This window comes from Sphingobium anseongense (assembly GCF_037725245.1).
GTDB lineage: Bacteria > Pseudomonadota > Alphaproteobacteria > Sphingomonadales > Sphingomonadaceae > Sphingobium.
In genome coordinates, this window is record NZ_JBBJUL010000001.1 from 230687 (window position 1) to 285008 (window position 54322).

Genomic DNA, 54322 nt, shown 5'->3' on the forward strand with positions numbered 1-54322 from the left:
TGTCGTCCCACCCGAAATGCGCCACCAGTCGATAGGCGGCGGCCAGGTCGACCCGGATATTCCATTCGGCTTCGTCGATGCTGCCCTTGAGCGAAGGAACATCGATGTTTGTCAGCGGCGCGCGCTCGGCAATCGCCACATATTCTGTCCCCGGCTTCTCCAACACTTTCACCATGGCGCTTCTCCTGGAATGATGCTTTCTGATTGTTACGCGTTACCCTACAGATTGACCGAACGCATGAAAACGAGATGCGTCCCTCCAAATCTATAGCTGAACTTTCGCCATGACCCGCCGCTCAGCAAGGGCCGCTGACCGATCCGCCGGCCGGTCGAGGCCGAGATGCTCGCGCAGCGTCACGCCTTCATAGTCTGTCCGAAAACGACCGCGGCGGCGCAGTTCGGGAAGCACCATATCGGCAAAGTCCGAAAGCTCGCTGGGCAGTGGGGATGGCAGGAGGTTGAACCCGTCCGCACCGCAAAGGCGGCGAGCTTCACGCACACGCCAACCAATTCAGCATCCAGCCCATCGCCGCCATTCCGATAAACTTTCTGGTGCGCAACGGGCACCCGCTATTACAGCGGGACATCACGCCAGACCTTCTGTCCAAATATCCCACCGCCGCCGGATCGCTGATACGCGAATTCCTGGGTGTCCCGTTCATCGAACAGTTCGGGTTACAGGAACCGACGATCGAACTGGACGACTATCAAATCCTGTTCCGGTTCGTTAAGGACACCGACTATATACTGATGGGCAGTCGCATGCTGGCGCAAATGGCGGCGACGTTCGACATGGTCGCCCTGCCGATCGATTTCGTTCATCAGATGGAATGGGCGATCATTTCGTCGGCAAAGGTCGAAGTATCGGCATCCGCGCAGCACGTCCGTGGGTTGATCGCGAATATCATTTCATCGCATTTGGCGGACGAGGGCGTCGCGCAAAATCAGTTGTAGAGCGCGAACACCGATTCATAATGAGCGTTGGCGCTCGCCTCTCGCAATACGGGGCTGATGACAGGCATGATCCCCATGGCGAAATAGGCTTCAATACCCTCCCGCACCGTCGCCGGCGTACCGAACAAGGTTATGTTTCTGAGCCATTCTTCACTCACAAGCGCAGGAATCCGGTCCCGCTCACCCTTCGACAGAGCCGCCTCGATGGCATCCATTTCCTCGACATAGCCGACTGCACGCCAGTAATTGCGATAGTTGGCGAGTCCAAGGTAGAAGGCCTGGCTGTGACGCATGACGTCAAATGCGACCTGCGGATCGTCGTCGATCACGACCGGAATCGAGTTGCCGACGAAAAATCCCTGCTCGCGGCGCTCGGCGGGAACGCGCGCGACCTGATGGGCGAGATAGCGTCTGCACGCCCTGGACATGAACACGCCATCGGCAATTTCCACGGCAAGGTCGAACATGCGGTTTCTCAGCGCGGCCATGACGATGGGGGCTTGCGGCCCCGTCCATTCCACCGCCGCGCGCATCTGGGCGACATAGGCCCGGCAATCTTCGAGCGGTTGCCCCGGCTGGACATGATAGATCCGATTGGACAGGTCATGACTGACCCCTATGCCCAGCCGGAAGCGCCCTTCGCTCAGTTCATGCAGATGCGCCCCCGTTTCCGCCAGCGAAACCGCAACGCGATGATAGATGGGCTGCACCGCGGCCATGACCGTGACCGATCGGGTGGCTTCCAGCATCGACTGGGACATCGCCACGCAATCGCATGAGCTGGGCGTGGAGATCAGCGGGAAGCCTCTGCGCTCTATCTCTTTTGCAAGTTCTATCATCTGCCGGCGATTGCCGATGACGGGCGAACCGCCGGTGCCGAACCCTGGCATATCCGTCATCACGATCTCCTGGGAAAGTCGCTCTTTAGCCCATGTGGTCCATCAGGTCGGGAACGCATCCAAGCCGTGCGGCTTGCTCCCTCAACCCGCGGCATTTGCGGACGCTCGCGCTTTTGCCGCACTCAGATAATCGACGATCTTCGGAATGTCGTCGTCACCGATCGGAGCGCGATAGACATCGCGCATCTTGATGACGATCGCCTTCCACTGCTCCCTCGACAGCGCCGGCTGAGTCAGGACCATGCTCGCCGAATGGCAGGCCGTGCAACGGGCGTTGACGATCGCTGCCTGGGGTCCGTCGGGAAATGGCCGATCCTCGATTGGGAGATCGACCGAGATCGAGGTCAGCGTGAAGCCGTCGGCCGAAACGCTGCGCATCGCGGGCGCCGTAGCAGCGGTGGGCGACGGCCGCTTCCGATGCGCCGGTGGAGCTAGGATCGTGAGTGTCGCCGCCGTCGCCGCAAGGATTCCCACGGCAAATGTGGCGAAGGAAAGTTTCTTCACTTTCGTTCACCCGACCGTGATGGTGGTGGTTTCGATATTACCCCGCAGGTAACCACCGGGATTCCAGATCGGCCTTATCGGTTGCGCCTCCCCGGCCGTGTTCCAGCAGCGGGACATGAGCGCAACCTTGCCGCGAGCGCGCAACGGCACGCGCGCATCCCACCGGCGAAAGCTGTATTTGCCATGATCCGGGCCGAGGTCGGCAGCGTACCAGCTATGGCCGCCATCCGCCGACACGCTGACCCGCGCCACGCCGCAATCGCCACCCATCGCGATGCCCCCGACCGGAATGACCGGATCGAAACGGATCGCCTGCCCCTCTTCCAGGCTGGTCACCCAGCTTCGCGGAATCATCCGGTTGATCGGCATGGTCGGGAAATCCTTGCTCCCCGGCACGACATTGGCGCCTGGCGCTGTGGGTATCCTGTACGCTTTCGCCATCCAGAAATCATCGTCGGCCTGCGGCAGGACTTCGATACTGTCGAGCGCCTTGATCCAATAGGTCGAAAACCATCCGGGCACGACCAGCCGGCATGGAAAGCCATTGAGCAGGGGCAATTGCTCACCGTTCATGCCAAAGGCGATCATGACCTCGCCATCGCGCGCATGGTCGATGTCCAGAGCCTTGCGAAAGCTGGGCGCGCCCGCGACGACAGCCTTGTCACGACCGCCAAAACGCACTTGGACAGCGCCCGCCTTGACGCCTGCCAGATCGAGCACATGCCTGAGCGGGACGCCCAGCCATTTCGCATTGCCCATCGCGCCATGGCCCCATTGTGCGCCCGGAACGCGCGGCTGGAACAGCCCGCGCGAGTTGCCCGAACATTGATTGACCGCTGCCAGTTCCATCCGTGGCAACTTCAAAAGCTGCTCCAGACCGATGGACAGCGCGCGATCGACATGACCGGTGATGCGAAGTCGATAGCTGTCCACGTCGATGGCGGCAGGAATGTCGCCCCAATGCCACCGAACGAAAAACTGTTCGTTGGGCGTGAACACGTCGCCGTTGAATACGCTCATCGGCGTTTCCAGCAGCGGCGGGTGCATCCGTTGCAGGATCATCGATCCTTTTCCGGGAAAGGCGGTTGTCATCGGCCGGGCGCCATTGCCGCCGGGCAGACGCAGGTCGACCATCGCTTGCGCCAGCAGGGGGGCAGTGGCGACTCCGGCCGCGCTCACCGCCGCTCCGGCGAGCAGTCCCCGCCTCGTCATGCCGCCGCTCGCCGGATCGAAACTGCCCATCCTTGCCTGCTCGCTCAGGATCGCGCTGGAAAGGGCGGCCGTTGCAGCCCCAGATGCTCGCGCAACGTGGCGCCTTCATATTCGGTGCGAAACAGCCCTCGGCGTTGCAGTTCGGGCACGACACGCGCGCCAAAGTCGCGCATGCCGCTCGCCAGCGGGAAGAACATCATGTACCCGTCCACAACGCCGCCGGTAAACCATTCCTCCATCAGGTCGGCAACCTGGGTCGCGGTGCCGTGGATGGTGCTGGCGGACCGGCTCTGACAAAATTGCCGGTACAGTTCACGGACAGTCATCGGCCGCTCGCTGAGCCATTCACGCAGCACCGCATCGCCCGATTTGCTGGAATTCACTTCCTTGGGAAGATGGTCGAGCGTGACATAGTCATCGACGTCCATGCCCATGACGTCGGTTTCCAGATCGATGGAAACCATATGCTTTATGGCCTCGGGATGGAGCATGTCTTGCAACGTCTCATAAGCGTCGACGGCTTCCTGGACACTGTCCTTGACGATTACGTTCAGCCCATTGAGCACGCGCATTTCATCGGGTTGCCGGCCATATTTCGCCATGCGTCCCTTCATGTCATCGTAAAATTCGCGGGACTTTTCAAATGTGCCGTTGATCGAAAAGATAACCTCGCCGAACCGCGCGCCGAAATCGCGGCCATCGCCCGAGGACCCGGCCTGCACCAGGACCGGGCGCCCCTGCGGGGTGCGCGCAAGGTTCAGCGGGCCACGCACATCATAATATTCGCCCTTGTGGTTCTGGATATGCATTTTTGCCGGATCGAGATAATAGCCGGTCTCGATATCGCGACAGAAAGCGTCGTCTTCATAGCTGTCCCATAGACCCAGCACGACTTCGGTGAATTCGCGCCCGCGCTTATAGCGTTCGGCATGAGGAATGCCCTCTGTATGCCCGAAGTTGAAGGCCGCGAGCGGGTGCCGCCCGGTAACGATGTTCCATCCCGCCCGACCATCGCTGATATGATCCAGCGACGCCACCATGCGGGCCATATTATAGGGTTCGTAATAGGTCGTGCACCCCGTGGCGACCAGACCGATACGCGACGTCACCTGCGACAACGCCGCCAGTTGCGTGAACGGTTCCAGCATGTTGGCATAGGTGCTGTTGCGGGCGACCGCATCGATCGGGCCGGGCCGGATTGCTGGCGAGTCATATTGGAAGATGAAGTCGAGCTTGGCTGCCTCGGCCTCCTTAGCCATCTGCGCGAAATGTCGGATGTCGATTACCGGGTCGCGTCGGTCGACCATCGTCTGCCATCCCGCCGCATGCGTGCCGGCCGCCTCCATCAGCCAGCCAATCGACATTTTCTTCGATCTCGTCATGGCGTCTGTCCTTTCGACTGGCCCGGTATAACGCATATCACCCGGGGCGGCTCATTTAATGACTATAATTAATGCCATCCATTATCCTTGCGCGCAAGGGGAATATGCATCCCGCATGAAACCGCTATATTGCGCGACACATGATCGAAACATTCGGGCGCCCGGGGCGGACGCAAAGGAAAGACGGCCGGATTTATGACCAAACCTCTTCCCACCAAGGAGGCCATGATCGTGGCAGCCGAGCGCCGCTTCGCCATGCATGGGCTGGAAGGGGTTTCGCTCAGGCAGATCGCCCTGGATTCCGGGCAGCGCAACGAATCCGCCGCGCATTATCATTTCGGCTCGCGCGAAGGTCTGATCCGCGCCATCCTCGATCATCGCATATCGGCGCTCAACCGGCGGCGCGAAAAGCTGCTTGAAGCGGCCAAGCGCGAACAGGGGAAGTCGATCTCTCCGCATTCCATCGCATCCATCGTGATCCTGCCGATGGCCGATGAGATATTTCTGAACTGGCGCAACTGCTATTGGGTGCGATTCATTTCGCAGCTTTTTGCCATCGACAAGTTCACCTATTTTGCTGACGAGTTCGAATCCACTTCTCCAGCGTTGTTCGAAGCCAATGGCCTGATGAAGACCATCCCTGGAATAGATCCAGCCATACTCGAAGTGCGCAGCGACATATTGCGCCGGGACGTCGTCTGGGGCCTGTCTCGTGTGGAAGCCATGTCCTTTCGGGAAAGCCGCGAAATGTGCGAACTGCACATCGCCAATCTTATCGACATGATCGCCGCAGGCATTTCCGCCGTACCCTCCAGCGATACATTGCTCAAGGCCAAGGCGCTCGGCCTGCGGGAAACAGACAGTTAGAGTTGCTTCCCTTCAATGAAAGCATGCGATTGACCGAAAACAGCGCAAGAACAAAGCTAGGGACGATCGATCCGCTGCAATCGAATCAACCGTTCGAAAGGGCGGACATGTTCAGATGCCCTCGACCCGTCGCAACCTTAGCTGAACGAACGGACGACGCGGTGGAGACGGTCCAGATTTCGCCATTGATTGTCGGCGGTATCCTGCAGAAATGTGAACAGGATCCTGCGAAAACCCATGGAATAAAGCTGCTCCACCCTTTTTTCCAGATCGGCGCTGGCTGTCACATAGTTGGCAAGCGGATCAATCACCACGGTGTGATCGAGATCGTCGAATGACCGGCCGGCTTTGTCGCATGCCACGCGCAGCTCATCCATCAACGACTGCATGACGTCCCCCTGATCAACCGGGACCCAGCCGTCGCAATATTCCACGATCCGGGCGATCGCATGGGAATTCCACGCGCCCATAAGGATAGGAGGCCCATTTTTCTGAAGCGGCTTGGGACCGCACCACATCGGCTCGAAATGGACCATTTCGCCTTCGAATTCCGCAATATCGCTGGTCCAGATTTCACGAACGGCCAGCATGGATTCGCGCACCCACTTCCAGCGTTTGGAAAACTCCATCCCGTAATCGGCCATTTCCTCGGCGCTCCAGCCGGCGCCGATGCCCAGTATGACCCGCCCCTGCGACATGCGGTCAAGAGTAGCGATGGCCTTTGCCAGCCGGATCGGATGATGTTCGGTCACGATCAGGATCGACGTGCCGATCTTCAACGTCGTCGTGGCGGCGGCCACTCCCATCAAGGAAACGAACGGATCATAGATTTCGCGGTAGGCATCGGGCGTTTCCCGATAATTGGGCCTCAATGACTTCTGGCCGGTCGGAACGTGAGAATGCTCGCCGAACCACAGCGATTCAAAGCCGTTGGTTTCAAGCCATGCACCAAGTTCGCCAGGAGCGATGGTGTAATTCGTTGCCGCCGTGCCAAGCCCAAAAACGGGACCCTCACTCATCCTCTTCTCCTTCACTTTCGAATCGCTTTTATATTTTGCGGCATAGCTACGACATCTTCATGGCCAAGGAAATTTGATCTTGCGGGCCATTTCCGGATTTGGCGACGTCCCGCGCCGGATAATGGCATTGACGATCATCGCACTGAGCCAGTCCTGGTGGGGAGCGTCGATCGGCGCCTTGCTCGCCGGGTCCGGCGCTGGCGCGCTGGCCTTGATAAGCTACGCGATTGCGTTCTGGGCATCGACGTACCGCCCCGGCTCACCGATCGCCGGGCGCATAGGTCAGCGCAGGAAGTCACCGCTTCCGATCCGTTCCAGCGCGCGCGCGTCATGAGCATAGATGTAGGTCCAGGCCTCGATCGGATCATGCTTGTCGCTCACAACCATGATCCGCTCGCGTCGATATTCGCGCGGCTCAGGCCAGCTTTCGGAACATTGCTCATGCTCATCGAGTATGGCGAGCGCCGCAGCAGGGTCATCCAGCACAACAATATCGCCAATGACCCAGCCCCCATCGTCCGCCACCATTCCGGGATAGTCATCGACGCGATAGAGGCTACCGCGGGCCCTGCCCCGCCCGGCCAGTCGCCCTGCTGCATGCAACCACGCCGCCATCGGATCATCATAGCCGGCGCGAAGCGTTCCATAGACAAACAGCAGGTCAGGGGCGCTCATCTGCCTACTCTCGATATGTCCGTCATGCATCGCCCTACCATGCGAGCAGCGATCCCGCGAAACTTACGTTCGTTCAACGATGTGCTCCTCATATCAAAAAAGCCGCCAGGGGAAGACCCTGAGCGGCTTTTTATGGCACCGGCCGGCAAGCCGGCAGATGAACATGATTTAGGCGAACAGCACCGAATAGAAAGTCAGCATCTGCGCGCCGACCGCAACCAGCACCACAACGCCCTGAGTGGCATGACGCATGATATTTGCTCCCGTTAATAACCGCTTACCGCAACCGCGAAAGCTATGGAAGCGCTATGACCCCGTCATGCCGTTGTAACAATCGCAAAGCGCGGCATCGCGATTGCAGCAAATGCAACCGACGTTACTCCAGCGCGGCGATCAAAGCCTGAGCCGCCGCGGGATTGCGCTCCTTGGCGCCGCTGATGAAGAAAACGAACATGTCGCCGCTATCCGCCATCTGCCGCGCGGTTTTCGCCCAGTCGGCGATTGCCGGCGCAGCATAGCCGGTTGGTTCATCTGCCCGCGCCCGCATCAGTCGGCCATAGGCGAAACCGACGTCGCGGCCCTCGATCCGGGGGTAGTCCTCATGATCGGCCAGCACGACCGCAGCCCCCGCCGCCTGGGCCATGGCGAGAAAGGCGGGATCATCGAAACTTTCGTGCCGCACTTCCAGCGCGTGGCGCAGCGGCACGCCATTCACGCTGGCGGGCAACATTTTGAGAAAGGCCGCGAAATCATCGGGGTCGAACTGCTTGGTCGGCATGAACTGCCACAATATCGGACCCAGCCGGTCGCCCAATTCGACAAGGCCCTGATTGACGAATTTCGCAATCGAATCGCCCGCTTCCGCCAGCCGCTTGCGATTGGTGCAATAGCGCGACGCCTTGACCGCAAACTGAAAGCCTTCCGGCACCGTCCTGGCCCAGCCAGCGAAGGTCGCAGGCTTTTGTGTGCTATAATAGGTGGCGTTGATTTCGGTCGCGGTCAGATGCTGCCCGACATAGGCCAGTTCGTCCTTCTGCCGCAGCCCCTGCGGATAGAAAGTCCCACGCCACGGCTCATACACCCAGCCGCCTATGCCTATCCTGATCCGTCCCGCCATCGACGTTGCTCCTGCCCTACCGCACCGGACGCTTGATGCCGATCAGCCACGGCTTGACGCGCCCGGTGGGCTTTGCCTTGCCGTCGATCCTCACCGCGCGGATGATCCGCACCGGCTTGAGGATCATCTGCCCGCGCATCACCCCCGATCCGCCGCCGGTCGGCACCGCCAGGATGCGCCGCACCGTGTCCATGCCAGCGACGACATGGCCAAAGGCGGCATAGCCGATATAATCGCCCCGCGCGTCCATATTGGGGGTCGGCCCGATGGTGATGAAAAAATTGCCCATCGCCGAATCGGCGCGATTGGGTCGCGCCATCGAAAGCGTGGCATCGAGGTGGGAAATCCCGGTCTTGCTGGTCGGTTCGTGCGGGATCGGCGGAATCGCCCGGCGCGCGTCTGTATCGATGCCGCCCTGGATCAGGCCATAGGTCGGCGCGCTCTTGCGCCGGGCGGCGCGGTAGAATGTCGTGCCGTCGAACCGGCCGTCATCGACATAGGCCAGGAAATTTGCCGACGTGAGCGGCGCCCGTTTCAAATCGACAGCAACGGTGATCGCCCCCTTATCGGTTTCGATCCGCACCCGGGCATAGCCGGGCGTCGGGCGATTGGTCGGCACTGCGACGCCGAATGTCGGCAGGCTCAGCAACAGGACAAACAGGATCAGACGGATCATGATGTCCCTCTAACCGCACCGGGCGGCGATTTCCAAGCATCGATGCGTCAAAGCGCGGGCAGCGCCTGATCGGCCTCGCCCCAACCCGCCAGTGCGCGGGACGCCGCGCGGCGCAGCAGTTCCTCTACATCGCGCACTGTGAAGGGATGCGCGTCCTTCAGCGCGTCCAGCTCATCCCAGCCGAGCGGCACCGCAACGCTGGTGCCGGGCCGCGCACGCGCCGAATAGGGCAATATGGCAGTTGCCCCGCGCTCGTTGCGCAGCCAGTCCAGGAAGATGCGGCCCTTGCGCTCGCTCTTGCGCATGTTGGCGGTGAAGCGGTCGGCATGCGACTGCGCCAGCGCGCGGGAAAAGCGGCTGGCGAAATCCTTGACCGCCGGCCAGTCGGCAGACCGGTCAAGCGGCACCACGACATGCAGCCCCTTTCCTCCCGACGCCATCGCGAAGCTGACCAGCCCCATTTCGGCGAGCAGGTCGTGCAACTGCACCGCAGCGCGCTTGACCACGCCAAAGTCCAGCCCCTCGTCCGGGTCGAGATCGAACACCATGCGGTCGGGATGCTCGATATCGCTGGCCCGAGCGCCCCAGCCATGAAATTCGATGGTCCCCATCTGCACACAGCTCAGCAGCCCCGCGCCGTCATTGACGACCAGATAATCCTCGGTTCCGCCCTTCTTTTCCGTGATGGCGACATGGTCGACATGATCGCCAAAGCTGCCCGCATCATGTTTCTGAAAGAAACAGTGCTTCGCTCGCCCCTGCGGACAGCGCACCAGGCTGACCGGGCGATCCGCCAGCCAGCGCAGCAGCGGGTCGGCAAGCGCAGTATAATAGGCGGCAAGTTCGCCCTTGGTAACGCTGCCGTCGGGATCGGTGACCCGCTCGCCGCTGGATATGGCGATCCCAAAGGGCTTGTCAGGCCTAGTTGCGGCTGGACGTTCGGCAACAACGTCGCTCGCCGGCTTGTCCTCCCGAAGGCCCAGGAAACTGGCATGGCGCACGACATTGTCAGCCGTGAATTCGGCAAAGGCCACCTCGGCGACCAGTTGGGGCCTGACCCAATTTACGCCCTTCGCCGCGACGCGGGGCACGTCGGCAGGAGCGGTCTTGCGCTTGAGCGGGCGCAATCTGGCCAACAGCATGTCTTCGACCTCGGCTGAAAAGCCGGTGCCGACGCGCCCGGCATAGCGCAGCGCCTCCCCATCATGCAGACCCAGCGCCAGCGAGCGCAGGCCCCGGCTCGCCTTGTCGCTTTCGATATAGCCCAGGATCACGAATTCCTGCCGCCGGGTACATTTGATCTTGAGCCAGTTGCGCGATCGTCGGCCCTGATAGGGCGCATCGGCGCGTTTGGAGATGATCCCTTCATAGCCCGCGCCGCACAGCTTATCGAACAGCGCCTCACCGCCATCCGTCATATGATCGGCATAGTGGATCGGTTCCCCGACCCCTTCGAGCAGCGCTTCGAGCTGCGCCTTTCGCTCGACATTGCCAAGACCGGTCAGATTCTCGCCGTCCCGCTCAAGCAGGTCGAACGCGAAATAATGCATATCGCCGCCATGTTTGAGCGCGGATTGCAACGCGGAAAAGCTCGGCCGCCCATCCTTGTCCAGCGCGACCACCTCGCCATCGATCAGCGCGCTGCCCGCGGCGATCCCGCCTGCCGCCTCGACGATCGCACCGAAACGGTCGGACCAGTCCAGCCCGGTGCGCGTATAGGCCCGCACCCCGTCGCCGCCGATCGCCAACAATATGCGATAGCCGTCATATTTGACCTCGTGCAGCCAACCCTTGCCGCCCGGCACGGCATCGACCAGCGTCGCGAGTTGCGGTGCCCGAAACGGCGGGCACTTGCCGGCCTTCAGCTTTCGCTTGGGGAGCTTGGGCGCGGGCTTGCCCGTTGCATTGGCCGCTGCGGGATCGGCCTTCGCCTTCTTCGCATCGCTATGCCACACCGGATCGTCGCCCGCAGCGATCTGCGCCATCGTCCGGCCGCTCGATACGCTGGAAAGCGCGCCGTCGACAAGCGTTCCAGACGCCCCGGCATGAGCATCCTCGACCTTGCGCAGCAACCAGTTCTCACGCTTCTCGCCCGAACGCGGCTTCATCCGTACCAGCAACCATTCGCCCTTCATCCGCTCGCCATGCAGGATGACGTGCACATGCCCCTCCTCGATCGTCTTTTCGGGGTCCTTGCCGCCCACCGCCTCCCACGTGCCGCAATCCCACAGCATCACCGTGCCGCCGCCATATTCTCCCCTGGGAATCGTTCCCTCGAACGCAGCATAGGCCATCGGATGGTCCTCGGTCCGCACGGCCAGGCGCTTGTCGGCTGGATCCAGGCTCGGCCCGCGCGTCACCGCCCAGCTTTTGAGCACGCCGCCCATTTCCAGTCGCAGGTCCCAGTGCAATCGCGTTGCGGCATGCTTCTGGACAATGAAGACATGGCCTGCCCTCGCGCCGCGCTTCCCCTTTGGTTCGGCTGTCTTCTTGAAGTCGCGCTTGGCATTATAGGTCGCCAGCGGATCCGCGCGCGCGGCCATGTCAGGCACTCTTGCGCGCGCGCGGCGACGCGGCAGGTTTCTTCGCCGGCGCCTTCTTGGGCGCGGCCTTGGCGCCAGGCTTGTTTGCCGGAGCGGCTTTGGCCGGCGAACGCGATGAGCCTCCGCCCTTGTCGATCGACTGTTTGAGCGCCGCCATCAGGTCGATGACGTTCGACCCGCGTGATGGCGCCTTGTCCTCCCGCTCCAGCGCCACCTTGCCGGTCTTCGACTTGCGCTTGCGCTCGATCAGGTCCTTCAGCGCGTCGACATAGCGGTCGTGGAAATCCGATGCATCGAACTTCCCCGCCTTCTTCTCGATGAGCGTGGTGGCAAGGTCCAGCAGATCCTCGTCCGCCTTCGAATCGCCGATGTCGCGGAAATAGCTCGCAGCCTTGTTGACTTCGTCGGCATAGCGCAGCGTTTCCAGCACCATTCCCCGGCCGCAGGGTTTGAGGCTGACCACATATTCGCGCCCGCGCAGCGCCAATTGCCCCAGCCCCACCTTGCGCGTCTTGCGCAGCGCCTCGCGCAACACCACGAAAGCTTCTTCGGCCAGGTCGTCGGCGGGAACGACATAATAGGGCTTGTCATAATAGATTGCGTCCACCTCGCCGACATCGACAAACTGGGTCAGTTCCAGTGTCTTCTTGCTCTCCAGCTTCACGCCCTCGATTTCCTTTTCATCGAGCAGGACATATTCCCCCTTCTCGAATTCGAACCCCTTCATGATCTCGTCGCGGTCGACCGGGCCGATCCCGTCCACCACCTTTTCATAATGGATGGGCTTGCCGCTCGGTTCGTGAATCTGGCGGAACGATACCGTCGCCCCGCTCTTGGTCGCGGAATAGATTTCGACGGGAATGGAGACGAGAGCCAGCCGGATCTGGCCCTGCCAATATGCGCGTGCGGCCATGATATATCACCTTCATTGCAGAGCCGATTCAATCCCGCCGGGCGCTGGTGGTTCCTTGAGCGTGACGATTCAGTCGTCGCTGATCATGCCTCGCCGATTGGGTGGTCGCACATCGCCATGCGCTTCATCCGCCGGATCGATCGACCGGGGCGGCATGAAGCGCTTGAGCAGCGTGAGAACCGTCAGCACGACAAGCGCGATCGCGCTCGACACCACCACCAGCGCGAACTGGCCCGCGCCCGCCGCGATGCCGATCGCCGCCGACATCCACAGGCTCGCGGCCGTGGTCATGTTGCGGACATCGCCGCCGCGCACGAAGATGAGGCCGCCGGCGATAAAACCCACCGCCTGCGCCAGTCCCTGGATCGCGCGCACGGGGTCGCTTTCCTGCCCATGACTATTCATGTCCTTGGCGATCAGCAGCGCGGAAATCACGATCATCGCGGAACTCAGCGACACCAGTGCATGGGTTCGCAGCCCGGCATCATGCCCGTGCCATTCCCGTTCGAACCCGATCAACAAGCCGATGAAAGTCGCCAGCCCCAGCCGGACGGCCATCATGGCCCAATCGCCATCCATCATCCGATCACCATTTCCGCGCTTTCGTGCCCTGGCAGCGTGTCTTCGCGGACATCTCGTGCTGGGCGGTCATAGAGTGCCTCCTGTTTCGCAATCAACGCCCCGCTTGCCCGGCGGTTCATCGCGTCGGTCCATCGGGGCTGGCCGATTGCGCATCTATCGCCTAGCAGCCGATCGGATCAACGGAGACCCGACCCCCAGATGCGCTATTTTCTAGACACCGAATTCAACGGCTTTGGCGGCGCACTTATCAGCATGGCGCTGGTGCCTGAGGATGGCGACCAGGAATTCTATACCTCGATCCCGCTGGAGGATGAAGTCCACCCCTGGGTCGCGAGCCACGTCATCCCCTATCTGCGCCATGTACCGCCGGGCGTGGATTATGAGCTGAGCCGCGTCCACGCCGCCGAGCATATCGCTGCCTATCTCGCCGGCGATCCCGCCCCCGTCATCATCGCCGACTGGCCCGACGACATCGCCTATTTTTGCCAGTTGCTGCTGGTGGGACCAGGGCAGATGGTCACCGTCCCGCATCTGCGCTTTGAACTGGTCAACGCTGCGGGCTTCAGCTCGGCCGCCACCAGCAAGGTGCCGCACAATGCGCTGCACGACGCGCGCGCCTTGCGCGACTTCTATGCGGTCTTCGGGACCGAACGCTGAATCTGGACTTGGGGCTTCAAAAGATTATAGCCCCCCGGGAAGACAGGACCAAAAAGGACCAGGGTAGATGACGCTCATCAAGACCGCCGACCTTATCGAGAGCGTCGCCGACGCGCTCCAGTTCATCAGCTATTATCATCCGATGGACTATATCCGCGCGTTGGGCGAAGCCTATGAGGCCGAACAATCGCCCGCCGCCAAGGACGCGATCGCGCAGATCCTGACCAACAGCCGCATGTGCGCGGAAGGGCATCGCCCGATCTGCCAGGACACCGGCATCGTCAATGTGTTCGTCAAATGGGGCATGGACTGCCGGCTGGACGATACATCGCTGTCGATGCAGCAGATCGTCGATGAAGGGGTGCGCCGCGCTTACCTTCACCCCGAAAACAAGTTGCGCGCGTCGGTGCTGGCCGATCCCGCCTTCACCCGGCGCAATACCAAGGACAATACCCCGTCCGTCCTGCACGTCGAAATGGTGCCGGGCAACAAGGTGACGGTGGACGTCGCGGCCAAGGGCGGCGGCAGCGAAAACAAGTCCAAGTTCAAGATGATGAACCCGAGCGATTCGATCGTCGACTGGGTGCTGGAAATGATCCCGCAAATGGGCGCTGGCTGGTGCCCGCCCGGCATGCTGGGCATCGGCATCGGCGGCACGGCGGAACATTGCGTCCACCTCGCCAAGAAGGCGCTGATGGAGCCGATCGACATGGGACCGCTGAAGGCGCGCGGGCCGCGCAACGACATCGAAGCCCTGCGCATCGAGATTTTCGACAAGGTCAATGCGCTCGGCATCGGCGCGCAGGGACTGGGCGGGCTTTCCACCATCCTGGACGTCAAGATCATGGACGCGCCCTGCCACGCGGCGGGCAAGCCGGTGGCGATGATCCCCAATTGCGCCGCCACCCGCCACGCGCATTTCACGCTGGACGGCTCCGGGCCCGCCTATCTGGAACAGCCCAACCTGTCCGAATGGCCCGACGTCAACTGGACGCCGGACAAGGCGGCGATCCGCGTCGATCTCGACACGCTGACGCCGGAGGTTGTGCAAAGCTGGAAGCATGGCGACCGGCTGTTGCTGAACGGCAAGATGCTGACCGGCCGCGACGCCGCGCACAAGCGGATCAAGGATATGCTGGAAGCCGGCGAAGAGCTGCCGGTCGAGTTCAAGGGCCGCGTCATCTATTATGTCGGCCCCGTCGATCCGGTCGGCGAGGAGATTGTGGGTCCGGCAGGGCCGACGACGGCCACCCGCATGGACAAGTTCACGCGGATGATGCTGGAACAGGGGCTGCTCGCGATGGTCGGCAAGGCCGAGCGCGGCCCCATGGCGATCGAGGCGATCAAGGATCACAAGAGCGCCTATCTGATGGCGGTCGGCGGCGCGGCCTATCTGGTCGCCAAGGCGATCAAGGGATCGACGGTGGTCGGTTTCCATGACCTGGGCATGGAGGCGATCTACGAATTCGAGGTGCAGGACATGCCCGTCACCGTCGCGGTCGACAGCGAGGGGCAGAGCGTTCACCATCTCGCGCCGCTGGTGTGGCAGGAAAAGATCAAGCGCGAAAAGCTGCTCGAAGGCGCGTAATGCCGGCGCGGCGGCGTGGATCGAACTCATGCTGGGTATATGGAGACTGAATGTCGCCCATGTTGATCCTGGTCCTCCGCCGCCTCGCCATGGCGCTGCTGTTCGCGCTGGTCGCGCTGTGCCTGGCGATAACCATCGTGCCGCCCTTTCTCGACCGCATTTATTATCGCGGGCCACCGAGCCGCCATTATGACGGCGCGCATTTCTTCAATCCCGATGGCGAAATCAGCCCGCCTTCGCCGCCCGGCCAAAAGCCGCAGGGGTTCGTCGCACGCTGGCTGCTGGGGGCCGACGACCGCCCGCCATGGCCGGACATGGTTGCTGTCAAGCCATCGAAGCCCGATCCCTTCGCCGCGCCACGGGGGATGCGCGCCACATGGGTCGGCCATGCGACCGTGCTGGTGCAGGCGGCGGGGCTCAACATCCTGACCGACCCGATCTGGTCCGACCATGCAAGCCCCCTGCCCCCCTTCGGCCCGAAGCGCGTCGCGCAGCCCGGCATCCGCTTCGATGACCTGCCCAAAATCGACCTGGTCCTCGTCAGCCACAACCATTACGACCATCTGGATCTGCCGACGCTCAAGCGCCTGTGGCGACGGGACGGGCCAGCGATCGTCACCAGCCTTGGCAACGATGCGATCCTTGAAAGCGCGGGCATCCCCGCCACCGCGCTCGACTGGGGCCAGTCGGTGACCGGCGCCGCGCTCAATCGCCTCGCTCCCCAGGCCGTCATCCAGTGCGGCAGCTACGAACATTGCCCCGACTACCGCGTCCACGTGACCCGCAACCATCATTGGAGCAGCCGCACCGGCACCGATCGCAACCGTGCGCTCTGGTCCAGCTTCGTGATCACGACCCGCGCCGGGAATATCTTTTTCGCTGGCGATACCGGGGCGGGCGACATGCTGTGGCCGGCGGAAGCCGTGCGCATCGGCCCGATCCGGCTGGCCATCATCCCGATCGGCGCGTTCCGCTTCTGGCCGGGACAAATGCAGTCGGACGCGCATATCGGGCCGGAACAGGCGGTCGAGGTCTTCCAGCGCCTGCGCGCGTCGACCGCGATTCCCATCCACTGGGGCACCTTCCGCCTGTCTTACGAACAACGCGATACGCCGCCCAGAATGCTGGAAGCATATCTCCGCTGCGCCGGCATCCCCCGCCCCCGCTTCGCTTCCTTGCGCATCGGGCAGCAGATCATGGTGCCAACCTACAGCGCGGTGCCCCAGGAAAAGCGCCATTGCGACACAGGAGCGATCAAGGCGCTGCGTTGACTTGGTTGTGCCGAAGATAAGAGAATGGTGGACAGGGCTGGATTCGAACCAGCGTACGGGAAACCCGGGCAGATTTACAGTCTGCTGCCTTTAACCACTCGGCCACCTGTCCAGTGCCTGACGTCGGCCTGCCGCAAGGGGCAAATCCGCGCTGGGAGGGCGCTCAATGGCGAAAGGAGGCTTGCCTGTCAATGCTTCCCGTGAAATGAGCGGCGCATGAAAAGAGGACATCGCACAGGTAAGCCCAAAGCCGGCTTTCCCCGCTTCTACGGCCGCCATGCGGTCATCGCAGCGCTCGCCAACCCTGATCGGATCGTGCGCAAGATATGGGGGACGCGCGAAACGCTGAGCGGGCTCGAACTGCCGCCGGTGCTGCCCATCGTTTATGCCGATGCCGCGGACCTGGGGCGGATGGTGCCAAGCGACGCACCGCATCAGGGCATCGTCGCGGAGGTCGAGCCACTGGACGACGTCTGGCTGGGCGACGCGCTGGAAGAGGGTCGCGACGACAATCGTACGGTTCTGGTCCTCGACCAGGTTACCGACCCCCATAATGTCGGCGCGATCCTGCGTTCGGCCGCCGCCTTCGAAGCGCTCTGCATCGTCACGCAGGATCGGCATGCACCGCCCGAATCGGGCGTGTTGGCCCGTGCCGCTTCGGGAGCGCTGGAAATCATGCCCTGGGTCCGCGTCGTCAACCTCGCTCGCGCACTCGATGAAATCGCGGAGGCCGGCTACTGGCGCATAGGTCTCGATGGCGCGGCGGAGACGCATCTGGCGCAGGCGATCGGCCAGTCGCGCGTCGCGCTGGTCCTGGGCGCGGAAGGTGACGGCCTGCGTCATAACAGCATGGCGCATTGCGATATTCTGGCTAAATTGCCCATCAGCCCGCGGATGGAGAGCCTGAACGTCTCCAATGCCGCGGCCATCGCCCTGTACGCCGCCGCCAGCCGGTAGCGCAGCCGCCGGGGCGGCGGGTTGAAGCAAGGGGGAGATCGGCATGGGAAAGACGATGCTGCGGGGCGCGCTGGCGCTGGCAGGTGCGCTGCTGCTTTCGGGGTGCCTGGTGACGCCCGGCAAGTTCGAGTCCCATCTGGACATCCGCGCCGACCGCAGCTTCACCTTCGCCTACAAGGGCGAAATCATCGCGTCCGACATGGGCAAGGATGTGAGCGGGTCAGACACCGGACCGTCCGACGAAACGCTCGACGCGACGCCACAGGCAGAACAAAGCGCGTTCAGCACGGCGATGCTGTGGCGGGAACAGTCAGCGCCATCATCGGGCGGCAAGGATGACGAACCATTTTCCGGCAAGCCATCAGCGGACGAGGAAACGCGCCTGCATGCGATCGCCGCGGCGCTACTGAAGGAAAAGGGTTTCCGCTCCGCGCGCTACATGGGCAACAAGCGCTTCGAGATCGACTATGCGATCAGCGGATCGCTGACCCACGCCTTCCTGTTCCCGTTCAATATCGACGCGCAGATCGTGCTGCCCTTCGTTGCGATCGAACTGCGCGGCGACGACAAGGTGCGCGTCAAGGCGCCCGGTTTCGCCAACAGCGCGGACAAGGGGCAAGGGCCTATGATCGGCGGCGGAGGACCGGACGACGCGGCTGCCAAGGCGCTGGATGGTGTCTTTACCCTGACCACCGATGCCGAGATCGTCAGCCAGAATCAGGAAGACGGGGCGAGCGTGACGCCGCGCGGCCGCCAACTCCGCTGGATCGTCAAGCCGATGACGAACGAAGCACCGATGGCGGTGCTCCGGCTCCAGCCCCGCTGAAAACTCAGTCCTCGGGGGCGATGGTCACACGCAGGCCGTCGGTCGCATCGCTCAGCACCACCTGGCACGACAGACGGCTGGTTTCATTGCGATGGTCCGAGCTGTCGAGCAGGTCGTTCTCGTCCTCGCTGATCGCCGGCAGGACATCGGCGAAGGCGGGGTCGACATAGACGTGGCAGGTCGCGCACGAACAGCATCCGCCGCACAGCGCCAGCAGTTCGTCAAAGCCGGCGTCGCGGATAACCTCCATCACGGACAGCCCGTCGCTGCCCTCGATCGTCTGTTCTTCGCCCGAGCGGTTGACCACGATCAGCTTCGGCATATACCCAATCCTCTATATATTTCCCGCGCCGCTATTACGGGCGCGACGTCGGAAATCAAGTGCCACGCCGCCAAGGATCAACGTCATGGTAAACAGCGCCGAGCAGTTGCGCGCCAGTTTGGACGCGCTGGCGGTGATCGAGCCGGGTTTTGCCGCCGCTCTGTCGCGTGCGGGCTACCCCGAACCCAGGATGCGCGAGCCGGGCTATGAAACGCTGCTGCGGACCATCGTCGGGCAACAGGTCAGCGTTGCCGCGGCCGCAGCCGTCTGGCGCCGGCTGGAGGCGGAACTGGGCGAAGGATGTGCGCCGCAAGCGCTGCTGGCGCGCGACTATGACGCGTTACGCGCATGCGGCCTGTCGCGCCAGAAGCAGGGCTATGCGCGCAGCCTGGCTGAACTGGTGCTATCCGGCGAACTGGATCTGCATGCGCTGCCCGCCGACGATGAGGAAGCGATCGCGCAACTCATACGGATCAAGGGCGTGGGTCGCTGGTCGGCTGAAATCTACCTGTTATTTGCCGAAGGTCGCCCCGACGTCTGGCCCGCCGGCGACCTGGCCGTCCAGATCGAAATCGGCCGCATCCTCGGCCTGTCCGAACGCCCCGGCGAAAAGGCGACCCGCGCGCTGGCCGAACCCTGGCGACCCCACAGGGGCGCTGCCGCCATCATGGCATGGCACCACTATAATATCGAGGTACTCTGACCATGTCGCAAGCCCGCCCCCTCCCCCACGCCCGCTATATCGTTCTCGAACATGAGGGCGCGTGGAAGATCAATCTGGACAATAGATATTTCGGTCCCTTTGCAACGCGCGACGCGGCAACGGCAATGGCGACCGATACGGCGCGCAAGGCGAGCGAAGGCGGTTATCCGGCGTCGGTGCTGCTGATGATCGATGGCCGGTTCGATACGTTATGGACATCGACAGCGCCGGGCGATGCTGCACTGCAATAAATCGTCATTGGCATAGGGAACCGTACCGTCGCCCGATCATTTCCCTTGATCGAAGTTATGTTTTTACCATTGGTATCGGGAAATGATGCGCAAGCGGGTATTGATCGTCGAAGACGAGATTTTCGTCGCTCTGGAACTGGAGCAGGCGGTCGAATCGGCCGATTTCGATGTCGTCGCGATCGCCGCCGATAGCGCGTCGGCGCTCGACGCCGCCGATCAGTGCGACATCGCCCTGGTCGATCTCAACCTGCGCGACGGGCCGACCGGCCCTTCGATCGGCGTCACCCTGGCCAGCCAATTCGGCGTGCGGGTCATCTATGTCACCGCCAATCCGGCGCAGATCGGTGAGGCCGCCGCAGCAGCCATGGGTGTCATCGTCAAGCCGTTTCGCGCCCAGAGCGTTCAGGGCGCGCTGCGCCTGGCAGCTTCCGAACATATCGACAGCGGTGCCATGGATATCACCGGCTTTACGCTTTTCCAGCAGCCGCCCGGCTCAATGACCGGGATGGAATCCAGAGGCTGACCTCCAAGCCTTCGGGCTTCCAGTTCCGTTCGATCCGCCCGCCCAGTTGCCGCTCCGCACTCAGCGCCATCAACCGGCTGCCAAAACCCGATCCCCGATCATGGTCGACGATCGGCGGGCCGCCGGCCTCCCGCCAATCGATCCGGTACATGTCACCTTCCATAGCGACAGTAATGGCTACGCTGCCCGCAGAATTGGACAGCGCCCCATATTTCGCCGCATTGGTGGCCAGTTCATGGAACAGCAGCGCCAGCGGCGTCGCCGCGCGATCATCGACAATCGGATTGGCGCCACTGACATGCACGCGCGCAACGCTGCCGTCGGAATAGGGCGCCAACAGCTGGTCCAGCACGCCGCGCAACGTCCCCTGGCCCTGCCCCAGCATGGGCGCCGAATTGGCGCTATGGGGGCGCACGAAATCATGGGCGCGCCCCAGCGCCAGGATACGATCCCGAAGATCGTTGGCGATATCGCGAATTTCGGGATGTTCGCGCGCCGACAAGCCGATCAGTCCGGCGATGACCGAAAATATGTTCTTGATCCGGTGCGACAGCTCGTGCGCGATCATCTCGCGCTCTTCCAGCATCAGCTTCTGTTCGTGAATCTCGGTGCAGGTGCCGATCCAGCGAATGATGACCCCGCGTTCGTCGCGGATGGGCAGCGCCCGGCCAAGCGTCCAGCGATAATCGCCGCTATGGTCGCGCAAGCGATATTCGATCTCATAGGAATCGCCGGTTTCAAGGCTGTGCCGCCATAATTCCCACGCCCGCTGCCGATCGTCGGGATGGAACATGCCATTCCACCCCTCGCCATCGGTCGAACCCTCCGGCATCCCGGTATATTCGTACCAGCGCGCATTGTAATAATCATGATAGCCGTCGGGCAGCGTCGACCACACCATTTGCGGCATCGCATCGGCCAGGGTCCGAAAGCGGACTTCGCTATCGGCCAGCGCCGCCGCGTCGCGCTGCTGACGGGCGATCGTGTCATGGTCGCGACGCCGGCCTTCCAGTTGCGCGACCACTTGCCGCGCCAGCAATGCCAAACCCTGATGCTGCAGCGGCGTCAACGCCGCGCGCGGTTCAACATCGATCACGCACAAGGCGCCCAGCGGCACGCCTTCGCCAGAAATCAGCGGCGCGCCGGCATAGAAGCGAATATGGGGCGGCCCCGTGACCAGCCCATTGTCGGCAAAACGCGGGTCCAGCCGCGCGTCGGGAATGACGAACGCATCGTCACCCCGCATCGCATGGGCGCAAAAGGACAGCGAGCGCGGCGTTTCCTGTGCCTCCAGCCCGGTGCGGGCGATGAACCGCTGGCGTTCCGCCTCGACGATGCTGACAAGGCAGATAGGCGTTTCGCAAAGCGCCGCGCCGAACTCTGTGATGTCATCGAGGGCTTCGAAGCCGCCCGCGTCAAGATCGTAAAGTGCGAGCAGCGCCGCGCGATCCGTCTCCAGCCCGCACCACTCAGCCATCGCTGACGCGCTCGATATCCGCGCCCACCGCCGACAATTTCTCTTCCAGACGCTCGTATCCGCGATCGAGATGATAGACCCGGTTCACCTGCGTTTCGCCTTCCGCCGCCAGCCCCGCCAGAATCAGGCTCATCGAAGCACGCAGGTCGGTCGCCATCACCGGTGCGCCGACCAGCCGATCCACGCCCCGCACAACCGCGGTCCGCCCGTTGACGCCGATATCCGCCCCCATCCGCGCCAGTTCGGGCACATGCATGTAGCGATTCTCGAAAATGGTTTCGGTCAGCACCGACGCGCCGCTCGCCAGCGTCAACATTGCCATGAACTGCGCCTGCATATCGGTCGGAAAGGCTGGAAAGGGCGCTGTCGACAACGTCAGCGGCTTGAGCTTGCCATCGGCCGCGACGTGGATGCTGTCCTTCTTCTCTTCGACATGCACGCCCGCGTCGCGCAACGCCGCGATGATCGCATGCATGTCGGCCGCATTCGCGCCCACCAGCTCCAGCGATCCGCCGGTGATCGCCGCCGCACAGGCATAGCTGCCCGCTTCGATGCGGTCGGGCATGACGCTGTAGGTCGCGCCGTGCAATCGCTGCTTGCCGTGGATGACCAGCTTGTCGCTGCCCACGCCCTCGATATCGGCGCCCATTGCCAGCAGCAGCCGGCACAGGTCGACGATTTCCGGCTCTCGCGCGGCATTTTCCACTATGCAGGTGCCGCTCGACAGCACGGCGGCCATCAGCGCGTTTTCGGTCGCGCCAACCGACACCACCGGGAATGTATATATGCCCCCCGGAAGCCCACCGTCCGGCGCGCTGGCCCGCACATAGCCGGCGGTGATCTCGATGGTCGCGCCGAACGCTTCCAGCGCCTTGAGGTGCAGGTCGATCGGACGGTTGCCGATCGCGCAGCCGCCCGGCAGCGACACCGTCGCTTCGCCCGCGCGCGCTAGCAAAGGCCCCAGCACCAGGATCGAGGCGCGCATCTTGCGGACGATGTCGTAGGGCGCCTCGGTCGAGGTTACCCGGCCGGCGCGCAACGTCATCACGCGGCCGAAATCCTCGGGCCGCGCGCCTTCGATCATCGTCGAAACGCCCAACTGGTTGAGCAGATGGCCAAAGCTGTCGACATCGGCGAGACGCGGCAGGTTGCGCAGCGTCACCGGTTCGTCAGTCAACAACGCGCAGGGCAGCAGCGTCAGGGCAGCATTCTTCGCGCCGGAAATGGGAAGGCGGCCATTGAGCGCTTTGCCGCCGCGAATATCAATGCGGTCCATGGGTCTCGCTCATAACGGCTAATACGCCGCGCGCAAGGCGCTCGCGGCGCTTAAGGCGGCCCCGGCGGCCGATGCGGCGACTCCTTTCTGACCTGCCCCCCCAAAGCTTGATCGAGTTTAGTGCGCGGACGGAAAATGCAGCCAAAAGACCGCTCGGGCGTTCTGCCATCGTAACGACAATGAACAGGAGAAGGTCACCAGGTGGCAGCAAGTTGTTTTGCCGACAGGCTGGGGAAGCAGATTCCCCTGTCGGATGCGGAATTGAAAGCGTTGGCCCGGCTGGAGGAAACCCAGCGCAAAGTGCGCAAGGGCGCGATCATCCAGCGCGTCAACGATACGGTGACCGAACTATATGTTCTGCGCCATGGCCGGGTCATGAGCTACGTCATCCTCCCCGACGGCAGCCGCCAGATATTGCGAGTCTATTTCCCCGGCGATTTCATCGGCGCGGCCAGCACCGTTTACAGCAAGGCGCCCGAATCGCTGGTCGCCCTTGACGATTCGGTCATATGCCCCTTCGACAAACATGCGTTGCGCCGCCTGCTCGAAGAACATCCGCGCGTCGCCGCGCTGATGTTCGTGCTGTCCAATGCCGAACGGATCTCGTTGACAGACCGGCTGGCCTCGCTTGGCCGTACATCGGCCAAGGCGCGTGTCGCCGCCTTTTTGCTCGACATTTTCGACCGGATGCGCGTGACCAATGATGAAATCACCGACAGCTTCGACCTCAAGCTGACACAGGAAGAAATCGGCGACGCGGTCGGACTTACCTCGGTCCACGTCAACCGCATGATCCGCCAGATGGAACAGGAAGGCCTCATCAGCCGGTCCAATGGCCGCATCACCCTTCACGACATCGATCGCCTCGGCGACATCGGCCATTACACCAACCGCCACAAGGATCTCGACCTGTCCTGGTTGCCCGCGCTGAACTGATTAGCCGGGCCTCAAGCGAGCAGTTCGACATCCCAATAGAGCCAGTCGCGCCAGCTTTCATGCAGATAGCCCGGCGGAAAGGCGCGGCCATGTTCCTGCAACTGCCAGGTGGTCGGCCGGATCGGCTGCACATGCAGCCGCATGCCCGCTTCCCTGGGCGTCCGCCCCCCCTTGCGCAGATTGCACGGAGAACAGGCGGTAGCGACATTTTCCCAGGTGGTTCGCCCGCCGGCGCGGCGGGGCACGACATGGTCGAACGTCAGATCCGTTTGGGTCCCGCAATATTGGCAGGAAAATTTGTCGCGCAGGAACAGGTTGAAACGGGTGAAGGCGGGATGTTCGGACGGCCGAACATATTGCCGGAGCGCGATGACCGAAGGGATTTTCATCTGGAGGCTGGGGCTGTGCACCTCCCGCTCATAGCTGGCGACGATATCGACCCGGTCCAGGAATACCGCCTTGATCGCGGTCTGCCATGGCCAAAGGCTCAGCGGATAATAGCTAAGCGGCGTATAATCAGCGTTCAGAACCAGCGCCGGGCAGTTTTCCGGATGCCGTATCAGGTCGGGATGGTACATAGAAAGCTTCTACCCCCTTTTGCCCCCTCGCGTCGAACGCGCTGATCGGCCAGCTTGGTGACAACAGCATGACAGCATTAACCAATATGAGCCGTCAAGAGCCTGTATGAACGCCGTGCCCATGCCACAGCATATAGTGACCCGCTTCGCTCCCAGCCCGACCGGACGGCTCCATGTGGGTCATGCATGGTCGGCGCTTCTGGCGCACGACCTGGCGCGGGCGACCGGCGGGGCGTTCCGACTCCGGGTCGAGGACATTGACGGCGCGCGCAGCCGGCCCGAGCATGTGGCGGGGATCATCGAGGATCTGAATTGGCTCGGCATCGATTGGGATGGGGAAGTCGTTTTCCAGTCGCAAAGGCTCGCCTCCTATGACGTCGCGCTCGCCCACCTGCGGGACATGGATCTGCTTTACCCCTGTTTCTGCTCCCGCGCCGACATCGCCGCCAGCGCTACCGCGCCCCATGGCCCCGAAGGTCCGCTATATCCAGGCACCTGTCGCGCCCTGCCGCAAGCGGAACGTGATCGGCGGATCGACGGGGAAGCGCATGCCTGGCGGCTCGATATGGCAAAGGCGGTGGCCCGGACCTGCGACCCTGAGTGGAGCGCCCTGGCTTTGCCCGACATCGCCGGGGACACCCTTGAATATGGGATATTGCCTCGGGCGATGCGTCGGCGCGCCACCCCACTGGCTGCGGGGGATGTCGTCCTCGCGCGCAAGGACGCGCCGACCAGCTATCACCTGTCCTGCACGCTCGATGACGCCGCCATGGGGGTCACGCACGTCCTGCGCGGAAGCGACCTGTTCGCCGCCACCCATATCCACCGCCTGCTCCAGGCGCTGCTCGACCTGCCCTCGCCGCTCTATGTGCATCACCCGCTGTTGCTTGGCCCCGATGGCAGGCGGCTTGCCAAGCGCTCCGGTTCGATTGCGCTCGCCGATCTGCGGGCGCAGGGCATGAACCCGGCCCGCCTGGTCGCCAACCTGCGTGCAAGGGTGTTTCCGGTTGGAATATCGCTGGCAAGCGCCTAGATAGGGGGCATGAACACAGTCCTCGTCATCGCCCTCATTCTTGCCATGGCCGCGACTCTGTTCGCGCTCATCCGCGGGATCGTCGCCTTTCTGCAAACGACGAAGGAAGAACTCAACCTGCCCGAAGGCACGGTGCGGCCATCCAGCCTCAAGCAGAACAAGATGATGTTCAACCGCATCTTCTTTCAGGCGGCAGCAGTGCTGATCGTCGCACTGCTGTTGCTGATGAACGGCGGCAGCCAGTAAATTGGTCAAGCTCAACAAGATCTATACCCGCACCGGTGACGCGGGCACCACCGGCCTCGTCGATGGATCGCGCCTGCCCAAACATGCCCCCCGGATGCAGGCGGTCGGCGACGTCGATGAAGCCAACAGCGCAATCGGCCTTGCAATTCTCGCCATCGGCGACGCGCCCGAAGCGCGCTGGCTCCAGACGGTTCAGAACGACCTGTTCGACCTGGGCGCCGACCTCGCCACGCCGATACCGGACGGCGAAGACGAACCCTGGGCGCTGCGGATCATCGCCAGCCAGGTCGCCCGGCTGGAAGACCAGATCGACATGATGAATGCCGATCTCGCACCACTTGACAGCTTCATTCTGCCCGGCGGTTCTGCGGCGGCCGCCGCCGTCCACCTCGCCCGCGCGATCGCCCGCCGCGCCGAACGCAGCGCCACCGCGGCGGCCGCCGACGTCCCCCTCAACCCGCAGGCGCTCGCCTATATCAATCGCCTCTCCGACCTCCTGTTCGTCCTTGCCCGCCGCCTGAACCGCAATGGCGCGACAGACATCAAATGGGTGCCCGGCGCGTCGCGATAGAGCGACGGGACGTACGACCGCCTGGCTGCCGGGCGGAGCATATCGACGTCGAACGGACACAATTACGGCTTAATGCATTGTGACCTGAGCGAGAACGGCGCCACCGTATCGAGGGGACAGGCATGAGCGTGGGTCAAACGGCGAGCGGACGCGAGGCCCTCGCCATACACTATCAGGCGGTCAGAAATCTTACCGAGGCCCTGGCCGCCGGTCTGAGCGATGCCGACGCTACCGTCCAGTCGATGCCGGACGCCTCTCCGGCAAAATGGCATCTCGCCCACGTCACCTGGTTCTTCGAAACCTTCGTGCTGCGCGACCATGTACCGGACTATCGCCTGTTCGACGAAAACTACGCCTATCTGTTCAACAGCTATTATGAGGCCGAAGGACCGCGTCATGCGCGATCGCTCAGGGGCATGCTGACCCGGCCGTCACTCGCCGATATCCTCGCCTGGCGCGCTCATGTCGATGATGCGATGAACGCGGCCCTGCCCCGATTGGCTTCCACCGCGCGCGACCTCGTTACGCTCGGCCTCCACCACGAACAGCAGCATCAGGAACTGCTTCTTACCGATATATTGCATGCCTTTTCACTCAACCCGCTGGAGCCGGCGCTGTTCGAAGCGGCCAATGCATTGCCCGCTCCGGTGCCCGGACCGCTGCGCTGGATCGAGGGCGCGCGGGGACTCGTCGAGATCGGCCACGACGGCTCCGGCTTCGCCTTCGACTGCGAAGGACCGCGCCATCCCGTTTGGCTCACGCCGCATGCCCTTGCAAACCGTCCCATAATCAACGGCGAATGGATGAATTTCATCGCCGATGGCGGCTATGCCGATCCGCGCCACTGGTTGTCCGACGGTTGGGCCTGGGTGAGGGATGGGGGGATAGAGGCGCCGCTCTACTGGCGACATGAAAATGGCGGTTGGACCCGTTTCGGCCATGACGGTCGCCGTCCGGTCAACCCTGCCGCGCCAGTCACCCATATCAGCCTGTATGAGGCCGACGCTTATGCCAGCTGGGCAAATGCGCGTCTTCCCACAGAAGCCGAGTGGGAAAGCGCCGCGCGGACCCTTGCACCCTTGTCCGGCGTTCAGCTCGACACCGCCGCCTGCCCCCGGCCGCGCGCGTGCGAGCATGAGGGGAGCCACCTGGCTCAGATGTTCGGCGACGTGTGGGAATGGACGGGCAGCGCCTATCGTCCCCATCCCGGTTTCCGCGCGGCCCCCGGCGCGGTCGGCGAATATAATGGCAAGTTCATGTCCGGTCAGTTCGTGCTCAAGGGCGGCAGTTGCGCCACCCCGCGCGGTCATGTCCGGGCAAGCTATCGCAATTTCTTTTACCCGCACCAGCGCTGGCAATTTACCGGCCTGCGCCTCGCCAGGGATCTTTAGCCATGCTTCTGACCGACGACGCCCCGCACCAGGGCAGTCACCGCCCCATCGGTTCGCCATTCCTGCGCGACATAGTGCACGGCCTGTCGCAACACCCAAAGGCGACGCCGCCGATCTGGTTCTACGACCGGCGCGGTTCTGAACTGTTCGACGCGATCACCAATCTGCCCGAATATTACCCGACTCGCACCGAAACCGCGCTGCTCGCGCGCCATGGCCCGGATTTCCGCGCAGCGATCGGCACCGGTCGCGCGGTCATCGAATTCGGCGCGGGCAGCGCGCGCAAGACGCCCCATCTGCTCGCCGCGATCGAACCGGCCGCCTATGTGCCGATCGACATCAGTGGCGATTATCTTGCCGAAAGCAGCGCAGCCCTCGCCCAGGGCTTTCCGGGCCTGCCGGTGTTGCCGCTGGTCGCCGACTTCATGACGCCTGTCGCTTTGCCGCCCGCCGTCGCCGCGTTGCCCAAGCTCGGCTTCTTCCCCGGATCGACCATCGGCAACATGGAGCCGGCGGCGGCGGTTGATCTGCTGCGGGGGATGCGCGGTTCGCTGGGCGATGGCTCAATGCTGCTGATCGGCATGGACCGGATCAAGGATCGGGCCATCCTCATTCCGGCCTATGATGACGCCCAAGGCGTAACCGCCGCCTTCAACCTCAATCTTCTGCAACGCGTCAACCGCGAACTCGACGGTGACCTGCCCGTCGACGCCTTTGTCCATCGCGCGATCTGGAATGACGATGCAGCAAGGATCGAAATGCATCTGGAGGCGCAGCGGGACATCGCCTTCAACATCAACGGAATGCGCTTTACGATGCAGGCGGGCGAGACGATCCACACCGAAAGCAGCCACAAATACGGCTCTCGCGACAGCCGCCTGTTGCTTCGCGCGGGGGGCTGGAATCCCGCACGCGAATGGACCGATGAGGACGGACTATTCTCTTTGATCCTCGCAAAAGGCTGATCAGGGCAAGCGGCGCGCGGTGATGATGCGCACCGGATGTTCGAGCATCTGCCCTTTCATCACACCCTCGCCCAACGTTGCGGACTTGGGCGCCGCCACGATCGCCTTGACGATATCCAGCCCTTCAACGACATGCGCGAACACCGCAAATCCTGCATTGTCGCCCTGCGCCAACGGGTTGGCATCCATCGCCGGCATGGTGCCCAGCACGATGAAGAAGTCGCCATTGGCGCTGCCCGGATCATAGCGCGCCATCGACAGTGCGCCATCGTCATGCCGCAACCCGGTCTGACTGGTCGGCTCATGTGCGATCGGCGGCAGTATCCGCTTGGGATCATTTTGCGCACCGCCCTGGACGAAGCCATAATCGGCCGATCCATAGCCGCGATAGAAACTGGTCCCGTCCAGTCGCTTTTCCACCGCATAGCGCAGGAAATTGCCTGCCGTGACCGGCGCCTTGTCAAGATGCAGAAGAATGACGATCCGACCCGCACTGGTGTCCAGCGCCACCCGCACATCGGACGGCGCTTGCGCCGACACGGGCGAAACCAGGAACAGGGTGGACAGCAACAGGGTGAGCAAACGGATCATGTCGGCAACCTAGCCCGGCATCGCCCCGCTGTCAGCCCTCCAGCAACCGCTGCAACGCCCGCACATCGGCGTCGATATCGGGATTGCTCTGCCGCAGATCCTCTATCGTTCGCACCGCATGGATGACGGTGCTGTGGTCGCGGCCGCCGAAAATCCGGCCGATCTCCGGCAACGAACGCGGGGTCAGCTTCTTGGCGAGGTACATCGCGACCTGCCGGGGGCGGGCCACCGCCCGCGCGCGCCGCTTGGAACGCATCTCGGTCGGGTCGATGCGGTAATGCGCCGCACAGGCCTTCTGAATTTCGTCGACCGTAATGCGCCGCGCATTGGCGCGCACTGCGTCGGCCAGCATAGATTGCGCGAATTCCAGATCGATCGGCCGGCCCGTCAACTGGCCATAGGCGATCAGCTTGTTGAACGCGCCTTCCAGTTCCCGGACGTTGGACCGGATCGCGCTGGCCAGGAATTCGATCACTGAATCGGGCACCGGGGGATCGCCGGCAATCGCTCGCTTGGCTTCCAGAATCGCCAGGCGCAGGCCCACCGCCGGCGGCAATATGTCGGCGACCAGACCGCCTGCGAGGCGTGAAAGGATACGCGGGTCGATTGCATCGAGCGCCTGCGGTGCCCGATCGGCCGTAATCACGATGCGCGCGCCCGAATCGATCAATTCGTTGATCGTGTGGAGAAATTCCTCCTGGGTCGACCCCTTGCCGGCGATGAACTGGATGTCGTCGATCAACAGCAGCCGGGCAGCCCGCAGCCGGGCCTTGAACGCCATGGTCTCATTGGCGCGCATCGCGTTCACAAATTCCATCATGAAGCGCTCGGCCGACATATAGAGCACCGGCGCGCCCGGCGAATGACGCGAAAATTCGGCGGCGATCGCGTGCAGCAAGTGAGTCTTGCCCTGCCCGGTTCCGGCATGAATGAACAGCGGGCTGAAGCGCGGCGCAGCTTCGCCCGCCATCCCCTTTGCAGCCGAAAAGGCAAGCTGGTTGGTATCGCCGGTGATGAAGTCCGCAAACTGATGACGCGGCTGAAAATTCGACAGCGGTGACGCCGGTTCCATCGGCCCCGACGCCGGCGCCGGGGTTGCATCGGTCAGGTCCAGCAAGCGCGGCCCCAGCATATGCGGCGCGCGCACCAGCCGCACTTCGCGAACGCCCACGCCGGCATGACGCCAAACCATCTGCAGTCGGTCGCCAAACTGACCCGACACGAAATTGGCGGTAAAGTCGGACGCGAAGCAGATATCGAGGGTTTGCGAATCAGGGCAATAATCGCCCAGTTGCGCAGGCTTTAGCCACTGGTCGAACATCCGCGCGCCGACATCTCGACGCAGCCCGGCGCGGATGCTGGACCAGGCGGCATCCAAGCGCGCGGTGTCGCGCATCTCGGCTCCGTCCTTCTCCTGCGTCATGCCGTCCTCTTGCGTCATTTGCGACCCGTCCCCCACACACAACGCCCAACTGAGCACAATAGCCAGAACGAACAAGACCGATGCGAGAAAGCTCTGCTTTTTCGCCCACGCTCACGCCAAACTGTCAAGACGGCCACCATTTGTCTGTGATTCGATCAGTGGCCGGAGAGCCAAATTAGACAGTCCGACGCCGCCGGATCAAGGGCGGACCAAGTCAAAAAAATGAAATAAACCGATTGACTCGATAAGATGCGGAAAATTCACACAAATGATTTTAAGTATAAAAATCAGACATTTATTTGAAGGTCGGGAAGGGCGTCGCGGTCGAATCGTGGATAAAGCTGGATTCACACTCCTGGCGGCTATGTGAAGAATATACGAAAAAGCCCGCCAGGCATCACCTGACGGGCTTCACCGATCTGGAAAAATATGAGCGCTCAGGCGAGCGCGGTCACAGCCTTGGTCAGGCGACCGAACTTGCGCGCTGCGGTGTTCTTGTGCAGCACGCCGCGAGCGACGCCGCGCGCCAGCTCGGGCTGGACGCTCTGCAGCGCGGTCGCAGCCGCAGCCTTGTCACCGGCGGCGAGGGCGGTTTCCACCTTCTTCACCAGGGTGCGAATCCGGCTCACGCGGGCACCATTGATTTCGGCGCGGCGGGCATTGCGGCGGATGCGCTTCTTGGCTTGCGGCGTATTGGCCATTCTAGTCCTCGGTTCGTCAATTTCGTGAAAGAGGGGTTCAACGCGGGTCGAGCCACTCCATGAAGGTGCGCCCCTTACAGAGGTTGGGCTACGGCGTCAACCTGTCGGCCGCCTGTCAGCGCTGACAGTTGGGGCAGAAAAAGGTGGATCGTCCGCCATCGACCCTGCGTGCGATCATGGTGCCGCAACCACAGGATTCTCCCTCTCGCCCATAGACGCGCCATTGTTTTGAAAAATAGCCGAGTTCTCCGTCGGGCCGGGCATAATCGCGCAGTGTCGATCCTCCGGCAGTGATCGCCGCCGCCAAAACAGCGCGAATCGCATCGACCAGCGCCTTGAGCTTCGCCCGGCTTACCTGGCCGGCCGCGCCATGGGGTACGATGCCGGCCATATTGAGCGCCTCGCAGACATAGATGTTGCCAAGTCCGGCGACGATTCGCTGATCGAGCAGGGCGACCTTGATGGACGCTGCCTTGCCCGCCAGCACGCCTGCAAGATAGGCGGGCGTGAAATCCGGCCCCAGTGGTTCGGGGCCCATTCGCGTGAAGGGCGGATAGCTTTCCCATGAATCGCTGCGCACCAGGTCGATTGATCCGAATCGCCTCGGGTCGTTCAATGCCAGCACATGCCCCGCCCCCGTTTCCACGATCAGATGATCGTGCGTGCCGATTGCCTCAGGGTCGATCCGCCAGCGGCCCGACATGCCCAGGTGGAATATCATCATGTCGCCCCGATCTGTGGCGATCAGTCCATATTTGGCACGGCGCGACAGCCCCGTTATACGCGCGCCGGTCAACCGCTGGCGCAGGTCGACGGGGATCGGGAAGCGCAGGTCCGCTCGGCGCGGCTCTACGCGCGTCAGCAACGCGTCCTGCAATATGACGCGCATGCCGGCGACAGTGGTTTCGACTTCGGGCAATTCAGGCATCGCGCCCCTTTAGCCAAGCGCGCTGCCGATGCCCAGCTTCATGGCTGGAACCGCGCGCGAACACTGTCTAGAGGAATGTCATGAACGAAACCGCATCCTTTGGCTATCGCGATGTCGACGCCACGCAAAAGGCGGGCATGGTCCGCGACATTTTTTCCAGCGTCGCGTCCAGCTACGACCTGATGAACGACGCCATGTCCTGCGGCGCGCATCGGTTGTGGAAGGACCAGTTCGTCAACCGGGTCAAGCCGCGCGCCGGCGAAGCGATCCTCGACATGGCGGGCGGAACCGGGGACATCGCCTTTCGGATGCACAAGCGCGGCGCGCATGTGACGGTGGCGGACATCAACCCGCAAATGCTGGCCGTGGGCGTCGAGCGCGCGCGCAAAAGGCGGATCGAAGGGTTGCTCTGGTCGGAACAGAATGCCGAGGAATTGACCTTCAACGACCGCAGCTTCGATGCTTACACGATCGCCTTTGGCATCCGCAACGTCACCCATATCGACCGGGCGCTGGATGAAGCCCACCGCGTTCTCAAATTTGGCGGCCGGTTCTTCTGCCTCGAATTTTCGACCACGACCTGGCCGGGATTTGCGGAAATCTACGACGCCTATTCGCACAGGCTGGTGCCCAAGCTCGGCAGGCTGCTGGCGAAGGACGAGGACAGCTATCGCTATCTGATCGAATCGATCCGCCGTTTTCCGCCAATGCCGCAGTTCGAGACGATGATCCGGGATGCCGGGTTCGCGGCTACGAAAGTCGAACCGATACTGGGCGGACTGGTCGCGATCCATTCGGGCTGGAAAGCGTGATGGCGCTCATCGAAGCGCGCTGCTCTCATCCTTGGAATGAACCTGTTGAAGGGCGCATTTTGTCGATCGCGCCGCGGTTTGTGGAGCGCGATGGATGCTGAAACACATTCAGCATGACAGCAAGAAGATGGACAGGTTTGCAGATATCATGACGCGCTCCCTGGGGGGTTACTGACATGACCGCCCACGTCACCCACATCTGGCGGCTGCTCAAATGGGGCCGCATTCTGGCGCGCCACGGGGCTTTGCGCGGCATCGAGCGCGACGTCCTCACCCCCGCGCCGGTCCGCCGGCTGGCCCGGATCGCAAGGCTGGGCGCGCGCGTGCCCAAACAGCCCCGCTATGCCGATGCGTTTCAGGCGATCGGTCCCGCCGCGATCAAGCTTGGCCAGACGCTCGCCACCCGTCCCGACCTGGTCGGCGAAGCAGCCGCGACCGACCTCCTGCGCCTTCAGGACGCGCTCCCGCCCGTTCCCTTCGCCACTATCCGCGCCGAAATCGAGCAGGCTTTCGGTCGCCCGCTCGACGCGATCTATGCGACCTTCGATGAAAATCCGGTAGGCGCGGCCTCGATCGCACAGGTCCACCGCGCCACCACGAGCGACGGCCGCGACGTCGCCGTCAAGGTGATTCGTCCCGGCGTCATCGACCAGTTCAATCGCGATATCGCCACCTATGAATGGGCCGCGGCTCATGTCGAGCAACTGGGCGGCGAGATCGCTCGCCTGCGCCCGCGCCTCGTCATCGCCAACATGAAACGCTGGACAGCGCGCGAACTCGACCTGCGGCGCGAGGCGGCTTCAGCATCAGAACTGGCCGAAGCGATGGTCGCGGAACCCGGCTACATCATTCCCGCCATCGACTGGGACCGCACCAGCGGCCGGGTGATGACGATGGAATGGGTCAACGGCATAAAGATCGCCGATCGCGACGCGCTGATCGCCGCCGGCCATGACCTGCCCGCCATCGCCGCGCGGCTCGTCAACGCCTTCCTGAGACAGGCGATCGCCGAGGGTTTCTTCCATGCCGACATGCACCAGGGCAACCTGTTCGTGACCGCCGATGGCAACATCGCCGCGATCGATTTCGGCATCATGGGCCGGATCGACCGGCGCGCGCGCATGTGGCTTGCTGAAATCCTCTACGGCCTCATCACCGGCAATTATCGCCGCGTCGCCGAAATCCATTTCGAGGCGCAATATGTGCCCGCCCATCATGATGTCGCCGAATTCGCCACTGCCCTGCGTGCCGTGGGCGAGCCGATGCGCGGCAAGCCGGTGCGCGAATTGTCGGTCGGGGGCATGCTCGACGGCCTGTTCGCCATCACCCGCGATTTCGACATGCAGACCCAGCCGCACCTGCTGCTGCTGCAAAAGACGATGGTAATGGTGGAGGGGGTCGCGACCGCGCTCGACCCGGACATCAACCTGTGGGAAACCAGCGGCCCTTATGTGAAGGAATGGCTGCGCACCGAACTGGGACCGGAAGCGCAAGCCGCCGACGCGCTGATCCAGAACTGGCGCACGCTTCAGCGTCTCCCCGCCCTCGTTCGCCGGATAGAGGATGCCTTCCCGGAAAAAGGCGGCGCCCCACCCCCGCCGCCGCTGACCGAAGTGAAGCTGATCCGCGTCGGCGGCGGCTGGCGCTATGCGGCGGTGGCGGTTTTGGCGGCTGCGGCCGGGGCTGGCGCTATGGCATTGCTTGCCTTACCTTGAAGCCATGACCCTTACCAAAGCCATTGCCCGGATCACGCCGCATGAGGCGAAGCTGCGCGCGGCGGGGACGGCTGCGTTCTATGGGTCAGGCTCCGCCCCTCGCGAATGACCCAGCATATCCTCCTCATCGTCTCCGGCGGCATCGCGGCGTACAAGTCGCTCGAACTCGTGCGCGTGCTCAGGCGCAAAGGCATCGCCGTCCGCGCCGTCCTCACGCAATCCGCGCGGCAATTCGTCACGCCACTCTCGCTCGGCGTCCTGACGGAAGATCATGTTTACGGCGATATGTTCGACCTCAAGGAGGAACGCGAGATCGGGCATATCCAGCTTTCCCGTCAGGCCGACCTGATCGTCATCGCTCCTGCCACCGCCAACATAATAGCGAAGATGGCCAACGGCATCGCCGACGACCTCGCCACCACCCTGTTGCTCGCCACGGACAAGCCAGTGCTGGCGGTGCCCGCGATGAACGTGCGGATGTGGCATCATCTCGCGACCCAGCGCAATCTGAAGCGGCTGCATGCCGACGGCATCCATATATTGGAGCCCGACAGCGGCGACATGGCCTGCGGCGAATATGGCAAGGGCCGCCTGCCCGAACCGGAGGCGATCGCGGCGGAGATCGAGCGCCTGCTGGCCCTCCCGGCCTTTGATCCGTTGACCGGCCAGCCCGATTTTGCTCCCCCGCCGTCCGCGCATTTGTCCGGCCGGCATATCCTGGTCACCGCCGGTCCCACTCACGAACCAATCGACCCGGTGCGCTACATCGCCAATCGCTCGTCTGGCAAGCAGGGCTTCGCCATCGCCGCCGCCGCCGCGCGCGCGGGCGCGCGCGTGACGCTGGTGTCGGGGCCGGTTCAGTTGTCCACGCCCGCCGGCGTCGACCGGGTGGATGTGCAGACCGCACGCGACATGCTTGCCGCCGTCGAAGCCGCGCTGCCCGCCGACGCCGCGATCATGGTCGCTGCCGTCGCCGATTGGCGCGCGGCGGACGCAGCCGCTCTGAAAATCAAAAAGGACGGGTCGGGCGCCCCTCGGCCGCTCGCTCTCACTGAAAACCCCGATATTCTCGCCACCCTCGGCCACCATGCCCGGCGTCCCACCCTGCTCGTCGGCTTTGCCGCCGAAACGAACGATGTCACCGCGCATGCTCAGGCAAAGCTCGCCAGGAAGGGGGCCGACTGGATCGTCGCCAACGACGTGTCGGGCGACGTGATGGGCGGCGAAACCAACGCCGTGCATATCGTCACGGCCGCCGGCATCGAAAGCTGGGACGCCGCGCCCAAGGAAGCGGTCGCCGCCAAACTCATCGAAAAGGTCGCCGATGCCTTCGCCTCTTGCTCCGATTGAGATCGCGCTCAAGCGCCTGCCCCATGGCGCCGGCCTGCCCGTCCCCGCCTATGCCACCGCTCATGCGGCGGGCATGGACGTGGTGTCGGCCGAAGATGTGACGCTGCCCCCTCGCGGTCGTCACGCCATCGCCACCGGCTTTGCGATGGCGATCCCGCAGGGCTATGAAATACAGGTCCGGCCGCGCTCGGGCCTGGCGCTGAAGCATGGCATCTCGCTGCCCAACACGCCCGGCACGATCGACGCCGATTATCGCGGCGAACTGAAGATCATCCTCATCAACCATGGCGACGAACCCTTTACCGTCGCGCGCGGCGACCGCATCGCTCAGCTCGTCGCCGCGCCCGTTCAGATCGCCACCTTTGCCGAAGTCGATGAACTGGACGACACCGTGCGAGGCGCCGGCGGCTTTGGATCGACGGGGGTCGCCACATGACCCTGACCGACGCACAGCTTGAACGCTATGCCCGCCATATCGTCCTCAAGGAAGTGGGCGGCGCGGGGCAGGCGCGGCTGCTGTCGGCCGATGTCGTAGTGATCGGCGCGGGCGGCATCGGCAGCCCGGCGATCCTCTATCTTGCGGCGGCGGGCGTCGGGACGATCCGGGTCATCGACGACGATAGCGTCGCGCTGTCCAATCTTCAGCGGCAGGTGCTGTTTGGCACTGACGATATCGGCCAGCCCAAGGCGGAAGCGGCGATGGCGGCGATCGCCTGCCTCAACCCGGACGTCAAGCTGATCCCGATCAATCAGCGCATCGCCGCCGACAATGCCGCGCTGATGCTGCGCGAGGCCGATGTCGTGCTCGATGGCAGCGACAGTTTCGCCACCCGCCTCGCCGTCGCCGACGCCGCGCACGCCCTGCGCATCCCGCTCGTATCCGCGGCGGTCGGGCCGTTCGAGGGGCAGGTCGCCACCTATCGCGGCTGGGAAGCGGACAAGCCCTGCTATCGCTGCCTGGTCGGCGAACCCCAGGACGCGCCGGAACGCAATTGCGCCGAAACCGGCGTCATGGGCGCGCTCACCGGCGTCATCGGCAGCCTTGCCGCGCTGGAAGTCATCCGTGCTCTCGTCCCGTTCGGTCCCGACATGGCGGGCCGACTGCTGCTCGCCGACCTGTTGTCGCTGCGCTTCCGCGCGGTCGGCGTGCCCAAGGACCCGGCTTGCCCCGCCTGCGCGGCGGAACTGTGCGTCCCTTAAAGATCATCCTGACCGTGGCCGATGCCGAGCGGTTGCGCGGTGCGCTGGTGCTGGCCTGCGCGCAGGCCGCGCTGGGTGAGGATACGGCGCTGTTCCTGCAACTCGATGCCGTCGCGCTGCTGCGCCCGCCGATTATCGCGCCGCGCGATGCCGATCATGCCGCAGCGGGCCTGCCGCCGCTCGCGACCCTGCTGGCCGAAGCGCTGGCGCTCGGGGTCACCCTCACCGCCTGCCAGAGCGGGCTGGCGCTGGCCGGACTAGATGCTGACGACCTGCCGCCCGGCATCGACACGGGTGGACCGGTGCAATTTCTCCGCGAAACCAGCGACGACGCCCGGTTGCTGATCGCCTGAAAGGAAAAGCGGCTGCGCCATCGCGCAGCCGCTTCCGTGTTAACGTCGGCTTGGATCAGAAGGCGTAGCGCGCCATGATCTGGAACACCGGCCCCGCCTTTTCGCTTTCCAGCTCATATTCGTCGAAATCGCGGTCCATCTGGTCTTCCAGATTGTCGAACTTGTTGAACACCTCGCGCTTGGCGCCATTCAGCAGGTTGGAACCGACCGCGCGGATGGTGAAGCTCTTGCCCACCCGCTTTTCGACGAAGATTTCCAGGTCCGCGCCATAGGTGGTCGTCACTTCTTCGGCGATCACCCGGCCAAAGGCGCTGCCCTGCTTGCGATAGGTGGCGCCGAACGCCACGCCTGCGTGCGGGAAGTCCTGAATGAAGCCGAAATTATAGACATATTTCGACTGGTCGTTGAACCGGCGCTTGCCGCGGAAATCGGTAACTTCGCTGTCCAGCCAGGACACGTTGCCGAACACGCCGGTGTTGGGCAGGCCGATGAAGGTCAGGCTGGTCGACAGGTCGAACTCGACGCCCCACACCTTGCCCTTGCCGATATTCTGCGGCTGGAAGACGAAGGTGCCCTCGCCTTCGGACCCTTCCTCGCCGGTGTTGACCAGCTCGATCAGGTCCTTGACATCGCGGTAGAAGACATTGACGCCGACAATACCCCCCGTTCCCATGCGATGCTCATAGCCAAGGTCGAATCCCCAGGCTTTTTCGGGATCGAGCAGCGGATTGCCGAGCAGGTCGCTGTCGCCCACTTCCTCCTCGAATAGCGCGGGCGTGATGTAATCGAACTGCGGCCGGCGCAACGTGCGCGCGACCGAGCCGATGATCCGGTCGCTCTGCGTCAGCGAATATTTGAACGAAGCCGACGGCAGGAATGCGTCATAGCTGTTGCGCTGGTTCTGCAAGGCTTCATCGACGGTGAAGTCGTTGATACGAACCTTGGTATGTTCGTAGCGCAGGCCCGCTTCCCACTTCAGGCTGCCGGTGTCGCCCTCGACCAGAGCAAAGGCGTCGCGACGCTTTTCCTTGATGCGGATGTCGGCAGTCATTTCGATGACGTCGAAATCGCCCGCCAGTTCGGTCGGATTACGCATGAACTGGTCCCAGGCGAAACTGCCCTCACCTTCCTGCTCGCCCTCGACGATGCCGGTGCGGCGGATCTTGTCCTGGTAAAAGCCGCCGAAGACCAACGTTATGCTTTCGCCCAGCGGCAACTCATGGTCCAGCTTGACCGAAAATTCCGAGTCCGTGATGTCATTGAGCGTCAGCGCGCCTTCGAATTCCGGCTCGTCGCCCTCATCGACATCGAAACCGATTTCATATTCGGTCTCGCGCCGGTCCTCGATGAATTTGGCGTACCCCACGCGCAGCGACGTCTTGCCCGCCGACCATTCATGGCTGAGCTTGCCGTCGATCGAGAAATTCTCCTGATCGATCTTGGCGACATTGGCATTGTCACTCACCAGGTTGCCGGCCGGCACCGGGCCGTTGGTCGCGGTCGGATCGTCATATTCGAAACTGCGCTCGGTCTCGGTCCGGTCGGTCTTCACATAAAAGCCGTTGAGCTTGAAATTGGTGTCGCCCGCGTCGATCTCGTAGCTGCCGTTGAAGCTGTAATCCTTGCCGTCGCGCGTGTCGGTCTGGTCTTCGCGATTGTCGAAATCGTCCGTCGCATAGTCCGGGTTGTTTTCGGGCGAATCGCCAAAGCGCAGGCTCTTCTTGAGCTTGGGATTATGCCGTCCCTGGACGTTCGCGCCCAGCAACAGGCGCCCCGGCCCGACCTGCCCGCCATAGACGAGGCCGATGCTGGGTTCGAGTTCCTTGTCGTCATAGCGCAGCGCACCCACGCGGACATAGCCCCCGTCCAGTTCATAGCCGTCGCGCAGCACGATGTTGAGCGATCCTGCCACCGCATCGCCTGTGCGGCGGGCCGATGACGACCGCACGATCTCGACGCTGGAGATCAGCTCGGCGGGGATGCGATCGAGGAAGAAGCTGCGGTCGGCCGATGATCCGGGCACGCGCTCGCCGTTGATCAGAATCTGGGTGTAACCCGGCGGCAGGCCACGCAACCGCGCGCCGTCGCTTTCGATCACGTCCGACAGGAAAGTAACGGACGGCACGCGCTTCAATGCGTCGCCGGCGGTCAGCGGTTCGAAGCGCTGGAAATAGTCGGTGCCGTATTTCAGCACCGGTTCCGGGCTGTCGGTACGATCACGATAGCCGATGCCGCCCATGACGACGATGTCGTTCGATGTGATGATCGGCCCGTCGGTGCGCCCCGCGTCGTCGGCTGGAATATTATCCTGCGCTCGTGCCAGACCCGAAATCAGCGCCAACGATGCACAACCAAGCAAAAGCCACTTATTCGCGACCATATATGCCCCCTGTCATATGAGATGAATTGACCTTTGGGCTTTTTACTTTATCCAGCCCATCGACATCGGCCGCTAGGAGCTATTCGTGACTATATCACGACGCAAATATTACACTTACATGATGATGTTTTGCAGTTTTATTACATTGCCTGCCTGTGCGACATCTTCAGAACTGCCGCTGACTCAGCGCATCGCCAATGCGACGCCTGCGGTGGCCGTCACGGCGCGCGGGGAAACCGCCCCGGTCGGCACCGCCAATGCCGACGCCGCCGACGATCCCGCAATCTGGCGCAACCCCGCCGATCCCGCCGCCAGCCTGATCGTGGGCACGGACAAGAAGGCGGGGCTGTATGTCTATGGCCTCGACGGCAAGGTTCGCGACTTCATCGACGCGGGCCGCGTCAACAATGTCGACCTCAAGGATGGCGTGACCATCGACGGCCGGGCGGGCATCCTGGTCGTCGCCAGCGATCGCAACGATCTTGCCAAGGCAAGGCTGGCGCTGTTCAGCCTCGACCCGGCCACTGCCAAGCTGACCGCGCTCGGCAAGGTCGATGGCGGCGCCGGCGAAGCCTATGGCGTGTGCCTGGGCCGCGACGCGCACGGGGTTTCAGCCTATATCGTGCTCAAGGACGGCGCCATCAACCAGATCGCGCTCGACTTGGGCGGCGCGACGCCGACCGGGCGCACTGTCCGCACCGTCAAACTCGCGACCCAGTCGGAAGGCTGCGCGGTCGATGACCGCACCGGCCGTCTGTACGTCGCGGAGGAGGATGCCGGCCTGTGGCGGGTCGATGCCGGATCGACCGCAGCCGTGCTGATCGCCGCCGCCGATAACAAGAATATCGTCGCCGATGCCGAAGGCGTGGCCCTGGCGCCGATAGGCGCGACCGATGGCTATGTCCTCGTCTCCAGCCAGGGCGACAATGCCTATGTCGCCTATCGCATCCGCGACCACAGCTATGTGGGTCGGTTCCGCATCGCCGACGGCATTGTGGGCGGCGCTGAGGAAACCGACGGCATAGACCTGATGCTCGGCGATTTCGGCCCCGCCTATCCGGGCGGCCTGTTCGTCGCGCAGGACGGGCACAATGCCGCCGCCGCGCAGAATTTCAAGCTGGTGGCCTGGGACGATATCGCCAAGGCGCTGGCATTGCCCGACTGAGCGGAAGGAGGGCGGCGGATCGCTCCGCCGCCCTCTTCGTTCACTTCCTGCCGGCAAACCACGCCGTCAGTGCGGGCTTGAGCCGCGCCCGCGTTTCGATCCGCGTCTTGATCGTCGAAATCGCGCGGTCCACCACCTTGCGCGATTCGGGCGTCAGATACTGGGTCGCATAAGCGTCCAGTTTCCCGACCATCGCCGGATCGGCCGAATTTCCGCCCAGCCGCGCCAGCCCCTGGCTGCGCGCCGACACATCGATCAGCGCTTCATATTGCGCGCGATGCGCCAGCACATAGTCGACCGCCAGCATCGGATGCTCCGCGCCCACCTGCGCAATGATCGCGGCGCTGGTGGTTTTGCCCGGCTCGTCGGTCAGCGCCAGGTCGAGCGCCTTGGCGGCAAGCGCCTCGTCCTTCGCCTGACCGAGCAGGCCGAACATGGTGCTTTTCTCCAGATCGGACTTGGCGCCATTGGCCATGGCCCGCAACTTGTCCCATGTCGCCTGATCGGCATTTTCAGCGATGATGCCTAGCCACACATTTTTGAGCGGCCCGTCGAGCGCGGCGGGATCTTTCTCCAGCGCGGCAAAGCGGCGATTGGCTTCCGCCACCACCGCCTTGTCGCCAATGCTGCCAAGCGTCTCGATCAGGCTGGATCGCAACACCGGCACCTGCGGCCCTTCGCCTGCCTTCGCGTCATAGCCGATGCTGGTCAGCGCCGGCGCCAGCTTGGCCGACGCATAGACCGCGACCCGCGCCTGCGCCGCCTTGTCGCTTTCCAGCATCAGATGCGCGCTTTCCAGGTAGCCCGGCACTTCCGCCAACACGGCGGGGCTGGCGTTCGCCGGCACCGCGTCGATCAGGTCGAGCGCAAGGCCGATCGGCTGGTATCCGCCCAGCCCCAGTTGCCAGTTGTCCGCCATCAGCCCGGTCTGGTCGATGGCGGGCAACGTCGTGAAATCCTTCGCCAGCGCCTTGACGTTCGCCTCCGGGTAGAGCGAGCGGTAATAGCCCGTCTGCCCGACATTGACGACATAGGCGCCACAGCCCGGCAGGGTCATCTGCCCCTTGCCCTGCAAGATCATCCGCTGCGCCGCGCCGCCGGTCGTCTGCGCCATGACGGGCACGTTCCATCGCAGCGGCGCCTTGTCCTTGGCGTCGCGGCTGAATTCGCCCTGGCTCAATGTCAGCAGCGTGTTGCCGCCCTGGCAGGTGGCGCTATCCACTTTCACCAGCGGAATGCCCGGCAGCGACGTGAAATCATGCGCGATGCTGACCAGCCCCTTGGCTCCCGCGCCTTCAACCGCTTTCCACAGATCGTCGGTGATGGTGTTGCCATAGGCGTGGGCCTTCATATAGCTGCGGATGCCATTCTTCCACACATCCTCGCCGGCATAGCCTTCCAGCATCGCGATCACCGCTTCGCCCTTTTGATAGGTGATGGCGTCGAACGCCTGGTTCACCTGATCGACGGTGCTGATCTTCTGGACGACCGGATGGGTGGTGCTCAGCGAATCGAGGCTCATCGCCTGTTCGCGTCCGCCCACGCGCGTCAGCAGCATTTCCCATTCGGGCTTGAGCTTGTCGGACACCTTGGTCGCCATCCAGCTCGCGAACCCCTCGTTCAACCACAGGTCGTCCCACCATGCCATGGTGACCAGATCGCCGAACCACTGGTGCGCCATTTCATGCGCGACCACTTCATAGATTCGCCGCTTGGTGCCTTCGGACGTGAAGCGCGGATCGACCAGCAGCGTACGCTCGAAGGTGAAGATCGCGCCCCAATTTTCCATCGCGCTGAAAAACTGGCTCTGCCCCGGCCCGGCGACATTGTCGAGCTTGGGCAGCGGATAGGGCGTGCCGAAATAGTCGTTGTACCAGGGCAATATTTCCGCCTGCGCGTCCAGCGCCAGTTGCGCCTTGCCGACATTCCCCTTGCCGGTGATGACGCCGACCTCGGTCGCGCCGACCATCTTGGTTGCGCGCTCCAACTCTCCCAGACCGAAGAACAACAGGTAGGACGACATTTTCGGGCTGGTGCCGAACGTCACTTCCGTCTTGCCGCCCCCTAAGTTCCTGGACGCCTTGACCGGCATGTTGCTGACCGCCAGTTCCCCTGACGGCACGGTCGCGGTCAGTCCGAACGTCGCCTTGTAACTCGGCTCGTCCCAGCTCGGCACGAACCGGCGCGCATCGGGCGCTTCGAACTGGGTGAACAGCGCGCGCTTGGACTGGCCGTCATTATTGGTATAGTCGAGCGCGAACAGGCCATTGGCCTGCGTATTGATAACGCCGGCATAGGCGATGTCGAGCTTGTAGCTGCCAGGCGCCAGCGGCTTGCCGAAATCGAACGTCACGGTCTGCGCCCCGGCATCGACCTTGGCGGTTCCTTTCATCGCCTTGCCCTTGGCGGGCGTCAGCGTCACCGCGCCGAAATTCAGGTCGGCTGCATTCAGCACCAGCGCGGGCATCGACTGCGTCACGCTGACGTCAATTACGACCTTGCCGGTGAATGCCAGCTTCGCCACATCGGGCGTCACTGAAATGGCATAATGTGTGGGCGCGGCACCCCGCGGCAACTGGGTCGTGGTGGTCGCGGCGGGGCCGGCGGGGGTGGCCGGGGCTTGAGCCAGGGCGGGCATGGTGATGGCTAGCGGCGCGGCCGCCAGCATCAGGGGCAGGATATGGGCGAAAGACATGAGTGATAGACTCCGACAAGTCCGGGGCGGCCGGGACGGCGCGCCATGCTGTAACGCGGGATTGCGCCTTTCGCTGCATCGGTCAAGCCGCACGCCCTGCCTTGCAATGTCGCCCGTCGAACAGCATCGCCCGTTCGTCAATCTATGCCTCTGCCTACCCTGCTGCGGCGTCGCGTCGCTTGTTCGCTTCTGGAACAAGGCCAAGCATGGCGGCCAGTTCATCGAGGTCAGCGCCGGGCCGGACCAGCAACCAGTCGCGCGCCTGTGCGCCGTTGACCACGGTGACCGCACCCTTGGGGCACACGCCCAGGCAGCTCACTTCGACAATGCCCGCCGCCGCCCTGCGCCCCTTTTTCATGCCCAGCGAGCGGCGCAGCGCCTTGGCCAGCGGCTCGTCACGATCGGGACCAAAGCCGCCATCCACCTTCCGGGAACATTTGCGACAGACCAGCACCGCATGATCCCAGTTGGATCGGACATGCCCCTTCAATCGCGCGCTCCGGCGGGCTTCCATGTCCGCCGTTCCTCGGCGGCGCGCAGCACTTCATAGGCGGCCTGGATCGCCTGAAAGCGCATCGCGGCCGTCGCATCGCCCGGCTTCACGTCAGGGTGATATTCCTTGGCAAGCCGTCGCCAGCTCTTTTTCACAGCATCGAAATCCGCATCGGTTTCCAGCTCCAGCGCGGTCAGCGCATGGATTTCGTCGCGCGACCGGCTGCCATCGCCCGGCCCGCCCCAGCCATGATAGGCGCTGTTCTGATAGCCGCCGGCGTCGCGGCGCTCATCTCTCTCGCGCGACGCGCGTTCCTCGTCATCCAGCCCCTGAAAATAGTCCCAGTTGCGATTATATTCGCCGGCATGATCGGCGCAGAAATACCAGCGTTCGGGGCTGTTGGGGGATTTGGGCGCGGGGCAGTTGCCCGGCTGGTCGCACCCGAAACGGTCGCACATCCGCACCTGCTGCGCCTCGCGCGCTGCGCCATAGCTGCGCCATCGGGGAAAGCCCCAGTCATTGGATCGGCTGTTGCGTGCCATGTGCCTCAATGTAACGATCGCGCCCGCCGATGAAAAGCGGGAGCCAGGATTATGCGCCAGAGGGCCTGTAAGCCGGGTTTTGTCCTCCCCGTCACCGGGGATGTGCGACCATTCCTCTAGGGAACGGATTGCTCCGTTCCTCAAGCAACCAACCCGGGCGGTCTCGGCCGAAACATGCCTAGCAGACTTCCGTCCGCGCGCCGCCCCTATTCGGTCTTGCTCCCGGTGGGGTTTACCGTGCCGCCCTCCGTTGCCGGGGACGCGGTGCGCTCTTACCGCACCCTTTCAATTTCGCCTGCCCTAGGGCTTAGTCCTGCAAGGACATAGGCGACCTGCTTTCTGTTGCACTGTCCCTTGGATCGCTCCAGCCGGCGGTTAGCCGGCACCGTCATTTCGTGGAGCCCGGACTTTCCTCGCCGGGTGTCCCCGCCGCGGTCGCCCGGCCCTCTGGCGCACCGGCCTATACACGGCACAAGAGCGCCCGTCATCCCGCTTAATCGTCGCCCCTGGGCTTGGGCAACAGCAGCGCGAGCAGGATGGCGCGGCATTCGCCATCGATGATGCCGTCGATCATTTCGGGCCGGAAACGGCGCTGGAAGGCGACAACCGCCGCGCGCGGATCGGCGATGTCATAGCCAAAGCGTTCGAGCGCCAGCATGAAGCCGCCATCGGTCCAGTGCGGGTCCATCAGATTTCTGGTCGGGCGCGGCAGGGCAAGGCGCAGGCGCGCAAGCTGTCCCCAGGGAAACAGTTCGCCCGGATCCTGCTTGCGCGCAGGCGCGATGTCGCTGTGGCCGACGATATTGCCCCGCGTGATCCGGTGGCGCTGAACGATGTCGTGGATCAGCGGGATCAGCGATCCCATCTGGACCTCGGGAAAGGGGCGATACCCCCATTCATGCCCCGGATTGACGATTTCGATGCCGATGCTGGCCGAATTGACGTCGTCGATACCGCGCCAGTGCGAGCGGCCCGCATGCCAGGCCCGCTTCGCTTCGTCGACCATGCGGATCACCTGCCCGTCCTCGGTCACGAGATAATGGGCCGACACCTTAGATTCGGGGCTTGCCAGCCAGTTGATCGCGCTCGCGGCGTCCGGCATTCCGGTATAATGGAGCACCAGCATGCTGATCGGCAGGCTGCGTTCGTCGAAATTGGGCGAGGGCGTGTCTATCATGACGCTGCCCCCCTGAGTTGCCCGGCCCGCGTATCACCGGTCATGAATGAACCTTCGATCACCTGGACCTATCTGCCTCCAAAGGCCGCCTGCCGCCGCCGATATCCGACCATGACGGAGAGATGGATGCCAATCAAGCCGTTGGGGTGATGCGGCGCGAATCAGCCGACGTTGCGCAACGCCCCTGCCGCCCCCGCCACCGACGCGAAGCGGCGGGCATAGGCGCCGCGAAAGGTGGGATGCGCCTGGAAATCATCGCTCTGGCCGATCACGGTTTCCCCTGCGCCCAGGAACAGCACCGCTTGCGGATGGGCGTGGTGCGCGAGCAGGTCGAACACGCTCTTGCGGCGGTCGGCATTGAAATAGAGCAGAACGTTGCGGCACAGGATCAGGTCGTAAAGCCCGGTGGGCGCCTTGGGCGTGAACAGATTGTCGGCGCGAAAATCGATCATCTGGCGCAATTCGTCATTCGCCTTCCAGTCGTCGCCCACCGGCTCGAACCATTTCAGAAGGTCGCCGATCGCCAGACCGCGCTGGACATCGATCTGCGAAAAGGCGCCGCTGCGTGCCTGATCGATCGCGGCGGTCGAAATGTCGGTGGCCAGGATCTCGATGCGCCAGTCCCTCCATAGCGCCATGGTCTTGCGCAGCTGGATGGCAATGGAATAGGCCTCTTGCCCGGTCGAGCAGCCCGCGCTCCAGACCCGCAGCACGCGATCGCGCTTGGTATCGCGCAATTGCGGCAGAACATCGCGATAGAGCATGTCGAAAACCTGCAAATCGCGAAAGAAGCTGCTCTCGTTATTGAGCAGCGCGTTGACGACATCCTCCTCCAGTCGCGGATCGCGTGCCGATACCAGCTTCGCCGCGAGCGCGTCGATATCGGCCAGTCCGTGCGTCCGCATCACTGGCCGCAGCGCGGTTTCGGTGCGCCACGCGCGATTTTCCGACAATACCTGGCCCGTGCGCGCCTCCAGCAGACCGGTCAATATGCGGGTCGCCCCTTGCGACGGCGGCGCAGGTGCAGCGGACACCATCAGCTGATCGCCCGCGCGCGCTGGGCCACGAAGGGCATGATCATTTCAGGTGCGAGCAGCGCGCTGGTCAGGCCCGCCTCGGCCGCCGAACCCGGCATGCCCCATACGACACTGCTGCCCTGGTCCTGCGCGACGATCCAGCCGCCCGCGGCAACGATCGCGCGCGCGCCCAGCAAACCGTCGCGGCCCATGCCGGTAAGGATGATCCCCGCGGCACCCGGTCCATAGGCTTCGGCCATCGCAGCGAACATGGGATCGACTCCTGGCAGATTGCCGGACGCCGTGCGTTCGGGATTGAGGATGATGTTGACCCGACCGTCCCGGCCGCGCCGACATTCAAGATTGGCGTCGCCGGGCGCGACATAGACCGTGTCCGGCGCCAACAACGCCCCATGACGGGCGACTTTCACCGGCAGGGTCGTCATCCGGGCCAGTTGCTCCGCAAAATAGCGGGTGAAGCTGACCGGCAGATGCTGGGTGACCAGAATGGGCACGCCGAGCGGCGCTGCCAGGCCTGCGAACAATTGTCCGAGCGCGTGGATGCCACCGGTCGATGCGCCGATGCCAAGGCAGCCGAGCGGCGCCGCGTTGCGCTGCGGCGCCATGCGCAGCGGCGGCGGGGCGGCGGATATCGCGCCGGCCGCCTGTTCGCCGAACAGCCGTCCGAGCCTGTCCAGCAGCATCTGGGGAAACTGGTTGCCAAAGGCGCCACTGTCGGGCTTGGCGAGAATGTCGCTGGCGCCGAGCGCCAGCGCCTCGACCGCAGCCGCGCTGCCTTCTTCGCAACTCCCCGACAGGATGACGACCTTGGCGCCCCCGCTGGCACGCAGAATTGCGGGTAGCGCGGCAAGGCCGCTTTGCCCCGGCAGTTCGATGTCGAGCAGGATGAGGTCGGCATGATCCCTTTCAAGGAACCGCAGCGCATTTTCGGCCATTTTGCTCTTTTGCGCGACCACAAAGCCGGGATGGCCCTGCAATATCCGCTCGATCACGGTTCGCACCACGACAGAATCGTCGACGATCAATGTTCGGATCGCCGACCCGTCACGATTGCTGCTTGCGGTGATGGGCACCATTGCCGACATGGATAACTTTCTGGACGTCGAGAGTGGACAGGCTGTTGGCAGGACCTCGGTCAGATCACTCCAACTATCGCCAGCTTGCTTTCCAGCGTTTCGCGATCGAACGGCTTCATCACATATTCGTCCGCCCCGGCTTCCACAGCGGCCTTGATGTGGCTGATGCCGTTTTCGGTGGTACAGAAAATGATCTTGGGCCGCGCACTCAACTTGGCGAGCGAAAGCGCCTGGAGAAATTCCATGCCGCTCATCACCGGCATATTCCAGTCCAGCAGCACCACGTCGGGGGCAGCCGCCTCACATTGGGTGAGCGCATCCTGCCCATCCACCGCCTCGGTGACGCTCAGGTCGAGCGATTCCAATATATGTCGGGCCACTTTGCGAATGACCTTCGAGTCATCGACCACCAGGCAGTTTTTCATGAAGCGTCCCTTTATATATGCTTCGGCAATGGTCGAACCGTAACGGACATTGTTGAGCGATTGGTAAACGCGGCAGGCACGATATTCTCACGCCGCCACCAGCACCGATCCTGTGTCCACGAAGTTGGCGAGCGACACGAGCAGGCATGGCCCATGTTCGTCTTCCACCAGGCCGCGGGCAAAGGGCACCCAGGCGGGGTCCAGTTGCCCCCGCAGCGGCAGTTCGCCCTCCATCACCGCGCAGATGTCGGTCACGCCATCGACCATCAGGCCATAGCTGTGGCCGGCGATGTTGGCGATGATGGCCAGGCCGCGCTGGTCCGACGGTGTCGGCATGCCTCGGATCAACGCCGCCGGATCGATGATCGTCAGCACGCGGCTGCGCAGCGCCGACAAACCTGCAACGTGCGGGGCCATCCCTGGCACCGGCGAAATATCGGTCAGCTTGACCACCGCCTCCACTTCGCCCGTTTCCACCGCGATGCGCGTGCCGGCCAGGGTGGCGAACAGATAGAGCTGGCTCATTGAACCCTCCTTCACGATCGCGCCGATGAAATCGCCGCCATCAACGCGTCACGATCATAACGATAGATGCTGCTGTCTTCGGGGCCAGCCGAACGCGGCGTCGCGCGCAGGCGCAGGATCGGCCGATCGGCAAGATCAGCCGCCACGGTGGTGCCGGGCATCGAACACAGGATGACGTCGCCGTCTCCCGCGACGATGTCGTGGGCCAGGCCCAGGACCACTTCATGCCCCGCCTGACGCAACAATGGCGCCAATATTTCGCGGGTCCAGCCATCGTCGCCATCGGCCAGCAGGCAGCGGCCGGACGTGCGCTCGACGATCTGCTCGTCGGGCAGGCCGGCGAACAGCGCAAAGGCGTCGATCACTTCCAGATGCTCGCCGTCGATCAGCGCGACCCCGCCCACCATGCCGTGCGCCGCGACCATGTCGGGCACCAGCGGCATGTCCACGATGTCGAAGACGGCGGCAACCGGGTAGCAGGCATCGCGGACGCCATCACGCAGGCGCAGCGCTGTGACCGTATCCGTATCGAACCGATGCAGGCCATTGGCGACCGGCAATATCCGCCCTTCGAGCCGGACGAAGGCGCGCCCGCCCGAACAGCCGAAGCTGTCGGCCGGCAGATCTTCGACACGTTCGATCAGCGAAAGCGGAAGCAGGCGGCGTTCGCCCGAAATTTCCTCGAACCGCAGCGCCGCGACCATTTCGACATGCGCCTGCGCGTCGGCGCGCGCATCCTGCGCGCGGGCCGCCTGATCGTCGATGATGTTGGGCAGCTGCGCGGCCAGCGCCAGGCCGCCGGCGTCCAGCAACAGCATCGGCCTGCCATTGTCGGGCAGGGTCATGCCGGCATAGACGCCCGATGCCATGATCAGCGGCGACGCCGGGCGGATCACCAGTTCCTCGTGATTTTCCACCATGGACACGCCCATGGCAAAGGGAACGCCCGATGACGACCGCACGACCATGATGGCGCGCGGGATGGCCTGGACCGGCTTTTCAAGGCCCAGCACATCTTCAAGATCGATCATGGAATGGCGCACGCCCCGGATCGTGGCGATCCTTGCGCCGCCGGCCTCGTGGATGGCGAGCGTTTCATTGTTGTCATGCAGGATTTCGACGACGGCGGCACGGGGAATGGCGAAATGCAGCCCCCCCGCCTGGATCGTCAGCCCCGGAATGATGGTGAGCGTCAACGGCACACGCAGGGTAATGCACAATCCCTTGCCGGGATGATTGTCCAGCGCGATCAACCCGCCGATCCGCTCGACATTGGCGCGCACCACATCCATGCCGACACCCCGGCCCGATACGGCTGTCACCTGCTCGGCGGTCGATAGTCCGGCCTGGAATATCAGGTCCAGCTTTTCGGCCTCGCTCATGCGGTCGGCGGCTTCGGGCGTCAGCCGGCCCGCGCTGATCGCCTTGTCGACCAGGCGGCGCGTATCGATACCGGCGCCGTCGTCGCGGATTTCGATGACGATCTGGTTGCCCGACTGGCGCGCGGTCAGGCTCAACTGCCCGACTTCCGGCTTCCCCAGCGCCCGGCGGCGATCGGGCGTTTCGATGCCATGGTCGACGCTGTTGCGCACGATATGGGTAAGCGGGTCGACGACCATCTCCACCATCTCGCGGTCCATCTCGACATCGCCGCCTTCCAGGCTGAGGTCGATGCGCTTGCCAAGATCGCGGCACAGGTCGCGGACCATGCGCGGCACGGCGGTAAAGAGGCGGTCGACGCGCTGCATCCGCGTCTTGGAAATCACGTCGCGCATATCCGCGACGCACGTCGACAGCCGGTCGAACGCGCTGTCGAGTTCGGGGTCGGCCGACCGTTCGCGCAGCTTGCGGGACAATTCGTTGCGGGCCAGCACCATGTCGGACACGCCGTTCATCAACTGGTCGATCAGCGACAAAGGCAGGCGGATGGTGCGCGGAGCGACCTGCGATGCGGTCGGCCGTGATGCGGGCTGGGCCGGAACCGGCGTCAGGCGGTGGTCCGCATCGTCACCGGCATTCACTTCACGCTCGGCCAGTTGACCGATCAGGAAATCGTCATTGCCATTGGGCAGCGCCGTGCCCATCGCCACCGCTTCGGTCAGTTCGCCGATCCGGTCCATGATTGCCAGCACGGCACTGACCGTCGCTGGATCGGCGGCGCGTTTGCCCGCGCGGATGTCGGACAGGACGTCCTCCGCCGCATGGCTCAACCGCTCGAAGCGCGGCAGGTTAAGGAATCCGCAACTGCCCTTGACCGTGTGGAAAAACCGGAAGATCGCATCGAGCCGGTCGCGATCGGCTGGATTGATCTCCCACGCCACGACCTCGCCCGCCAGCGCTTCCAGCGTTTCCTGCGTCTCGGAAATGAATTCCTGAAGTAGTTCGTCCATGCCCCACGATCCATTCGATGCGCAGCCTGCATCTTGGAATGAGCATGGTTAAATCATGGTTAAAGGCGGCGCATCGCCAGTTATAAAAAGGGCTCCGCGACTGTGCCGCGAAGCCCTCCATCGGTCGGGTAGTTACCGAAAGGATCAGTTCTTGTCTTCGACCGCATCGGCAGCAGCTTCGCCGGCCTCGCGCGTGGCCTCGGCCTTGTTCTCGATCTTGTCCGCGGCGTTTTCCGCTGCATTCTCGGCGCTGCCGGTCAGGTTATCAGCCATGGCTTCCATGTTGTCGGCCTGGTTATCGAGTGCGTCCGCCTGATTCTCGTATGCGTTCTCGACCTTGTTCTCCTGCGCCGAATCGCAAGCAGCGAGCGCGACGAGGCTGGCGAGGCCAAGGACTTTGACGATGGTTTTCACGGCGTTTCTCCTGTTGTGCCCCCGGGGGCTGACGACATCGGCACAGGGCGGCACGACCATGCGATCGTCCACCAGCCCTGACGCGCAACAACCTGTCGTACGCCCGATGGTTCCCGTCGCATGCTCGGCTCGTCGCAACATTGCTATTTTTTCACCGAATCCCTGATCTCCCGCAACAGCAGAACCTCCTCGCTCGGACCGGCGATTTCGGCCTCCGGCTTGGGCATCAGCCTGTTCACCGCCTTGACCAGCAGAAAGATGATGAAGGCCAGGATCACGAAGTTGACGAACACCGTCAGGAACTCGCCCCATCCCAGCATGGCCACGCCGGCCGCCTTCAGGTCGGCATAGCTTTGGGGATTGCCCTTGAAGCCGGCGGGGATTGGGCCGAGCTGAACGAAATATTCCGAAAAATTCACGCCGCCGAACAGAAAGCCCACGACCGGCATGATAAGATCGTCGGTAATCGACTTGGTAATGGTCGCGAACGCGCCGCCGATGATGACGCCGACGGCCAGGTCGATCACGTTGCCGCGGTTGATGAAAGTCTTGAATTCAGAAATCAGGCCCATTGTCCTACCTTTTCACCGTTGCACCATGTTGTTTTCATGAGCCGTTGCGCGGCTCATCACAACCGCCTATTTCCATGGCGCAACACAGCAAAGGATATCCCATGCCGTTCGTGCGTCGCATCACGCCCACTATTCTTGTCCTGTTCGGAGCGCTCAGCCTGTCCGCCTGCGGCATCAACAGCGTGCCCACGGCGGAGGAGGAAGCCAAGGCCAAATGGGCCGACGTTCAGGCGCAATATCAGCGCCGGTCGAACCTGATCGGCAATCTGGTCGCGACCGTGAAGGGCGCGGCGAAGCAGGAACAGGACACGCTGGTGCGCGTCACCGAGGCGCGGGCGAAGGCGACATCGGTTCAGGTCAGCGCGGATGATCTGTCCGATCCCGCAAAGGTCGCGCAGTTCAGCCAGGCGCAGGCGGCCCTCAGCCAGGGCCTTGGACGCCTGCTGGCCTCGGTCGAGGCCTATCCCGAACTCAAGTCGAACCAGAATTTCCTCGAACTGCAATCGCAGCTTGAGGGGACGGAAAACCGCATCGCAGTCGCGACCCGCGACTATAATGAAGCGGTGCGTGCCTATAACACCCGCATCCGCACCTTCCCCGACGCGATCGGCGCCAAGATCATTCATGGCGCCAAGCCGATGACGCCTTATCAGGCCACCACTCCGGGCGCGGAAGAGGCTCCCAAGGTCGATTTCGGCGGCTAGGGACGTGATCGCCCGACTGCCGCTTTTCCTCACGCTGCTGGCCTTTGCGCCCGCAGCGCAGGGCCAGTCCTTTCCTGCCCTGTCGGGCCGGGTGGTCGACGCCGCGAACATCCTCGACCCGGCGCAGGAAGCGACGCTGACGCAGAAGCTCGCCACGCTGGAACAGCAAAGCGGGCGGCAGCTGGTGGTCGCGACCATCGCCGATCTACAGGGCCATGACATTGCCGATTATGGCTACCGGCTTGGCCGCGACTGGCAATTGGGGTCCAAGGACAAGGATGACGGCGCGCTGCTGATCGTCGCGCCCAACGACCGCAAGGTGCGGATAGAGGTCGGCTACGGGCTGGAAGGCATACTGACCGACGCCTTGTCGTCCCGCATCATCCGCAACGCCATCGCACCCCGGTTCAAGGCTGGCGATTATCCCGGCGGCATCGACGCGGGCGTGAGCGAAATCGGCACGCTGCTCACCCTGCCGCCAGAAGAGGCCGCCGCCCGCGCAAAGGCGGCCGAAGCACAGCAACGCGACGGCAGGCAGCAGGGCGGCGTGCCGGTAATGCTGATCTTCTGGGGCATCATGCTCGTCGCCTTCCTCGCGCTAAGGCTGTTCGGCCGGCAGAAGGGCCAGCGCTATCGCGGCGGCACCGGGCCGGTGATCCTGTGGGGGCCTGGTGATTCAGGATGGGGCGGCGGTTCGTCCTGGGGTAGCGGCGACTCCGGCTGGGGTGGTGGCGGCGGCT

58 protein-coding genes, 1 tRNA gene and 1 other RNA gene (2 of these 60 cut by a window edge) are annotated in these 54322 nt (G+C 63.4%); 26 read left to right on the top strand and 34 right to left on the bottom strand.

From position 1 onward, the window contains the following. On the bottom strand, window positions 1-175 hold the beginning of the coding sequence (locus tag WG908_RS01085; protein WP_340184699.1) for a class II aldolase/adducin family protein. The gene continues 653 nt to the left of window position 1, outside the view; the window shows 175 of its 828 coding nt (coding positions 1-175); its start codon is at window positions 173-175; its stop codon lies off the left edge, out of view. A 377-nt stretch (window positions 176-552) separates the two neighbouring features. On the opposite strand from WG908_RS01085, the gene WG908_RS01090 reads away from it, so the two are divergent. Further along, entirely contained in the window at window positions 553-954 is a 402-nt protein-coding gene (locus WG908_RS01090; RefSeq protein ID WP_340184700.1) for a type 2 periplasmic-binding domain-containing protein, read from the top strand. On the opposite strand, the gene WG908_RS01095 is transcribed toward WG908_RS01090, so the two are convergent. The 4 genes from WG908_RS01095 to WG908_RS01110 form a co-directional block, all read right to left on the bottom strand. Continuing rightward, on the bottom strand, window positions 945-1853 hold the full coding sequence (locus tag WG908_RS01095) for an LLM class flavin-dependent oxidoreductase (RefSeq protein WP_340184701.1): 909 nt from the start codon (window positions 1851-1853) through the stop codon (window positions 945-947). The genes WG908_RS01090 and WG908_RS01095 overlap by 10 nt on opposite strands. Window positions 1854-1934: 81 nt before the next feature. After that, complete coding sequence (locus WG908_RS01100) at window positions 1935-2357, bottom strand: c-type cytochrome (protein WP_340184702.1); 423 nt, start codon at window positions 2355-2357, stop codon at window positions 1935-1937. Between the two features lie 6 nt (window positions 2358-2363). Next, window positions 2364-3599, bottom strand: a complete 1236-nt coding sequence (locus tag WG908_RS01105) for a molybdopterin-dependent oxidoreductase (protein ID WP_340184703.1) — start codon at window positions 3597-3599, stop codon at window positions 2364-2366. Window positions 3600-3613: 14 nt separating this feature from the next. Beyond that, complete coding sequence (locus WG908_RS01110) at window positions 3614-4951, bottom strand: NtaA/DmoA family FMN-dependent monooxygenase (protein WP_340184704.1); 1338 nt, start codon at window positions 4949-4951, stop codon at window positions 3614-3616. Between the two features lie 195 nt (window positions 4952-5146). Here WG908_RS01110 and WG908_RS01115 point away from each other — a divergent pair, with 195 nt between their 5' ends. Further along, on the top strand, window positions 5147-5818 hold the full coding sequence (locus tag WG908_RS01115; protein WP_340184705.1) for a TetR/AcrR family transcriptional regulator: 672 nt from the start codon (window positions 5147-5149) through the stop codon (window positions 5816-5818). Window positions 5819-5955: 137 nt separating this feature from the next. Here WG908_RS01115 and WG908_RS01120 read toward each other — a convergent pair whose 3' ends face one another. Both WG908_RS01120 and WG908_RS01125 read right to left on the bottom strand, forming a co-directional pair. Beyond that, window positions 5956-6837 carry a TIGR03619 family F420-dependent LLM class oxidoreductase gene (locus WG908_RS01120; RefSeq protein ID WP_340184706.1) on the bottom strand — a complete coding sequence of 294 codons (882 nt, stop codon included), beginning with the start codon at window positions 6835-6837 and terminating at the stop codon, window positions 5956-5958. A 282-nt stretch (window positions 6838-7119) separates the two neighbouring features. After that, entirely contained in the window at window positions 7120-7512 is a 393-nt protein-coding gene (locus WG908_RS01125) for a gamma-glutamylcyclotransferase family protein (protein ID WP_340184707.1), read from the bottom strand. Window positions 7513-7551: 39 nt separating this feature from the next. Here WG908_RS01125 and WG908_RS01130 point away from each other — a divergent pair, with 39 nt between their 5' ends. Continuing rightward, window positions 7552-7782 (top strand): hypothetical protein, encoded by a 231-nt coding sequence (locus tag WG908_RS01130; protein ID WP_340184708.1) that lies wholly within the window; start codon window positions 7552-7554, stop codon window positions 7780-7782. A 106-nt stretch (window positions 7783-7888) separates the two neighbouring features. Here the strand turns inward: WG908_RS01130 and WG908_RS01135 are convergent, their stop codons facing one another. The 5 genes from WG908_RS01135 to WG908_RS01155 all read right to left on the bottom strand — a co-directional run bounded on the left by WG908_RS01135 (window position 7889) and on the right by WG908_RS01155 (window position 13343). Next, the gene (locus tag WG908_RS01135; protein ID WP_340184709.1) at window positions 7889-8629 is read right to left on the bottom strand and encodes a DUF72 domain-containing protein; all 741 of its coding nucleotides are present in this window, start codon (window positions 8627-8629) and stop codon (window positions 7889-7891) included. A 16-nt stretch (window positions 8630-8645) separates the two neighbouring features. After that, window positions 8646-9305, bottom strand: a complete 660-nt coding sequence (locus tag WG908_RS01140; protein WP_340184710.1) for a peptidylprolyl isomerase — start codon at window positions 9303-9305, stop codon at window positions 8646-8648. A gap of 47 nt (window positions 9306-9352) precedes the next feature. Next, a complete protein-coding gene (gene ligD / locus WG908_RS01145; RefSeq protein WP_340184711.1) occupies window positions 9353-11848 on the bottom strand; it encodes a DNA ligase D in 2496 nt (831 codons plus the stop codon). Between the two features lies 1 nt (window position 11849). Further along, a complete protein-coding gene (gene ku, locus WG908_RS01150) occupies window positions 11850-12761 on the bottom strand; it encodes a non-homologous end joining protein Ku (protein WP_340184712.1) in 912 nt (303 codons plus the stop codon). Between the two features lie 69 nt (window positions 12762-12830). Continuing rightward, window positions 12831-13343: an MgtC/SapB family protein gene (locus WG908_RS01155; protein WP_340184713.1), complete on the bottom strand. Its 513-nt coding sequence runs from the start codon at window positions 13341-13343 to the stop codon at window positions 12831-12833. A 198-nt stretch (window positions 13344-13541) separates the two neighbouring features. On the opposite strand from WG908_RS01155, the gene WG908_RS01160 reads away from it, so the two are divergent. The 3 genes from WG908_RS01160 to WG908_RS01170 all read left to right on the top strand — a co-directional run bounded on the left by WG908_RS01160 (window position 13542) and on the right by WG908_RS01170 (window position 16859). Then, window positions 13542-14000, top strand: a complete 459-nt coding sequence (locus WG908_RS01160; RefSeq protein WP_340184714.1) for a hypothetical protein — start codon at window positions 13542-13544, stop codon at window positions 13998-14000. Window positions 14001-14067: 67 nt separating this feature from the next. Further along, the gene (locus tag WG908_RS01165; protein ID WP_340184715.1) at window positions 14068-15588 is read left to right on the top strand and encodes a fumarate hydratase; all 1521 of its coding nucleotides are present in this window, start codon (window positions 14068-14070) and stop codon (window positions 15586-15588) included. 59 nt (window positions 15589-15647) lie between these two features. Further along, window positions 15648-16859, top strand: coding sequence for an MBL fold metallo-hydrolase (locus tag WG908_RS01170; protein ID WP_445326649.1), 1212 nt, complete (start codon window positions 15648-15650; stop codon window positions 16857-16859). A gap of 25 nt (window positions 16860-16884) precedes the next feature. Here the strand turns inward: WG908_RS01170 and WG908_RS01175 are convergent. Then, a tRNA-Tyr gene (locus WG908_RS01175) sits at window positions 16885-16971 on the bottom strand. Between the two features lie 104 nt (window positions 16972-17075). Here WG908_RS01175 and rlmB point away from each other — a divergent pair. Both rlmB and WG908_RS01185 read left to right on the top strand, forming a co-directional pair. Continuing rightward, window positions 17076-17816: a 23S rRNA (guanosine(2251)-2'-O)-methyltransferase RlmB gene (gene rlmB / locus WG908_RS01180; RefSeq protein WP_340184717.1), complete on the top strand. Its 741-nt coding sequence runs from the start codon at window positions 17076-17078 to the stop codon at window positions 17814-17816. A 43-nt stretch (window positions 17817-17859) separates the two neighbouring features. Further along, the gene (locus tag WG908_RS01185; protein ID WP_340184718.1) at window positions 17860-18642 is read left to right on the top strand and encodes a hypothetical protein; all 783 of its coding nucleotides are present in this window, start codon (window positions 17860-17862) and stop codon (window positions 18640-18642) included. A 4-nt stretch (window positions 18643-18646) separates the two neighbouring features. On the opposite strand, the gene WG908_RS01190 is transcribed toward WG908_RS01185, so the two are convergent. Continuing rightward, on the bottom strand, window positions 18647-18964 hold the full coding sequence (locus WG908_RS01190) for a 2Fe-2S iron-sulfur cluster-binding protein (RefSeq protein WP_340184719.1): 318 nt from the start codon (window positions 18962-18964) through the stop codon (window positions 18647-18649). 85 nt (window positions 18965-19049) lie between these two features. On the opposite strand from WG908_RS01190, the gene WG908_RS01195 reads away from it, so the two are divergent. The 3 genes from WG908_RS01195 (at window position 19050) to WG908_RS01205 (ending at window position 20441) form a co-directional block, all read left to right on the top strand. Next, entirely contained in the window at window positions 19050-19667 is a 618-nt protein-coding gene (locus tag WG908_RS01195; protein WP_340184721.1) for a DNA-3-methyladenine glycosylase family protein, read from the top strand. Window positions 19668-19669: 2 nt separating this feature from the next. After that, window positions 19670-19918: a DUF2188 domain-containing protein gene (locus WG908_RS01200; protein ID WP_340184722.1), complete on the top strand. Its 249-nt coding sequence runs from the start codon at window positions 19670-19672 to the stop codon at window positions 19916-19918. An 85-nt stretch (window positions 19919-20003) separates the two neighbouring features. Beyond that, the gene (locus tag WG908_RS01205) at window positions 20004-20441 is read left to right on the top strand and encodes a response regulator (RefSeq protein ID WP_340184970.1); all 438 of its coding nucleotides are present in this window, start codon (window positions 20004-20006) and stop codon (window positions 20439-20441) included. On the opposite strand, the gene WG908_RS01210 is transcribed toward WG908_RS01205, so the two are convergent. Both WG908_RS01210 and murA read right to left on the bottom strand, forming a co-directional pair. Beyond that, complete coding sequence (locus WG908_RS01210) at window positions 20386-21918, bottom strand: sensor histidine kinase (protein WP_340184723.1); 1533 nt, start codon at window positions 21916-21918, stop codon at window positions 20386-20388. The two genes, WG908_RS01205 and WG908_RS01210, sit on opposite strands and share 56 nt — an antisense overlap. Next, the gene (gene murA, locus WG908_RS01215) at window positions 21911-23194 is read right to left on the bottom strand and encodes a UDP-N-acetylglucosamine 1-carboxyvinyltransferase (RefSeq protein ID WP_340184724.1); all 1284 of its coding nucleotides are present in this window, start codon (window positions 23192-23194) and stop codon (window positions 21911-21913) included. Before murA ends, WG908_RS01210 begins: the two co-directional genes overlap by 8 nt. A gap of 201 nt (window positions 23195-23395) precedes the next feature. Here murA and WG908_RS01220 point away from each other — a divergent pair, with 201 nt between their 5' ends. After that, window positions 23396-24130: a Crp/Fnr family transcriptional regulator gene (locus tag WG908_RS01220; RefSeq protein ID WP_340184725.1), complete on the top strand. Its 735-nt coding sequence runs from the start codon at window positions 23396-23398 to the stop codon at window positions 24128-24130. Window positions 24131-24141: 11 nt separating this feature from the next. Here WG908_RS01220 and WG908_RS01225 read toward each other — a convergent pair whose 3' ends face one another. Further along, complete coding sequence (locus tag WG908_RS01225; protein ID WP_340184726.1) at window positions 24142-24708, bottom strand: HNH endonuclease; 567 nt, start codon at window positions 24706-24708, stop codon at window positions 24142-24144. Between the two features lie 121 nt (window positions 24709-24829). On the opposite strand from WG908_RS01225, the gene gluQRS reads away from it, so the two are divergent. The 5 genes from gluQRS to egtD all read left to right on the top strand — a co-directional run bounded on the left by gluQRS (window position 24830) and on the right by egtD (window position 28914). Continuing rightward, a complete protein-coding gene (gene gluQRS, locus WG908_RS01230; protein ID WP_340184727.1) occupies window positions 24830-25741 on the top strand; it encodes a tRNA glutamyl-Q(34) synthetase GluQRS in 912 nt (303 codons plus the stop codon). A gap of 9 nt (window positions 25742-25750) precedes the next feature. Then, entirely contained in the window at window positions 25751-25987 is a 237-nt protein-coding gene (locus tag WG908_RS01235; protein WP_340184728.1) for a twin transmembrane helix small protein, read from the top strand. A gap of 1 nt (window position 25988) precedes the next feature. Beyond that, window positions 25989-26558 carry a cob(I)yrinic acid a,c-diamide adenosyltransferase gene (locus WG908_RS01240; RefSeq protein WP_340184729.1) on the top strand — a complete coding sequence of 190 codons (570 nt, stop codon included), beginning with the start codon at window positions 25989-25991 and terminating at the stop codon, window positions 26556-26558. A gap of 122 nt (window positions 26559-26680) precedes the next feature. Beyond that, window positions 26681-27949, top strand: coding sequence for an ergothioneine biosynthesis protein EgtB (gene egtB, locus WG908_RS01245; protein WP_340184730.1), 1269 nt, complete (start codon window positions 26681-26683; stop codon window positions 27947-27949). 2 nt (window positions 27950-27951) lie between these two features. Further along, entirely contained in the window at window positions 27952-28914 is a 963-nt protein-coding gene (egtD, locus tag WG908_RS01250; RefSeq protein ID WP_340184731.1) for an L-histidine N(alpha)-methyltransferase, read from the top strand. On the opposite strand, the gene WG908_RS01255 is transcribed toward egtD, so the two are convergent. From WG908_RS01255 to mutM, 4 genes are all read right to left on the bottom strand, one after another. Then, entirely contained in the window at window positions 28915-29505 is a 591-nt protein-coding gene (locus tag WG908_RS01255) for a peptidylprolyl isomerase (RefSeq protein ID WP_340184732.1), read from the bottom strand. A 31-nt stretch (window positions 29506-29536) separates the two neighbouring features. Continuing rightward, window positions 29537-30928 carry a chromosomal replication initiator protein DnaA gene (gene dnaA, locus WG908_RS01260; RefSeq protein WP_340184733.1) on the bottom strand — a complete coding sequence of 464 codons (1392 nt, stop codon included), beginning with the start codon at window positions 30926-30928 and terminating at the stop codon, window positions 29537-29539. A 437-nt stretch (window positions 30929-31365) separates the two neighbouring features. Continuing rightward, on the bottom strand, window positions 31366-31629 hold the full coding sequence (gene rpsT, locus WG908_RS01265) for a 30S ribosomal protein S20 (RefSeq protein WP_340184734.1): 264 nt from the start codon (window positions 31627-31629) through the stop codon (window positions 31366-31368). Between the two features lie 115 nt (window positions 31630-31744). After that, window positions 31745-32557 carry a bifunctional DNA-formamidopyrimidine glycosylase/DNA-(apurinic or apyrimidinic site) lyase gene (mutM, locus tag WG908_RS01270; RefSeq protein WP_340184735.1) on the bottom strand — a complete coding sequence of 271 codons (813 nt, stop codon included), beginning with the start codon at window positions 32555-32557 and terminating at the stop codon, window positions 31745-31747. A gap of 80 nt (window positions 32558-32637) precedes the next feature. Between mutM and WG908_RS01275 the strand changes: the two genes are divergently transcribed. The 6 genes from WG908_RS01275 (at window position 32638) to WG908_RS01300 (ending at window position 37987) form a co-directional block, all read left to right on the top strand. Continuing rightward, window positions 32638-33369 (top strand): class I SAM-dependent methyltransferase, encoded by a 732-nt coding sequence (locus WG908_RS01275; protein ID WP_340184736.1) that lies wholly within the window; start codon window positions 32638-32640, stop codon window positions 33367-33369. A 176-nt stretch (window positions 33370-33545) separates the two neighbouring features. After that, window positions 33546-35084: a 2-polyprenylphenol 6-hydroxylase gene (gene ubiB / locus WG908_RS01280; protein WP_340184737.1), complete on the top strand. Its 1539-nt coding sequence runs from the start codon at window positions 33546-33548 to the stop codon at window positions 35082-35084. 105 nt (window positions 35085-35189) lie between these two features. Further along, window positions 35190-36434: a bifunctional phosphopantothenoylcysteine decarboxylase/phosphopantothenate--cysteine ligase CoaBC gene (gene coaBC, locus WG908_RS01285; protein ID WP_340184738.1), complete on the top strand. Its 1245-nt coding sequence runs from the start codon at window positions 35190-35192 to the stop codon at window positions 36432-36434. Continuing rightward, entirely contained in the window at window positions 36409-36870 is a 462-nt protein-coding gene (gene dut / locus WG908_RS01290) for a dUTP diphosphatase (protein ID WP_340184739.1), read from the top strand. The genes coaBC and dut overlap by 26 nt, the downstream gene beginning before the upstream one ends. Then, the gene (locus WG908_RS01295; protein WP_340184740.1) at window positions 36867-37634 is read left to right on the top strand and encodes a HesA/MoeB/ThiF family protein; all 768 of its coding nucleotides are present in this window, start codon (window positions 36867-36869) and stop codon (window positions 37632-37634) included. Before dut ends, WG908_RS01295 begins: the two co-directional genes overlap by 4 nt. Then, window positions 37622-37987, top strand: a complete 366-nt coding sequence (locus WG908_RS01300) for a DsrE family protein (RefSeq protein ID WP_340184971.1) — start codon at window positions 37622-37624, stop codon at window positions 37985-37987. The genes WG908_RS01295 and WG908_RS01300 overlap by 13 nt, the downstream gene beginning before the upstream one ends. 55 nt (window positions 37988-38042) lie before the next feature. Here WG908_RS01300 and WG908_RS01305 read toward each other — a convergent pair whose 3' ends face one another. Then, window positions 38043-40367 (bottom strand): TonB-dependent receptor plug domain-containing protein, encoded by a 2325-nt coding sequence (locus WG908_RS01305; RefSeq protein WP_340184741.1) that lies wholly within the window; start codon window positions 40365-40367, stop codon window positions 38043-38045. A 118-nt stretch (window positions 40368-40485) separates the two neighbouring features. Here WG908_RS01305 and WG908_RS01310 point away from each other — a divergent pair, with 118 nt between their 5' ends. Next, window positions 40486-41532 carry a phytase gene (locus tag WG908_RS01310; protein ID WP_340184972.1) on the top strand — a complete coding sequence of 349 codons (1047 nt, stop codon included), beginning with the start codon at window positions 40486-40488 and terminating at the stop codon, window positions 41530-41532. Window positions 41533-41572: 40 nt separating this feature from the next. Here the strand turns inward: WG908_RS01310 and WG908_RS01315 are convergent, their stop codons facing one another. The 12 genes from WG908_RS01315 to mscL all read right to left on the bottom strand — a co-directional run bounded on the left by WG908_RS01315 (window position 41573) and on the right by mscL (window position 52878). Continuing rightward, the gene (locus WG908_RS01315) at window positions 41573-44227 is read right to left on the bottom strand and encodes a M1 family metallopeptidase (RefSeq protein WP_340184742.1); all 2655 of its coding nucleotides are present in this window, start codon (window positions 44225-44227) and stop codon (window positions 41573-41575) included. 154 nt (window positions 44228-44381) lie between these two features. Further along, window positions 44382-44741, bottom strand: a complete 360-nt coding sequence (locus WG908_RS01320) for a (2Fe-2S) ferredoxin domain-containing protein (RefSeq protein WP_340184743.1) — start codon at window positions 44739-44741, stop codon at window positions 44382-44384. After that, the gene (locus WG908_RS01325) at window positions 44714-45262 is read right to left on the bottom strand and encodes a J domain-containing protein (RefSeq protein ID WP_340184744.1); all 549 of its coding nucleotides are present in this window, start codon (window positions 45260-45262) and stop codon (window positions 44714-44716) included. The genes WG908_RS01320 and WG908_RS01325 overlap by 28 nt, the downstream gene beginning before the upstream one ends. 52 nt (window positions 45263-45314) lie before the next feature. Then, window positions 45315-45713, bottom strand: an RNA gene (gene rnpB, locus WG908_RS01330) — RNase P RNA component class A. A 42-nt stretch (window positions 45714-45755) separates the two neighbouring features. After that, window positions 45756-46439 (bottom strand): N-acetylmuramoyl-L-alanine amidase, encoded by a 684-nt coding sequence (locus WG908_RS01335; RefSeq protein WP_340184745.1) that lies wholly within the window; start codon window positions 46437-46439, stop codon window positions 45756-45758. Window positions 46440-46600: 161 nt separating this feature from the next. Next, window positions 46601-47476 (bottom strand): CheR family methyltransferase, encoded by an 876-nt coding sequence (locus WG908_RS01340; protein ID WP_340184746.1) that lies wholly within the window; start codon window positions 47474-47476, stop codon window positions 46601-46603. Then, window positions 47476-48561, bottom strand: a complete 1086-nt coding sequence (locus WG908_RS01345) for a chemotaxis protein CheB (protein WP_340184747.1) — start codon at window positions 48559-48561, stop codon at window positions 47476-47478. Before WG908_RS01345 ends, WG908_RS01340 begins: the two co-directional genes overlap by 1 nt. A gap of 50 nt (window positions 48562-48611) precedes the next feature. Next, window positions 48612-48977: a response regulator gene (locus WG908_RS01350; RefSeq protein ID WP_340184748.1), complete on the bottom strand. Its 366-nt coding sequence runs from the start codon at window positions 48975-48977 to the stop codon at window positions 48612-48614. 87 nt (window positions 48978-49064) lie between these two features. Beyond that, the gene (locus WG908_RS01355; RefSeq protein ID WP_340184749.1) at window positions 49065-49502 is read right to left on the bottom strand and encodes a chemotaxis protein CheW; all 438 of its coding nucleotides are present in this window, start codon (window positions 49500-49502) and stop codon (window positions 49065-49067) included. Window positions 49503-49513: 11 nt separating this feature from the next. After that, a complete protein-coding gene (locus tag WG908_RS01360) occupies window positions 49514-51892 on the bottom strand; it encodes a chemotaxis protein CheA (RefSeq protein WP_340184750.1) in 2379 nt (792 codons plus the stop codon). 144 nt (window positions 51893-52036) lie between these two features. Beyond that, on the bottom strand, window positions 52037-52306 hold the full coding sequence (locus WG908_RS01365; protein WP_340184751.1) for a hypothetical protein: 270 nt from the start codon (window positions 52304-52306) through the stop codon (window positions 52037-52039). A gap of 143 nt (window positions 52307-52449) precedes the next feature. Then, a complete protein-coding gene (gene mscL, locus WG908_RS01370; RefSeq protein ID WP_340184752.1) occupies window positions 52450-52878 on the bottom strand; it encodes a large conductance mechanosensitive channel protein MscL in 429 nt (142 codons plus the stop codon). 101 nt (window positions 52879-52979) lie between these two features. Here mscL and WG908_RS01375 point away from each other — a divergent pair, with 101 nt between their 5' ends. Both WG908_RS01375 and WG908_RS01380 read left to right on the top strand, forming a co-directional pair. Further along, window positions 52980-53582 carry a LemA family protein gene (locus WG908_RS01375; protein WP_340184753.1) on the top strand — a complete coding sequence of 201 codons (603 nt, stop codon included), beginning with the start codon at window positions 52980-52982 and terminating at the stop codon, window positions 53580-53582. Window positions 53583-53586: 4 nt separating this feature from the next. Continuing rightward, window positions 53587-54322: the 5' portion of a TPM domain-containing protein gene (locus WG908_RS01380; RefSeq protein ID WP_340184754.1), read on the top strand. 53 nt of this gene lie beyond the right edge of the window; 736 of the gene's 789 nt are visible here — the first part of the coding sequence; the start codon lies at window positions 53587-53589; its stop codon lies beyond the right edge, outside the window.

What these genes read in the sequence shown, in the direction of transcription:
- WG908_RS01155 (WP_340184713.1), bottom strand. Translation starts at nt 13,343, where the DNA reads ATGATGGATGGCGATTGGGCCATGATGGCCGTCCGGCTGGGGCTGGCG.
- WG908_RS01295 (WP_340184740.1), top strand. Translation starts at nt 36,867, where the DNA reads ATGACCCTGACCGACGCACAGCTTGAACGCTATGCCCGCCATATCGTC.
- WG908_RS01185 (WP_340184718.1), top strand. Translation starts at nt 17,860, where the DNA reads ATGGGAAAGACGATGCTGCGGGGCGCGCTGGCGCTGGCAGGTGCGCTG.
- WG908_RS01225 (WP_340184726.1), bottom strand. Translation starts at nt 24,708, where the DNA reads ATGTACCATCCCGACCTGATACGGCATCCGGAAAACTGCCCGGCGCTG.
- WG908_RS01200 (WP_340184722.1), top strand. Translation starts at nt 19,670, where the DNA reads ATGTCGCAAGCCCGCCCCCTCCCCCACGCCCGCTATATCGTTCTCGAA.
- WG908_RS01205 (WP_340184970.1), top strand. Translation starts at nt 20,004, where the DNA reads ATGCGCAAGCGGGTATTGATCGTCGAAGACGAGATTTTCGTCGCTCTG.
- WG908_RS01170 (WP_445326649.1), top strand. Translation starts at nt 15,648, where the DNA reads ATGTTGATCCTGGTCCTCCGCCGCCTCGCCATGGCGCTGCTGTTCGCG.
- WG908_RS01255 (WP_340184732.1), bottom strand. Translation starts at nt 29,505, where the DNA reads ATGATCCGTTTGCTCACCCTGTTGCTGTCCACCCTGTTCCTGGTTTCG.
- rlmB (WP_340184717.1), top strand. Translation starts at nt 17,076, where the DNA reads ATGAAAAGAGGACATCGCACAGGTAAGCCCAAAGCCGGCTTTCCCCGC.
- WG908_RS01210 (WP_340184723.1), bottom strand. Translation starts at nt 21,918, where the DNA reads ATGGCTGAGTGGTGCGGGCTGGAGACGGATCGCGCGGCGCTGCTCGCA.
- WG908_RS01315 (WP_340184742.1), bottom strand. Translation starts at nt 44,227, where the DNA reads ATGTCTTTCGCCCATATCCTGCCCCTGATGCTGGCGGCCGCGCCGCTA.
- mutM (WP_340184735.1), bottom strand. Translation starts at nt 32,557, where the DNA reads ATGCCTGAATTGCCCGAAGTCGAAACCACTGTCGCCGGCATGCGCGTC.
- WG908_RS01335 (WP_340184745.1), bottom strand. Translation starts at nt 46,439, where the DNA reads ATGATAGACACGCCCTCGCCCAATTTCGACGAACGCAGCCTGCCGATC.
- WG908_RS01120 (WP_340184706.1), bottom strand. Translation starts at nt 6,837, where the DNA reads ATGAGTGAGGGTCCCGTTTTTGGGCTTGGCACGGCGGCAACGAATTAC.
- dnaA (WP_340184733.1), bottom strand. Translation starts at nt 30,928, where the DNA reads ATGACGCAGGAGAAGGACGGAGCCGAGATGCGCGACACCGCGCGCTTG.
- WG908_RS01305 (WP_340184741.1), bottom strand. Translation starts at nt 40,367, where the DNA reads ATGGTCGCGAATAAGTGGCTTTTGCTTGGTTGTGCATCGTTGGCGCTG.
- ubiB (WP_340184737.1), top strand. Translation starts at nt 33,546, where the DNA reads ATGACCGCCCACGTCACCCACATCTGGCGGCTGCTCAAATGGGGCCGC.
- WG908_RS01140 (WP_340184710.1), bottom strand. Translation starts at nt 9,305, where the DNA reads ATGATCCGTCTGATCCTGTTTGTCCTGTTGCTGAGCCTGCCGACATTC.
- WG908_RS01160 (WP_340184714.1), top strand. Translation starts at nt 13,542, where the DNA reads ATGCGCTATTTTCTAGACACCGAATTCAACGGCTTTGGCGGCGCACTT.
- WG908_RS01115 (WP_340184705.1), top strand. Translation starts at nt 5,147, where the DNA reads ATGACCAAACCTCTTCCCACCAAGGAGGCCATGATCGTGGCAGCCGAG.
- dut (WP_340184739.1), top strand. Translation starts at nt 36,409, where the DNA reads ATGCCTTCGCCTCTTGCTCCGATTGAGATCGCGCTCAAGCGCCTGCCC.
- murA (WP_340184724.1), bottom strand. Translation starts at nt 23,194, where the DNA reads ATGGACCGCATTGATATTCGCGGCGGCAAAGCGCTCAATGGCCGCCTT.
- WG908_RS01095 (WP_340184701.1), bottom strand. Translation starts at nt 1,853, where the DNA reads ATGACGGATATGCCAGGGTTCGGCACCGGCGGTTCGCCCGTCATCGGC.
- WG908_RS01125 (WP_340184707.1), bottom strand. Translation starts at nt 7,512, where the DNA reads ATGAGCGCCCCTGACCTGCTGTTTGTCTATGGAACGCTTCGCGCCGGC.
- rpsT (WP_340184734.1), bottom strand. Translation starts at nt 31,629, where the DNA reads ATGGCCAATACGCCGCAAGCCAAGAAGCGCATCCGCCGCAATGCCCGC.
- WG908_RS01105 (WP_340184703.1), bottom strand. Translation starts at nt 3,599, where the DNA reads ATGGGCAGTTTCGATCCGGCGAGCGGCGGCATGACGAGGCGGGGACTG.
- egtB (WP_340184730.1), top strand. Translation starts at nt 26,681, where the DNA reads ATGAGCGTGGGTCAAACGGCGAGCGGACGCGAGGCCCTCGCCATACAC.
- mscL (WP_340184752.1), bottom strand. Translation starts at nt 52,878, where the DNA reads ATGGGCCTGATTTCTGAATTCAAGACTTTCATCAACCGCGGCAACGTG.
- WG908_RS01235 (WP_340184728.1), top strand. Translation starts at nt 25,751, where the DNA reads ATGAACACAGTCCTCGTCATCGCCCTCATTCTTGCCATGGCCGCGACT.
- WG908_RS01320 (WP_340184743.1), bottom strand. Translation starts at nt 44,741, where the DNA reads ATGGAAGCCCGCCGGAGCGCGCGATTGAAGGGGCATGTCCGATCCAAC.
- egtD (WP_340184731.1), top strand. Translation starts at nt 27,952, where the DNA reads ATGCTTCTGACCGACGACGCCCCGCACCAGGGCAGTCACCGCCCCATC.
- WG908_RS01275 (WP_340184736.1), top strand. Translation starts at nt 32,638, where the DNA reads ATGAACGAAACCGCATCCTTTGGCTATCGCGATGTCGACGCCACGCAA.
- WG908_RS01195 (WP_340184721.1), top strand. Translation starts at nt 19,050, where the DNA reads ATGGTAAACAGCGCCGAGCAGTTGCGCGCCAGTTTGGACGCGCTGGCG.
- WG908_RS01190 (WP_340184719.1), bottom strand. Translation starts at nt 18,964, where the DNA reads ATGCCGAAGCTGATCGTGGTCAACCGCTCGGGCGAAGAACAGACGATC.
- WG908_RS01340 (WP_340184746.1), bottom strand. Translation starts at nt 47,476, where the DNA reads ATGGTGTCCGCTGCACCTGCGCCGCCGTCGCAAGGGGCGACCCGCATA.
- ku (WP_340184712.1), bottom strand. Translation starts at nt 12,761, where the DNA reads ATGGCCGCACGCGCATATTGGCAGGGCCAGATCCGGCTGGCTCTCGTC.
- WG908_RS01130 (WP_340184708.1), top strand. Translation starts at nt 7,552, where the DNA reads ATGCGAGCAGCGATCCCGCGAAACTTACGTTCGTTCAACGATGTGCTC.
- coaBC (WP_340184738.1), top strand. Translation starts at nt 35,190, where the DNA reads ATGACCCAGCATATCCTCCTCATCGTCTCCGGCGGCATCGCGGCGTAC.
- WG908_RS01355 (WP_340184749.1), bottom strand. Translation starts at nt 49,502, where the DNA reads ATGAGCCAGCTCTATCTGTTCGCCACCCTGGCCGGCACGCGCATCGCG.
- WG908_RS01350 (WP_340184748.1), bottom strand. Translation starts at nt 48,977, where the DNA reads ATGAAAAACTGCCTGGTGGTCGATGACTCGAAGGTCATTCGCAAAGTG.
- WG908_RS01310 (WP_340184972.1), top strand. Translation starts at nt 40,486, where the DNA reads ATGATGATGTTTTGCAGTTTTATTACATTGCCTGCCTGTGCGACATCT.
- WG908_RS01135 (WP_340184709.1), bottom strand. Translation starts at nt 8,629, where the DNA reads ATGGCGGGACGGATCAGGATAGGCATAGGCGGCTGGGTGTATGAGCCG.
- WG908_RS01375 (WP_340184753.1), top strand. Translation starts at nt 52,980, where the DNA reads ATGCCGTTCGTGCGTCGCATCACGCCCACTATTCTTGTCCTGTTCGGA.
- WG908_RS01345 (WP_340184747.1), bottom strand. Translation starts at nt 48,561, where the DNA reads ATGTCGGCAATGGTGCCCATCACCGCAAGCAGCAATCGTGACGGGTCG.
- WG908_RS01325 (WP_340184744.1), bottom strand. Translation starts at nt 45,262, where the DNA reads ATGGCACGCAACAGCCGATCCAATGACTGGGGCTTTCCCCGATGGCGC.
- WG908_RS01165 (WP_340184715.1), top strand. Translation starts at nt 14,068, where the DNA reads ATGACGCTCATCAAGACCGCCGACCTTATCGAGAGCGTCGCCGACGCG.
- gluQRS (WP_340184727.1), top strand. Translation starts at nt 24,830, where the DNA reads ATGCCACAGCATATAGTGACCCGCTTCGCTCCCAGCCCGACCGGACGG.
- WG908_RS01360 (WP_340184750.1), bottom strand. Translation starts at nt 51,892, where the DNA reads ATGGACGAACTACTTCAGGAATTCATTTCCGAGACGCAGGAAACGCTG.
- ligD (WP_340184711.1), bottom strand. Translation starts at nt 11,848, where the DNA reads ATGGCCGCGCGCGCGGATCCGCTGGCGACCTATAATGCCAAGCGCGAC.
- WG908_RS01110 (WP_340184704.1), bottom strand. Translation starts at nt 4,951, where the DNA reads ATGACGAGATCGAAGAAAATGTCGATTGGCTGGCTGATGGAGGCGGCC.